The following is a 57,671-nucleotide window of genomic DNA, read 5'->3' on the forward strand; positions in this document are numbered from 1 at the left end:
CGGGCGGTTTCATCGCCGCAGGGCTGTTGCCGGATTACGGCTGGAAAGCGGTAATTTTTGCTGGCGGGATTTTGCCGCTGCTGATGCTGCCCTTGTTGATGTGGATCCTGCCGGAGTCGGCCATGTACATGGTGGTGCGCAACGTCGCCAAAGAAAAGATCGCCAAAGTACTGACCCGCGCCGGTGGCATTTTCAGCGCCAACACCAAATTTGTGCTCAAAACGCCGGTCATTCAGAAAAAAGCCAAAGTCTTCCAGCTGTTCACCAATGGCTATGCCAAAGGGACCGTCGTGCTGTGGGTGACCTATTTCATGGGGCTGTTCGTGATTTACCTGCTCAACGGCTGGCTGCCGACCATTATGCGTAACAGCGGATTTTCGCTGGAGCGCGCAGCGATTGTCGCCGGTCTGTTCCAGCTGGGTGGTACCTTCGGCGGCCTGATGGTCGGCGGGCTGATGGATCGATTCACCGCAAAACGCGTGATCGCCGGTTTCTACATGATGGGCATGGTGAGTTTGCTGTCACAGGGCATCGGTAACTTTGGCCCGGACGTTCTCGCCCTGCTGGTCTTCATCAGCGGCGTATGTATTAACGGCGCACAAACAGGGTTACAGGCATTTTCACCGGCCTTCTATCCGACCGAGATGCGCGCCACCGGCGTCTGCTGGATGCACGGCATTGGCCGCAGCGGCGCGATCATCAGCTCCTCGATGGGGGGCATTCTGCTGGGTGTCTTCTCCGGCGAAAACATGATCTTCATGATTCTGGCACTGCCTGCCCTGCTGGCTGGCCTGAGCATTCTTTTACATCGTGCGGCGCACCCGGCCGAGACGCTCAAGGGGGTTGATATTACTGACATCCCGGAGTTGTCGCGCACCATGAATGTCCGCTAATCTCTGGATTAGCCTTCTGATAATTAGACCGAAACATTACTCACGCGGCTTATGCACCGCGCTTACCCTACATCAGTATTAAGGATTGAAGATGGCTAAGATCATAGGCGGTTTAGCAGTTTCACATACCCCGACCATCGGTTTCGCCGTGGATCACAACAAACAGGAAGAGAGCGCCTGGGCGCCGATTTTTGAAGGCTTTGCGCCGATGCAGGAATGGCTGGAAGAGAAGAAACCCGACGTCCTGGTCTACATTTTTAACGACCATGTCACCTCTTTCTTTTTCGATCACTATTCAGCTTTCACATTAGGCATCGACGATCATTATGAGGTTGCCGATGAAGGCGGCGGCCCGCGTGATTTACCACCGGTAAAAGGCCACGCGGCGCTGTCGCAGCACATTGGTGCCAGCCTGATGGCGGACGAATTCGACATGTCGTTCTTCCAGGATAAGCCGCTGGATCACGGCCTGTTTTCGCCGCTTTCAGCCCTGTTGCCACATGATGGCGGCTGGCCGACGCAAATTGTCCCCCTGCAAATCGGCGTGTTGCAGTTCCCTATTCCCACCGCCCGCCGTTGTTACAAGCTCGGTCAGGCACTGCGCCGCGCCATTGAAAGTTTCCCGGAAGATTTAAATGTGGCGATTGTCGCCACCGGCGGCGTTTCTCATCAGGTGCACGGCGAGCGCTGCGGCTTTAACAATCCGGACTGGGACGAGCAGTTTGTCGATATGATTGTCAACGATCCGGAGCGGCTGACCGAAATGACGCTGGCGGAATTCGCCACGCTCGGCGGAATGGAAGGCGCGGAAGTGATCATGTGGCTGGTGATGCGCGGTGCGCTGTCGGCCAACGTGAAGAAAACCCATCAGGCCTATTACCTGCCGTCGATGACCGGCATCGCGACGCTTATCCTTGAAAATCAGTCCCGCGAAGCGCCGTTTGACGTGCATCAGCGCCAGCGCGACAAAATTGCGCAACAGCTGGCAGGCGTGGAAAAACTGCCCGGCACCTATCCGTTTACGCAGGCGCGGAGCCTCAAAGCCCTGCGCATCAACCGGTTCCTGCATCGCCTGATCCAGCCCGCGTGGCGCGAACGTTTCCTTACCGATCAGAACGCTATGTTTGCCGAAAACAAACTCACCGATACCGAGCAAAAACTCCTGCGCGAACTGGACTGGCGCGGCATGATCCATTACGGCGTCAGTTTCTTCCTGCTGGAAAAACTCGGCGCGGTCGTCGGCGTTTCCAACTTACATATCTACTCCGCGATGCGCGGCGAAACGCTGGAAGAATTCCAGAAAACCCGCAATCAGCAAGTTCTCTATTCAGTCGCAGGTAAAGCGAAAGCATGACGATATTTGAGCAACCTAAAATCGACACCCATCATCACGTGTTTGATCCGGCGCGCTTCCCGTACCTTCCGGACACACCTTACCGTCCGGAAGGGCACGAGATTGGCACTGCCGATTATTACCGCGCGGTGATGCAGGCGTATAACATCCGTCATTCACTGATTGTCGGTCCGACGTCCGGTTATAACACCGACTGCGCCTGTCTGCTGGATGCGCTGGAAAAAGGTAACGGGCGTTTCAAAGGCATCGCGGTGGTGCCTTTTGATATCACGCAGGACCGGCTTGCGCACCTGAAGCAGGCCGGTGTGGTGGGAATTGCGATGAACGTCGCGATGCTTGGCACGCAGCCGTTTTTGCATCTCGACCGGCTGATGGGTGACCTCGCCGAACTCGACCTGTTCGCCGCCATTCAGGTGCAGGACGATCAGCTGCTGGCGCTGCTGCCGCTGATTAACCGCACGCGAACGCGGCTGCTGATCGACCATTCCGGCCGCCCGGATGTGTCGCAAGGCCTGCAACAACCGGCGTTTCAGGCGCTGCTCAGGCTGGCCTCACAGCAACGCACCTGGGTAAAACTCTCGGGATTGTCGAAGTTTAGCCGCCAGCCGTTTCCTTATCAGGACGGCCACGCGTATCAGCACGCGCTGCTCGACGCCTTTGGCGCCGGGCACTGCATGTGGGGATCCGACTGGCCGTTTCTGCGCGCCGAACACCGGATGGATCTCGGTACGTTGCTGATTCTGGTGGAACAACTGTTTCCCGATGAAAAGACCCGACACCAGATCTTGTGGCAAACGCCGAAAGACCTGTTTGGCTTCAAAGATTACGCATAACGATAAGGGATGATAATGAGCTATAAAATTGCCGTCTTTAACGGCCCCAACCTGAACCTGCTTGGCACCCGCGAGCCGGAAACTTACGGTCACGACACGCTGGCGACCATCGAAAAACTTTGTCACCAGACCGGCGAAAGCTGCGGCGCGGTCATCGAATTTTTCCAGACCAACCATGAAGGCGAGATGATTGACCGCATTCAGGCCTGCCGTGGCAAAGTGGATGCGATTGTCCTCAACGCTGCCGCGTGGACGCACACTTCCGTCGCCATCCGCGATGCGGTGACCGCCGTCAGCCTGCCGCTGTATGAAGTGCACATCACCAACGTTCACAAGCGCGATGCGTTCCGCCACCACTCGTTTCTTTCCGACGTCTCCGTCGGCGTGATTTGCGGGTTCGGCATTCAGGGATATGAATATGCTGTCAGGCAGGCGGTGGTGAATTTGAGTAAGTGATTAACTCCCTGTCCCGCGAAGGTGTGGAGCAACAAACCCGTCTGATCTCTGCCACTAACGCCTCGGCGGCAGGTGAAAGCAGACTTCCGGCGCGGTAGGTCAGGCCGATGGCGCGATGCGTATCGGCCAGATCCAGCGGCAGTTGCACCAGTTCACCGGACGCCAGTTCGTGCTCCAGCTGGCGCGCAGACACCGCCGCCAGCATGTCGGATCCGAGCAGTAATCCGCGCACAATGCCCAGATCGCCGCTTTCCACCACCGGATCCGGCGGCGGAATATCCATCGCGGCAAAACTGTTATCCAGCAACCGTCGCGCCGGCGTTTCAGCACGCGGCAGCACCCAGCGCGCTTCGCGTAAATCCTCACAGTTCACCTCTTCCGCCAGCAACGGATGCCCCCTTCTGGCCAGAATCACCATGCTTTCGGTGAACAACGTTTCGGTCACCATATCCGCCGCATAATCGCTTGAGCGCAGCGCACCGAAGATAAAATCCACTTCGCCAGAACGCAGTTCGGAGGCCAGTGCGCTGAATGCGCTTTCGTTAGTCACCACTTTCACGCCGCCGTAGCGCTGCGTCAGGCCGATGATCGCCTGCGGCAACAACCGCGTGCGTCCGAGCGGCAACGCCCCGACCTGCACGGTGCCTTCCAGCACGCCGCGCCGGGCGGCAATGTCCGCCGGAATATGCCGAAGCTCGTTCAGCGCACGACGCAGATTGGGCACGATGTCCTGCCCCGCCAGCGACGGCATCATGCCGTGCGGCGTGCGTTCGAGCAGTGCCATGCCCGCGCCGTTTTCCAGCACTTTCAGCGCCGCGCTGACCGCCGGCTGGCTTAGGCCCAGCAGCGTCGCGACCGTCTGCATATGGCGTGTTTTGCACAGGGAGATAAAAATTTGCAGTCGGCGGACGTTGAACAGATACAACGGCTCAGTTTCGCTGCGCGTCTGCCCCGCTTTGCCGTGAAGTTTCGCCAGCTGCGCCGGGATCAAATGCAGCTCGGCGATCGCCCGTCGCGCGCGCGGTAATACGCATTTGCCGAAATCGGTCAGCAGCATGCCGTTGGCATGGCGCTCAAACAGCGGCACTTCCAGCGCCTGCTCCAGGTCACGGATCGCCCGGGTCACCGCCGACTGTGTGCGGTAAAGTTCATCGGCCGCACGCGATACGCTGCCCTGATCGACCACCTGACAAAAGGCCCGTATTTGCATCAGGTTACTCAACATCTCAGCTTGCGCCATCCCCTTCTCCCGTCAGGTTTTTTTTCGTGACATCCCTCTGCAATATAAATAAAACGCATACCCTCTGCAATTAAATGAATTACCCGCCGGATACGCGGACTGACAGCATGGACGTACGCAGAACCTCTCCCCGGATCAGAACAAAAACGAAGGAAACGCCTCATGACTCAGTTCAAGCAAGATGATGTAAAAAACGCCAAAAGTGCTTTAGTCGTCAGCGCCCACTCCGCCGATTTCGTCTGGCGTGCAGGCGGTGCCATCGCCAAACATACGCAGGCCGGTTACGCCGTTCACATCGTTTGCCTGTCTTTTGGTGAACGTGGGGAATCCGCCAAACTGTGGCGTAAAGGCAATATGAGTGAAGAGATTGTGAAGGCCTCGCGCCGTGAAGAGGCGATGGCGGCGGCGGAAATTCTCGGCGCAACCGTCGAATTTTTTGATATGGGCGATTACCCGTTGCGCGCTGACAAAGAATCGCTGTTCCGTCTGGCCGATGTTTATCGCAGGGCGCAGCCACATTTCGTGCTGACGCACTCCCTGAAAGACCCGTACAACTACGATCATCCGATGGCCACTCATCTGGCGCAGGAAGCGCGGATTATCGCCCAGGCTGAGGGGTATAAGCCTGGCGAAACCATCATCGGCGCGCCGCCGGTTTACTGCTTCGAGCCGCATCAGCCGGAACAGTGCGAATGGAAACCAGACGTTCTGCTCGATATCACCGACGTCTGGGACAAAAAATATCAGGCCATTCAGTGCATGGCCGGACAGGAACATTTGTGGGAATACTACACCCGCGTTGCGCAGCAGCGCGGCGTACAGGCCAAACGTAACGTCGGCATTACCAGCACCAAAAACATCGTGTATGGCGAAGGCTATCAGAGCATCTTCCCGCGCGTGACGGAGGATTTAGCATGAGTCTGATCGGTAAAAAAGGCGTGGTGGTGCGCAATATTCCACGAGCGAACAAAGCGGACGTGACTGCGCTGGCCGCGTTCGGCGTAGCAACGGTTCATGAAGCGCAGGGGCGCAAGGGCCTGCTGGATCCGGCCATCCGCCCGATCCAACAAGACTGCGCGATTTCCGGCAGCGCCGTCACGGTTCTGACCGCTCCGGGTGATAACTGGATGTTTCATGTGGCGGTCGAACAGTGTCAGCCGGGCGATATTCTGGTAGTCGCACCGACTTCTCCCTGCTCCGACGGTTTCTTCGGCGATCTGCTGGCAACGTCGCTGAAAGCTCGCGGCGTGGTCGGGCTGGTCGCCGATCTGGGCGTACGGGATACCAAAACCTTACGTGAGATGGGGTTCCGCGTCTGGTCACGGGCGGTTTACGCGCAGGGTACGGTGAAGGAAACGCTCGGTTCGGTGAATGTGCCGGTGGTCTGCGCCGGTCAGCTGGTGTATCCGGGCGATGCGATTGTGGCTGACGACGACGGTGTGGTGGTCATTCGTCGTGAAGATGTCGCGCAGGTTCTGCACGCCAGCCGTGAACGTGAAGCGCTGGAAGAGAGCAAACGTGCGCGCATGGCCGACGGCGAACTGGGGCTGGATATCTACACCATGCGTCCGCGTCTGGCCGAAAAAGGGCTGACCTATTTCGATTCCACCGAAGATCTGGAACAGGCTGAAAAACGCTGAGGAGCCGCCATGCCACAGACCCGAATTCCCTGCATGATGATGCGCGGTGGTACGTCTAAAGGCGCATTCTTTCTGGCTGAACATTTGCCACGGAGCGAAAAATTGCGCGACAGCGTGCTGCTGGCGGTAATGGGTTCACCCGATCCGCGTCAGATTGACGGCATAGGCGGCGCGGATCCGCTGACCAGCAAAGTGGCGATAGTGCGACCGTCCCGGAGGCCAGACGCCGATGTCGATTATCTGTTTGCGCAGGTCAGCGTCGGTCAGGCAGTGGTGGATTACGGACAAAACTGCGGCAATATTCTGGCCGCGGTCGGCCCCTTTGCCATCGAACGTCAGCTGATAGCCGCCCGCGAAGGCATCACGCCGGTGCGTATTTTTATGGAGAATACCGGCCAGATTGCCACCGCGTATGTGCCGGTGGAAGACGGACAGGTGCGCTATCAGGGTGATTTGCGCATTGACGGCGTGCCTGGCACAGCAGCGAAAATCAGCATCGAATTCGCAGATATTGCCGGTTCCAGCTGCGGCGCATTGTTGCCGACCGGTAATGCGCGCGATACCTTCGACGGCATTGAGGTCACCTGCATCGACAACGGAATGCCGGTAGTTCTGCTGCGCGCCGCCGATCTCAGCCGCAGCGGCTATGAAACCCGCGAACAGCTGGACGCCGATGAAGAACTCAAACAGCGGCTGGAATCCATCCGCCTGCAGGCCGGTGCGAAAATGAATCTTGGCGACGTCACTCAACGCACCGTGCCGAAAATGACGCTGATCGCCGAACCGCGCAGGGGCGGCACACTCTCCAGCCGGACATTTATCCCTCACCGCTGCCACGCGTCGATCGGCGTGCTTGGTGCAGTCAGTGTTGCCAGCGCCTGTCTGATCCGGGGCACCATCACTGAAGGGATAGCGCACACGCCTTCCGGCAACTCGCCACTGGTCAGCGTGGAACACCCGACCGGCGAATTCAGCGTCGAATTACAACTCGATCCGACCCGCACTGGCGCAGAACGCCTGACCGGCTGCGCATTGTTACGCACCGCGCGGCTGATTTTTGAAGGCCGCGTCGCCATTGCGGCCAGCGTCTGGGACGGTCGTCAGGAGAATCATGATGAATAACGTTACCCGTATTGCCGTAATCGGCCTCGGAGAAGTCGGCACTATTTTGGCCACCGATTTAAAAAAGCAGGATCCCTCACTGGATATCGTTGCGTTCGATAAACAAACCGGTTCTGACATTCTCTCAGAACGCGCTCATCTGGCGGGGATCCGTCTGGAAGCAACCCTGCAAGACGCCGTCAAAGGCAGCCAGATCATTTTCTCTGCCGTCACCGCCGCCGAGTCTCTGAGCGTCGCCCGCGACGTCGCGCAGCATATTTCGCAGTATCAAACCTTCCTTGATGTAAATTCAGTCTCGCCAAACACCAAACGCAGCGCGATGGCCGCGATCGAACAGGCCGGCGGCGTATACATTGATGTCGCCGTGATGGCACCCTACCCGCCGGCACGTCTGAAAACCCCGCTGCTGCTCGGCGGTACGCACGCCCACGCGGTCAGCGAATGGCTCAACGGACAAGGTTTCCGCAGTCAGGTACACGGCAACGTGGTCGGCGAAGCCTCGGCAATCAAGATGTGTCGCAGTGTGATGATCAAAGGACTGGAAGCGCTGACCGCCGAATGCCTGACCGCTGCCCGGCAATACGGCGTCGAACAGGAAGTCGTCGCTTCGCTGCACGCCAGTTTTCCGTCACTGGGCTGGGACGGAGCATTCCCGCATTATCTCATCAGCCGGATAGCGGAACATGGCAAACGCCGCGCGGAGGAGATGCGGGAAGTGGTGAAAACATTGGAAGACGTCGGCGTCGCCGCAGACATGAGCCGCGGGACAGTACTGACCCAGCAAGGGCTGGTAGATGCGCTGGCCGCGGAGGGGATCGGGTACAGAGATCTGGAGCCGTTTGACTGGATCAAGACAGTGGATATTTTGCATCGTCGGTGAGTGCTCGGGTGGGGCACTCGCGCATTTTAAAGCAGTTTTGCGCATATTTCGGTTTCTTATTATCGGTGATCTCCTGGCCTTTCGCGCCGAAACCGAGCAGAGGGGAAAAGCTTTTCCCCTCTGCACTCCCCACGCTTTTTCACACACGTGCCATGCACACCTGCTATGTTTCAGCAACCACCGTTATTGCCGCAAAATCCCGCCGCTGCGCGGTGCCCTTCGCTCGGGTTACAACCCGCGCAAAAAAGGCGCGGTTTTCCACCTCTCCCTCCGGCGTGATTTTTGAACGCGGCCAGAGCTTTTTAGGTCACAACTTCACCCACTCGGATCAGTTCAAAAACCAAATACGTTTTGCCAATTTTCTTTTTTTGTCTTTAAAAAATGCTGAGATGGCGCGATCAAAAAATCCTGCCGAACGGAGCGGCCTGAAGACCTTAGGCTTCAGGACCGAGTGAGGGAAACCGCGCAGCGGCAGGGTTTTGCGCCACACGCGGGAGTCACAGAACACGTCCATCCGTCTGGCGATAGCGCGTGTTTTAAAAAGCGGGGAGGATTCCAAAGGAGGGAAAGCACTTCCCTCCTTTGGGCGGTTTCGGCGCAGCGCGTTAAGTGATCACTGCTATTCAGAAACCGAAATATTCTCGATCTACTTTTATTTCGACGGCGTTTAAATGCCGCCAGTGCATCGGCATCTGCATCTGCATCTGCATCTGCATCTGCATCGGCATCTGCACAAAATAACCATTTATGACCGCTCAGCCACATGTACGCGATGACACCTCGCAACACAGCCTCCCGCCGCGCGGGCCAAATCCTGCGGCATCTGACACCCGTCTCCCGCCAGCGGGCACCGTTCCCGGAAATAACAGCCTTTCGGCAGATTTCGGTTACTGGGTAACTCGCCTTTTTTATCGACAATCCCGTCATCCAGTGCTCGCCCGGCGCGGGGGACGGAATCGAGCAGGAGCCGGGTGTACGGGTGCTGCGGATCGGTCAGCACTTTTTCTGCCGCTCCGAGTTCAACGATTTGGCCAAGATACATCACCGCTACGCGATCGCTCATGTGGCGTACCACCGACACGTTGTGCGAAATCAGCACAAACGTCAGATTGCGCTGGCGTTGCAGTTCGACCAGCAGATTAAGGATCTGCGCCTGTACGGAAATATCCAGCGCTGAGGTCGGTTCATCGAGCACGATGATATCCGGCTCGGAAGAAAGCGCGCGGGCGATGGAGATGCGCTGACGCTGGCCGCCGGAAAATTCATGCGGCAGGCGGTCGAGGTACTCCTTGCGGATGCCCACCTGCCCGGCCAGCGTGGCGGCTAACTCGCGGCGCTCACGGCTGCTGTTGTGTTTTTGCACGTAGACCGGCTCGGTAATAATCCGCCAGATAGGCAGACGCGGGTCGAGTGAGGACTGCGGATCCTGAAACACCATCTGCATGCCGGAACCAAACCAGGAGTTATCATGACGGGCGCGGTGAATCTCACCGCTGCTTGGCTTTTGTAAGCCCATCAGCAACTGCGCCAGCGTACTTTTCCCACAGCCGGACTCGCCAACGATCCCCAGGGTTTCGCCGCGAATAATGTTGAGATCTAAACCATTCAGCGCGTGAACGTAGCCGGTCGGTTTGCCTCGCCAGTTGATGGTCGCAGGGAAATGCACGCGCACATCCTGAAGTTCCACTAAGTGTTCGGCAATCATCAGGAGAGCTCCTCAATGTGTGGGATACGTATCGGATTGGCAAAACGTTGCGGATGCCAGCAGGCGACGGATTGCTGCGGAAATTCCGTCTGCGGAGCAAGTTCAGGTGTGATTAAACAACGGTCGTCGGCGTGCTGACAGCGCCCGCGAAAGGCGCACCCCTGCGGGAGGTTGGCAAGATTCGGCACCGTGCCGGGGATGGCTTTTAGCAGGCTGCGCGGCGTGCCGTTTTCCGGCGCGGCCTGCAATAATCCGATGGAATACGGATGCGACGGCGAATCGATGACATCCGCCGTGTTGCCGCTTTCAATCACATGTCCGGCGTACATCACGTAAACCCGGTCGCACAGTTGCGAAACCACCGCCATGTCGTGAGTGATAAACAACACCGCCGTGCCGCTGGCGCGGGCTTTGCGCTGTAAAAGTCGCAAAACCTGACGCTGCACTGTGACGTCCAGCGCGGTGGTCGGCTCGTCGGCAATGATAAGCTCCGGTTCGCAGGAAAACGCCATCGCGATCAGAACACGCTGACGCATCCCGCCGGAAAGCTCAAACGGATAGCGCGACATGACCTGTTCCGCGTCGGCGATCTGCATGTCGTCGAGCAGGCCGATAGCCTTTTTCCACGCCTGCGCACGGCTGACTTTCTGATGCAGGCAGATCACTTCGCACATCTGTCGGCCAATTTTGCGCGTCGGGTTCAGCGCGTTCATCGGCTCCTGAAAAATCATCGCCACCCGCGCACCGCGCAGGCTCCTCATCTCTTCTTCGCTGGCGCGCACCACGTCGGTGCCGAGCATGTTGAGTGTGCCACCGGTGACGGTAAAACCGTCCGGTGGCAGCAGGCGCATCGCCATCATCGCGGTGACCGATTTACCGGAGCCGGATTCCCCCACCACGCCGACAATTTCTCCGGCGTTCACCGCCAGCGAGACCTGATTGAGCGCTTTCACTTCGCCGCCGTAAACGGGAAAGACCAGTTGTAATTTGTCGATTTCCAGCACCGGAGCGGTGTGTCGTTCAGTCATCTCAGCGCCCTCTGCTTTTCGGATCCAGCAGGTCGCGCAGACCGTCGCCGAACAGGTTGAAACCGGTGGCCGTGATCAGAATGGCCACGCCGGGAAACGCCGAATACCACCACTGATCGAGAATATAGTTACGGCCATTGGAGACCATCGCGCCCCACTCGGCGGTCGGTTGCTGTGCGCCGAGGCCGATAAAGCCCAGCGTGGCGGCCATCAGAATTGAGGTGCCGATATCAAGCGACGCCTGCACCACCAGCGGCGGCATGACATTACGCAAGACGTGCCAGGTGATGAGATGCCAGCGCGACGCGCCGAAGGTACGCGTTGCCTGCATGTACGCCTGATGGCGCAACATCAGCGTTTGCCCGCGTGCCAGCCGGACGTAAAACGGAATACGCACCACGGCAATCGCCAGCATGGCATTGAAAAGACTCGGGCCGAGGGCGGCGGCCAGCGCCATGGTCAGCACCAGCGACGGTACCGACAGCATGATATCCATACAGCGCATGATCAGCGCATCCACAAGACCGCCCACCACGCCGGAGAAGCAACCGAGCAGTGAACCGATGCTGCCTGCAATGATTACCACCGCCAGCCCGGCGGCGACCGACTGCTGGCTGCCTATCAATACCCGGCTGAATAAATCGCGCCCGACTTCATCGGTGCCAAACCAGTGGCCGGAGGAAGGTGCCTGCAAACGATCGGTCAGGCTGATAGCGTTCGGATCGTGCGGCACCAGCCACGGAGAGAAAATCATGATAAACAGCACAATAAGCATGATTGCCAGACCCAGCATGGTCAGCGGGCTACGGCTCAGCAGATGAAATGTGCGCCGCCAGCTGGCGAAGCGCGGCCTGACGTCAGGTGCCACGATATCGGCACGCTGATTGTTCACACCCGGTTCAATAACAGACATCGGTCACCCCTCCCGGCCAATGCGTGGGTCGATCCACACATACAGTAAATCCACACACAAATTGACGATGACGTACGCAAACGACACCACCACCGCAAAACCCATTACCGCCGGGAAATCCAGCGCCTGAATCGAGTTAACCACATACGCCCCCATCCCTGGCCAGGCGAACACGGTTTCCGTCAGCACCGCGCCGTAAAGCAAATCGCCCATCGCCAGACCGAGCACCGTCACCGAGGGGATCAGCGCATTGGGCAACGCATGGCTGAGGATCACCCGCCAGCGCGATAAGCCGTTGGCACGCGCCGTGCGGATATAATCTTCATTAAGCTGTTCGAGCATCGCCGAACGGATCTGCCGCGCCACAATCCCCATATGCACGAACGCCAGCGTCAGTGCGGGCATCGCCAGATGCTGCAGACTGTTCCAGAGGGTCTCCCAATTGCCGGTCAGTAGAGAATCAAGCACGTAAAAACCGGTGATATTGGCGGGCGGATCCAGCCAGTCATCCAGCCTTCCGCCCCCCGGCAGCAGGTTCAGATGGCCGTAAAACAGGATGATGACGCCCAATCCCAGCCAGAACGCCGGGGTGGAAATCCCCAGAACGGAAAGTAAACGCACCAGATGATCGGGGAATTTATTCTGATAAACCGCAGACAGCACGCCGAGCGGAATACCCAGCACAATCGCCAGAAACAGCGCGGTAAACGCCAGTTCTAAGGTGGCCGGGAAGAAGGCTTTCAGGTCTTCCAGCACCGGCCGACCGGTGCGAATCGACGTTCCAAGATCGCCATGCAGCAAATCGCTGACGTAACGAAAAAACTGCACATACAACGGCTGATCCAAACCTAGTTGCTGACGGATATGCTCAACCATTTCATTGCTGGCGCGATCGCCTGCCAGCAGACGCGCCGGATCGCCCGGGATCATATGCGAGATGATAAAAGTAATAACGCATACTCCTATCATCACCAAAACCAGCCCCCAGCATCGCTGGCGGATCAGTGTCCAGAAAGTCATCGTTATTTTTCCCCGTAAAACCCCTCACATGGTAGAAAGGGGTCTTCGTGAATGATATCGCCGTTATTGCTTGCTCATCTGGCCGACGTTAAACACCTGCTCCAGCATCGGGTTGAACACAAAACCTTTGACGTCTTTGTTCATCGCGACCTGATAGTTTTTCTGGAACAGATACACGTAGGCCGCTTCATCGATAACGATTTTCTGTGCCTGCTGGTAATAATCCGTGCGCTGTTTCTGATCGGTGACCGACACCGCTTTTTTCAACAAGGCATCGACGTCTGGATTGGAATAGAAGGAACGGTTGCCCGGCAGCCCTTTTTTGTCGGACTCGAACCAGTAGTTCATAAACATGTACGGATCGGCGAAATCAGGGCTCCAGTTGCCGATAGAAATATCGTAATCGCCCTGCCCGATGCGGTCGCGCATGGTGGCGTTGGCCAGTTTTTCCAGCTTGACGCTGATACCCGCCTGACCGAGGCTCGCCTGCACCGCCAGCGCGATAGATTCCCAGTTCGGATCGTTATCTGAATAGAGGAAGTCCAGCGTCTGCGGTTTGTCTTTCACTTTCGCCAGATCGGCTTTGGCCTGGGTCATGTCGAGAGTGTACTGTTTCGCCGTCGGGTCGAAGCCCCACATGCCATCCGGGATCGGCCCGCGCATCTGTTTGGCGTTACCGCCCATAATGCCTTTTACCATGCCCTGATAATCCACTGCTGAGGAAATCGCACGGCGCAGATCCACCTGATTGAGCGGCGTTTTTGCGTTATTAAGATACAGATAGGTGACGCGCAGCGAAGGGAATTCTTCGACGGCGACTTTGTCTTCTTTCTTCAGCGCCGCCAGCTGATCCATCGGCAGGGAATCGGCGATATCCAGATCGCCACGCGACAGCTGCAGGCGGCGGGTGGCACTCTCGCCGATAATTTTCACCGTCACGCGTTTAAAGGCTGGTTTAGCGCCGCTGTAATGCGGGTTCGGCACCAGCACCAGTTGCTGGCCTTTCTGCCAGCGGTCCAGCTTGTAAGGGCCGGAACCGGCGGTATGTCCCGCCAGCCAGGCTTTGCCTTGATCGGCTGGATTGGCTTTAGCGATGGCCGGATTGACAATGCCTGCGCCGTCATTGGCCAGCGTGTACAGGAAGGGCGCAAACGGGGATTTCAGCGTAAAGGTGACGGTCATCGGATCAACTATCGTGACGGTCATGTCTTTCGGAAAGGCTTCCGACGGACCCTGACCGATTTTCATCAGGCGCTCAAACGACCATTTCACCGCATCGGCGTTAACGTCAGTGCCGTCATCAAATTTTGCGCCGGGCTTGAGTTTGAATGTCCACACCAGCTGATCCGGTGACGCGGTCCAGCTGGCGGCCAGATCGCCTTCCACCTGCGTCGAACCTTTGCCTCCTTCCGTCTTGTACTGGACGAGTCGCTGATAGGCCGGATAAGTGACCGTCCAGTCGTTGTTGTCGATAGTCACCGCAGGATCCAGCGTTTGCGGGTCCGCGGCTTTACCAATCACCAACATGTCTTTTGGCACGGCGGCCTGCGCGGAAAGACTTAACCCTGATACAGCGAGTAAAATGGCACCGGCGATCCGTGTTTTGGTGATTGTGCGAAACGTACTGATTGCTGTGTTATTCATCGTTGAACTCCTGGCTTGAGGAAAAGTGAGACGAAAATCAGGCGGCGTTAATTGGCGGATAGCAGCCAAACCGCTCTTCCAACAACGGATACGTTTTGGCATCCGGTAATTCAAAGTGCCACCACTCGCTGGTGATACCCTTGTAGCCACCTGCGGCCATGACGGCGTTAAGCAAAAGTCGGTTGCGCTGAATGTGCGGCGGTAAATCCGGATAAAACGGATGCGAGACTTCGGTCATTTCGTCAAAGCCTGCGCCCATATCCAGTACCTCACCACGCTCATCGAGCAGGGTAAGATCCACCGCCACACCGCGGCTGTGGTGCGATCCGAGTTTGATATCCACCACATAATCCGGATTGGGAAACGCGGCCCACAAACAGGCCTGCGCCGCCTGCGGACGATAAGCGTCGTAGATTTTCAGCCGGAATCCCGCCAGCTTTGCCACGGCATTACAGCGAACCAGCGCGGCGGCAGCGTCCGGATGCAACAGGCAGCGCGACTCGCGATAAATCGGCTGACCGGTCAGGTTATCTGCCGTGGCATATTTCAGGTCGATCACCGCATCGGGCAGCGCGTGCGCCAGATCGGTCAGGGGTACGTCAGGTGTTTTGGTATTCATCAATAAACTCTGTCCGCTGTTTTTAGAAAATTACGATTCAAACTGCCCGAGCTGTTTCTGCAAAATCCGGTTATTTGCCAGCCGCTCTTCGACGTCGTTCCCCCGCAGTTCCAGCACCGAGGAACACAACAGGTTGAAAAGGCAGCTAAGTGGCGCCATCGAATCCCAGAACTGGCCGGTGTCAGTTTTGACCTGCAACAAATCCACCGGATAGTCGCGCGCCCAGGGGCAGTAAATGTCGGTGATCAGCGCCACGTTCAGCCCGCGCTCGCAGGCCGCTTCACAATAGGTTTGCGCCAGTTTCGAATAGGCGCGGGTGTCGGTGACCACCAGATACGGGCGGGCGAATTCGGAATTCAGAGATTCGACATAGGTGCCGGACAGGCCGTCGGCGAAATACACTTTCGGACGCAGATATTCGAGATAGCTCGAGAAGTTATTAGCAATCCCCCGTACCGACTGGATGCCGAGAATAAACACCGCATCGGCCTCAGCCAGTCGGCGGCTTACCTGCGCAAAGCTGTCGGTCTGCGCCAGCTGATAGACGTGATGGATGGCTTCGAGTTCGAGCGTCAGCGACTGCTCAAGCTTTTCCTGCCGCGGTTGTTTGCTGCGTTCGCGGTAAGCTCCGAGGCGGTCAGTAACCACCCACGGCTGGTAGGCCGTACCACTTTGCTGACGCAGCGTTTGTTTGAAGTCATCCAGATTCCGATACCCGAGGCTGCGCAAATAACGTCCTACCGAAATCCCGCTGGTCGCCGCACTTCGCGCGATGCTGTCGGCGGTCTCAAACGGGATTTGTGCAAGATTCGCCAGCAAATAACTGGCAATGCGTTTCCCCGTCGGCGTCTGTCCGGCAAACGAGGCTTCGATTTGTTCAATCACATCCTGCGCTGGCTGCATCGGTTAATCTCATGTTGCTTTATTGTCATAAAGCTAGTTGTTGTTAGTGAGATAACAATGCACGGGGTGTGCCAATTACGAAAAATGATTGAAATTTGTGCAGCAGATCTGCATTCACTGCCTTCTCAGGGCTAAAGAGTGGCAAAAAACGTGCTTAGGATTTGGGATCTGCAACAATGCTGGTAACTGATGCACAACAAACAGGCAGCTTATGAGTGCTTTTAGTGCAACATCAACTTTCAGCGTGAGGGACAATGAAAAAAATGGTGGAGGATTTAATCACTTTGTCTTAATAGTCAACAAGTTGGATATTAAGAAAGCAGTCAGACAACTTTTTTCTTTAACCCTTTGACATGCACAGGGGCAGTCGCTATTATTCGCCCCGTTCCAACGATTCCTCTGTAGTTCAGTCGGTAGAACGGCGGACTGTTAATCCGTATGTCACTGGTTCGAGTCCAGTCAGAGGAGCCAAATTCTTGTTTTCATGCCTCTTTGCGAATCCTTATGTAATTTAGATTCAATAAGTTAGCGCGAAAAATCTTCCCGATGCATTTTTAGTTTCCCCTCCGCATCGGGAGAATTTGGTGGTCAGATTTGGGGTCATGTTGGTTCGATGACGGAGTGACCCCCAAATGTCTCTGAACGACACTAAAATCCGCAGTCTCAAGCCTTCTGAAAAACCTTTCAAAGTTTCCGATTCTCATGGCCTGTACCTTTTGGTCAATCCAGGCGGTTCACGTCTCTGGTATCTCAAATATTGTATCAATGGTAAAGAATCCCGGCTTGGCTTAGGGGCTTATCCCGAAGTTTCTCTAGCTAATGCTCGGCAGCAACGTGATGGCATACGTAAGCTGCTGGCGCAGAATATCAATCCAGCCCAGCAACGTATCGCAGAGAAAGCTGCCCGCTCACCGGAAAAATCCTTTAAACACGTTTCAAGGACGAGAGTTAACCCGCCTGGCAGTATCACTCACCCTGCACCTTTTCATCCGTTCCAGCGAACTGCGTTTCGCCCGTTGGTCTGAGATCGATTTCAGAAACAAAATCTGGACCATTCCTGCCACTCGCGAGTCCATCCCCGGTGTCCGCTACTCTGGACGCGGTGCAAAAATGCGCACTCCACATATCGTTCCACTCTCCTGTCAGTCTATTGCTATTCTGAAACAGATACGGGAAATATCCGGGCATCAGGTGCTGGTGTTCCCCGGCGATCACAATCCGTATAAACCGATGTGCGAAAACACGGTCAACAAGGCGCTACGCCTGATGGGCTATGACACAAAAGATGAAATCTGCGGCCACGGATTTCGGGCAATGGCCTGTAGTGCCCTGATGGAGTCTGGCCTTTGGGCACAGGATGCGGTTGAACGGCAGATGAGTCACCAGGAGCGTAATAGCGTTCGAGCGGCTTACATCAATAAAGCAGAATATCTCGATGCCCGCAAAGCGATGAAGCAATGGTGGTCGGATTATCTGGATATGTGCCGGAAAGCGTGTGCCCCACCTTATATTTGTGGGAAGGAAATCAGTTGCACAATGGGATAACCCCTCTGACAAAATAAACCACAGAAATAGCCGTATCAGTCTTTACTGGTACGGCATTTTTCTGGCTTCAATTCGGAAAAGCTGAATAGTCACGATAACGACCTTCGAGATGTCTACCGAAGGTGTGATGTTTCACCTATACCCGACGCCGAAAGGCGTCTGATGCAAAAATCATCCATAAAACATGAGAAAAAATCATGCCCGCAGACTCACCGCAACGCTGAGGTTTCATCGGCAGCAGCAGTAAAAAATCGGCGTTATTTATCAACTTGTTAAAACATCTATAAAGTACCTATAGAACACAAAGTACTGTGTGCTGAAAATACAATACCTATTATTTGTTAAAACAATTTTGGCTCTAAAGTTGACGGATTTGAACGCACGGCAGCAATGAGAAAATCAACAAAAGCTCGAACCTTGGGAGACAGATGCCGATTAGATGGCCAGATAAGTGATAACGAACCAAGTGGTACCATAAATTCGGTGAGTATGGGTTGCAGTAACTTATTTTTAATCGCGGGTTCTGATACATACACAGGCAGATGAGCAAGACCAAGACCATCAATCGCAGCACGCAACCCGGCATCCGTATTGTTGAAGATAAGATTACGGGGGAGATTTAAGTGTGTATCCGGCGATGCAAACGACCATTGGGCAAGAAGACCATTTGAGGGATATTTAAAATGGATACAACTATGTTTGAGTAGGTCGCTGGGAGTTTGGGGGCAACCATGTTTTTCTAAATAATAGTGAGAACCACAAACGACGAAATGCTGTTCTCCGAGCCGATGACCAATCAATCGTGTATCTCTGAGCTCGCCACTTCTGACAGCAACATCTATTCCTTCGCCAATGATATCAATCACACGGTCCTCGAAGTCGATATCAAGTTCGATTTCTGGATACTCTTTTAGGAAGCCAGGCAACAATGGCATCAACAGACTGTGGCCGAAAATCTGTGGCACGCTTACGCGGAGTCTGCCCTTAGGGCGCGACCTGGTGGACGAAATCATGGCTTGTGCGTCGCATATATCATCAAGAATATGCTTGCAACGGTCATAAAAAACCGCCCCTTCTTCTGTGAGACCAATATTTCGGGTTGTTCTATGAAATAGTCTAACCCCCAGCTCATTCTCAAGCCTTGCTATACTTTTGGCAATGGCGGAGGAAGATACCCCCAAGACCCGCCCCGCACCAGCATAACTGAGAAGTTCAGCGGCAGAAACAAACGCAGTCATCCCTTTAAGGCTTTCCATAAACGACCTTACACGTATTAAAGACATTTTTTCTTTAGTATAAGGTTCAATAGAGGGATTTACAAATCATTACGTTGAATTTATTCTTCAACTGAAATTGAAATTGAAATTGAAATTGAAATTGAAATTGAAATTAATAACCAGGAAGAGCATTGATTTAAAATTTGAGCGAATTGTAATTCGGATTCGCTGGTGTGAGTTTTTAATAAGACAACAGATGGTTATTATCTTGTTGAAATTAACATGACGGGTAATGTGCAATAAAGTTTTCATTATACCTATTTAAAAAGCTCGAACAACATAAAATAATAACCTTTTTTGATAGGTTTTATTTTGGTGATACGCATACAAACTGTAAACCTAATATTGATTTTTTCATTAGAATTCTTGAAGAATTTCAGCTTACGCCGCAGCAAGCCATCATGGTGGGCGATAGTTTAGAGAATGATGTTCTTCCATGTCAGAAATTGGGAATGAAAACCTTGAAGTATGATGGAAAAGAGTCATTTCAGAAAATTTATAAAAAATTGACGGAGTTAAAAAATGGATCAAAAACTTTTATTTAAAAATATCACGTATCTTGATTCCACTTCTATGCGTCTATTAAAAGGTGACATAAGAGTCTCTGCAGGTTATATCACTGAGCTCGGTAATGACATTACAGAAAAAAGTGATGAAACAATTATACTATCATGTGATTTTATTGTATTACCTGGAATGATTAATGCTCATCTCCATCCAAGTAAAGAAATATATGGCGGCGTGCTTGATTTTTCACCGATTGATGTTGTGCTTGACTCCGTGCACACAAACAACAGTCTCGAAGATGCTGAAGGGCAATATGTCGCATCGCTAAAGTCTATGATGTCAGCCTTGAAGAAAGGGGTGACAACGTTTGGCTTATTTACAAGCAGAATTGAGAGTGATGTCCGGGCTGCTCAAAAAATTGGGGTGCGTGCGGTGATCAGCTATTGTCAAAATAACCAATGGATTGGTAGTGGTCGAAGCCCTGAAAGCAAAAGCATTGAGGAGATCACTCGTCAATTTTTTGATGTTGAGGAAAAATACAAATCAAATCTGATTGCTGTTTGTCCAGCGACGGCATCTGAATTATCTGCTGATGATGATTTAATCAGAAAATTACACCTTATAGCCAAAGAATTTAAAACTAAATTTTTTGTTCACATGCACGAAGGTGAGCATCAAGTGATTTCACATCATAACGTATATGGAATGAGTGGTATCGAACGTTTAGCGAAACTCAATGTATTAGATAACTACACAACTCTTATTCATAGCTGCCATTTGTCAGAAATGATAAAAGCTTACTCCTCCTTGGTGGTTGTAATATCATTCATTGCCCAGTCAGCAACAGTTTTGTTGGTGCAGGAACATTACCACTGAAAGATCTCTCATCGATGACGATTGGATTAGGGACTGATGCCGCAATGGTGAATCCTGTCAATAATATAACTTTTGATGCGCTTATGTCTATTTATCATCATGGCGACAACGATTTTACAAAAAAGGTCAGTGCTGCTTATATATTAAAAACACTTACCGAAGGAGGCGCAAATTCGTTAGGACTCTCTCAAACAGGTAGGATAGAAACGGGATTTAAGGCAGACTTGATATTCTATGATATGAAATCAATAGATTCTGCATATTTAAACACTCCTATTTCAATATTGAAAATGTTAAACCTAGAATCACCCTGTAAGGTTATGATTAATGGAAAAATCATTATCGATAATACAAATTTCATAGATTCTACATTACTTGAGAATGAGAGTGAGTACTCTGCCATTAGAGAGATGATTAACTTATGAAAAAAATAGCCTTCTTATTTTCAGGCCGTGGCACTTTATTAACAGCGGTGAAAGATGCTGTTGCCGATGCTTGCGTACCTGCGCAGTTGAGCCTTGTTCTGACGAATAATCGTGATTTTGAAGCCGCCAACACCCCTGCTTTTTCGGGGATTTCAGTCATAAAAATTAATCATCAGGATTATGAAAGCAGAGACTCTTTTGAGAAAAAAATAGCCGACTATTTAAATGAAATTAACGTTGATCTGGTCATCTTAGGCGGATTCAGGCGGATTTTCTCATCCAGCTTTGTTGACCTGTTCGGTCATAAAACAATTAATACGCATCCCTCGATACTGCCTGCATTTCCGGGAGATAAAGCTCAATTAAGGGCAATTAACCAAGGTGTTAGAATCTCAGGGGCGACATTACATTTCATAAATGATGAGGTTGATGCAGGACCTATCATAGATCAGGAGCCTGTAAGGATCACAAACGGTATGACTGAGATTGATCTGAAAGAAGCTATTTTACTGGCGGAGAAAAAAATGATCTACCGTGGAGTTCGTGCATTTATTGAGGGCCGAATAACGCTTAACGGTGATAAGGTCATTTATGAGGAAAATTTCCATGTATAAGATAAAAAATAGTATTTTTGCTGCAAGCTGTGTTGCGAGCATCCTTTTTATAGCCATAACAACGCTTGGGTTATCCTTAGCGACATTGCCTTTGTATGTGAGTGAATCACTGGGTTATTCAGCTTTTTATGTTGGGCTTGTTGTAGCCACTGAATCATTATCCACATTATTTTCACGTGCAGCCGCAGGAAGATACTCTGACAATCATGGACCACGAAAAGGTATGGTATTGGGACTGTCTCTCACTTTGCTCGCGGGACTGATTTGTTTATTTTCTTTCAGTTTTATCGATTCGGCTAAAGTGGCATTCTCCGTCATCATCTTTTCGCGAGTATTGATGGGCATTGGCGAGAGTTTAATTTTTACTTGTAGTGGTACATGGCCTATTGGACTCGTCGGCCGAGAGCATGCAGGGAAAATTATGTCTTGGGTGGGGATTGCCATGTTCCTGGGTTTAGCGCTGGGTAATTACGCTGGCACATGGTCATATTATCATTCCGGTATTATCATTTCTGCTATTGCTATGACTATTCTACCTGCGCTAGGTTTTTTGCTGGTAGCCATCGTTAAACCTGTTGCCATTCATCCTGAAAGAAACAAAGCGAAACTTTCCTATGCCATCCATAGAATATGGAAAGCAGGGTTGGGTTTTTCACTGGCTAACATAGGTTATGCCTCTATTACGACGTTTCTTGTCCTGTATTTTATTCAGAATGGTTGGGGAGAGCAGGCAGCCTTAGCGTTGTCCTTATTTGGCGTGGGGTATGTTTTTTCAAGGCTGACGCTGGGCTGGAAAGCGGATAGTTCAGGTTTAAAATTGACACTATTTTCAATTGCTATTGAAGCCATCGGTTTGTTATGTATTGCCCTTTCGTCTCATCCGTACGAGGCAATGCTGGGCTCTTTCCTGACAGGATTCGGTCTTTCAATGATTTATCCTTTGCTTGCCCTTCCGGCATTAAAAAGTATGCCTGATGAAAATATTGGTCTCGCGCTGAGTACCTATGAGTCTTGTTTTGATATAGGAATATTGGTTGCAGGACTTGTCGGCGGGGGGATCGTTTCATTATTTGGATATCCGGCCGTTTTTATCTTTGCATTTTCCTGCTGTTTGTTAGCCTCTATTTCATCGATATTAGCTTACAAGCAAATATCCAACGGAGATCCAAAACTTATGCGCGGAAAGGCCTCTCTTAACTAAAAGGAGACGGATTGCTCAGTTCAGTATGTAGTTGGTCTATAGGGTGATTGACCAGATAGTACGGCTTGGACTGAGTTTTCTCACCTCGATCTACGCATAAAAATGATTATTTATACTTCAGTTTTTTAAAATAGTTCGGATTGTAATGGTCAACTTAAACCGGACACGGATTTAGGCACATTGTTGTAATCGGTGTTCATATTCGTTCGGCGATATATTTCCTAGCCGGTAATGCCGACGTTTCAGACTATAAAAACTATCGGTATAATTCATATCTTCCGCAATGCCCTGACTTCGGATTTCATAGTGATGGTAGTTAACTCTATCTGCTTTCTGGCTGCGGAAGAACCTATCCGTAACGGCATTATCCGGACAGTTACCCTTGCGACTAATACTGCCTGTCACATCAATATGGAAATTAAGATCGACTGCATATCCGAGACCGGTAAATTCTTTTTCCGCTTCTTTGTTTGGTGTAAGGTTATTTACCAGCTCAAGGCCATCATGAGCAATGGAATAGAATTAACCAGTAAGCACACCCATTGTGCCAATATGTTTTCAGTTAATATACCACTTTTAAATTCGATGCTCATCTTATTATTACGGGGGCTGCCAGTAACCGCGTCGTCTACCGACAGGTTATCAATCTGTAATGAACAGAGCGCGCTCGACGAAAACCCTTTCACTTTATTAAGCACCGTTATTACCCGCTCCGGGAATGCCGTGCATGCAACCTTGCTTATTTTATTTAAATAAAAAATTGAACCTGATGGCCATAATCAATTCTTTCTATAACTCATCGGATATATTCTAATTCTTCCGAACTGAGAATAATGCTTTGGTCTACTTCCTGCTTCATTTGATAAATTCTAATACAGTATGATACAGGGGATACTTGCAAAACCATTTACCCCCCCCCCCTAAAAACACTTGAGTCAAATCTGTTTAATGTATTATTAGTGGCGTGACCGTCGTTGTCGGCACGACTGAACTGTCAAACCTGGTGTGAATCCTGCCTGATATAAGTTCATCGACACCTCAAATGTTGGCACTTGAAAATGCAAATTACGCTGGCAATTTGGGCGAGTCCGGATTAAGGCCTGACGGTTTTCAGGTTTTTACGGCCCAGAACATTTTTCGCGAATTAAGGAGTGAAGAAATGCGGGCCGTAAAAATGAGGCAGCGGACAGAATTATTTTCGCGGGTTAAGGAGCGAAAATAGTTCAGGCACCGCGCCTCACCGGCAAACAGCCGCGCCCCCGCGGATTTTGCCGGCCGGGGGGAGCCGAATAAATTTCGCCGCCCCAGCGAGCGAAAAGCTGTCGCCCACGACAGCGGTTTATTTGGGGGGCATCGCCCCGCACACCGTCGCGGCTAAGTCTCCGGCCAAAAGCCGGTAGCGTGGCGCGACCACCCTCTTTAAAGGTCAGCTTCCCTTTTATTCCCGCTGCGAGGCACGAGCAAAGGGAATAAAAAGGCGAAAGCGACCGTCTTAAAGGGGGTGGTCGCGCGTAGCGGGCGACGGTGTGCCGCCGTTGACGTTGGGGGTTTTGGCACGGCGTCCAGCCGCGATATTACCCCCATGTGACAGGCCATAAGGGCGTCCAGCCCGCATGAACTGGCGCACGCCGTTCGGTGCAGGGGAGCATGCTTTCCTGCACATGGCCGCAACGCGGCCACCTTCTTAGCCGCTGACGCTCGCCCCACCTTTTCGCCCGACACCGTGGGGCGAACTGATGGGGCGATGTCTTGGGGCGAACTGCTGACGAAGGAGGCATCGTGATTTTGAATAAGCTGGCCGTTTCACTGTCGCCAATAGTGAATGGCGCGCTGAGCTTCATTGCTTTTATACAACAGCATCAGCTGATGCTGGCGCTATTATCAGGACTGACAATGCAGTTTTTCGCGTCGATGAAAAGCGATGAACGGCAAAAAGCCCCGTTGTGGCAAAAGCTGATTATTGTTTTTTCCCTGCTGTGTTTTCTTTCCGGTACGATGGCCCCGGTTGTTATCTGGATTTTCCAGTGGCTTTATCAGGGTCGAATAGTTACCCGCGTTCCAGTTCTGGAATGGTCAACATTAATTACTTTCACCGTAGCAGGGTTTATTTTGCATATTCTGCTGCGCAGAGTATTAACCCCTGAATTAGACAAAATAAAGAAATGCCTCGTCAGAAAAACCGCGCTTGAACGGGAATTATGCACCGATGTCCGCACGGTGAAATCACTGCTACCTGAAACACTGCATTATGACCCGCTGGATTATATAGACCTGAACAAAGGGTTATTTATCGGCATGGACCGCGATATTCAGCCGATGTACCTGCCGTTAAAAGACTGGCAAACACAACACGCGGATATTATCGGCACCACCGGAGCCGGTAAAGGCGTAGCCAACGGCATATTACTTTATTAAAGTATTCTGGCCGGTGAAGGCGTATTTGTTATGGACCCCAAGGATGATGAATGGGCACCCCACCTTTACCGAAAAGCTTGTGAAGATGCCGGGAAGCCCTTTGCCTTAATTGACCTGCGAAAACCCCAATACCAGTTTAATCTGATTGAAGAGATCACCGCCGATGAACTGGAAGAGCTTTTTGTTGCCGGTTTCAGTCTGGCAGAGAAAGGTCAGGAGTCGGACTTTTATCGCATTGATGACCGGAAAGCGGCCCGGATAGCCGCGCAGTTTGTCACCCGTAATACTGCCTCAACCATTCGGGATGTTTATAACGGAGACTACGTTCAGGGTATTGCAGATAAGATAAAAGCCTTCTTCGGGAAAATTGAAGAGCTGGCCTTGCTCAATGCCATTAATGCCCCCACTGGATTTTCACTTAATACGATATTTGAGGAAGGCGGTTGCTGTTATGTGATTGGCTCAATGCGCAACAGCAAAATCATTACCGCGCACCGCATGCTACTGGTTCGCATGTACCAGCTGGCAGAAAGGCGCGAGCGAGTGAAAGACGTGCCCCGCCCCATTGCTATTTATCTTTCCGAACTGAAATACCATTTATCCAGGCCAGCGCTGGAAGGTTTAGGCGCTGCACGCGATAAAGGCGTACACATTATTATGGACCACCAGTCGATTGCCGATTTAAAAGATTGCCCGGCAGATTTGAAAGGCGACGCCGTAGTCGGCGCGGTCGTTGAAAATGCCAAATTCAAACTGGTTTATCGCGTTATGGACCCGGACACCGCTGAATGGGTAGCGAGGATGTCAGGCACTATATTAGTCGACGATGAGGTCCGCAAAGCAAAAACCGATGCCGTACTGACAGAGACTATCGACGATGAACGCACCATCAGGCAGGCAGAGCGTTTCTTTACCGACAGCAATATGATCCTGAACCTACCCGATTTTGTCAGCTTCATCTTTACGACAAAAACACTCCCCTCTGCTTCGCTGATTTCGCCCATCAGGGTGAAAAAACGCGAACTTGAGATCTGTACCGTGTCGCCCGCAATTGCCGCCACCGCCGCAACGGTAAACATCACCCTGGATTTTAGCGAGGAGAAAACCGCCCCCGGACCGGCATCAACGCCGGATATCACCACAAAGCGGCCCGATCTTTTTTTTGATATGGACGAAAAAGACACGACGATGCCGAATGCCGATAAAGAGGAAAACCCGTCATTGCTGGATTTTTAAAGGGGGGGAATGATGCTTATCACCGCATACAGCGAACGCCAGACGCGACATCGCGAAAAAATACAACGACTACTGAATTTTCTGAAGGAAGAAACGTACAGTGACTTTAAAACACTGATGCTGCTGTATGGCTTCAGGGATCATAAATCGCTGTATTCCCTTCTTTCAAAAGTCGAGAGAATGGGCTTAATACAAAAGCACGTCCTGGTATCGCGCACTATGAAAATTTCATTATGGGGCATAACCGGTGACGGACTGGCCGTTGTGTTAACCCCCGACGATGCGATTTTCCCGGGGCGGTTTGAGCCTTCAAAAATTACCGGCTGGACGCTGGAGCATCACCTTGATAATCTGACCGCCCGCATCATCCTTGAGCAAAAAGGCGCAACAGGGTGGGTAAACGGCGATCGCACAACCTTCCTCAGCCGTTATCAGACCAGTCACCGCCCGGACGGGCTGATTACCCTCCCCGACGGTAACGTAATCGCCATTGAGACCGAGCGCCGCCTGAAAACCAGAGCCCGTTACCAGTCGATCATCGCCAGCCATTTGCTGGCTAGGACCCGTAAAGACTGGACTTACGTTTTTTATATCGTGCCGAACCCGCGGAAAAAGCACGGTCTTGAACAGCTGTTTGCCAGCATCAGGCACGTGATCGTTAACCATCAGCATATCCCGCTGGAAACCCGCCACCGGAATGTCTTTCGCATCTACACGCTCGACGAGTTGCAACGGCTCGATTTAGACCACGGTATATAGCTCTTCTCTATCACTTACAGTCCCAACCCACCCAACCAGCAGCGCAACGACCTGAAATAATACCCCTCGAAATTCTCACCCAACACCAGAACAGACAGGACACCAAATGAACAGAGAAACTGACCGACTTTCGGACGTACTGACTAAAATGAGTGCAAAAGCACTAGTGACATGGATGACGCATTCCGCATTACAGGACATACCGCGCGAAGCATTACTGACTCGCGGCAGTGATTTTGTCTATGCCCTACAGGCAAATTTTGTGCTACTGCGTGATGTTCTGTCAGAAACGCTGGAAGATATTGAGCAGCAGAGTCATGACCTCGAAGAAAGATTGGATAATCTGGAACAGCGGCTCCAGACGCTCCAGACAGAGACTGATAATTTGGCATGAGAGTAGAACCTGATCGATTTATCCAGTTGCCCATTCGATTCGATTCTTACCCCGACATTTCGCTTCATATAGGGCGATATCGACGCGTTTGAGTAAGTTTTCGACAGTTTCATCTTCTTTTTTGTGACCAGCGCCGATACTGACGGTAAAGCGTATTTCCCCTCTGATGACTAATTCTCTGGTTCGGGATAATATTCTGTCCGCCACAAAAATGACGTCCTGTTTTGATGGCAAATGCAATATAACCGCAAACTCTTCACCGCCTATTCTGGATGCAGTGACATTGCCGTTATACAGGCCGCTCAACAAATGACCGAACTCCCGGAGAACTTCGTCACCAATATCGTGTCCATATTCATCATTTTTTTTGAAAAAGTCGATATCGATAATAAAAACAAAAATATTCTTATTTTTTAACTCCAGGAGAATATTTCTGAAATAACGCCGGTTGGGTAAATGCGTTAATTCATCACGATAAGAATCGATACTTACATCGGCATATTTATCATTCACGTACTGAACAATAAAATAAATACCAATCGAAACGCAGAGCATTCCTGCCAGTCTGGACACATCCTCAATATAATATCCCACCCACAGGGGTTGATGGATAAACTCATCCATCACATCAAATGCTGCTGACACTATCCAGATATAAAGGCCCAGGTTAATCCATCTGCGCAGGCTGGCTTTAACTGTCAAACGGTTAAAACTCCATAAGATAAAATTAAGTATCAACCACTGCACGGTACCCACAACCCAACCGGAATTCTCCATCCAGGAATGTCCGATTTCTTTTTTCGGAAAGCTGAACAAATTAATAATCATCACCAAAAGACACAACGCCAGTGAGAACATCATTGGCATATACAGGGTTTTTCGTGATTCATTTTTAGTAAAATGTCCGTCTTCATATTTCACGAATGGCATATGACCCCCTGATACATATTGTAATGAAAATCATTCTCATGTAAATTTGTATGTCTGTATGTCTCATAATTTACGCATCGCTGGTGGTTAGAACGAAATGTCATCTCCTTGTTTTGGTTCGGCTGAAAACATTGTGCTGATCTTCTCAGAACATCACAACTGGCTACAAAAAATACTCAGACGACGCCTTGGAAATGCCAGCGATGCCGCCGATCTCGCACAAGATGTTTTTCTACGGCTGCTGTTAAAACCGCGAAACTTTGACAGTCTTGCCGGCGCGCGTGCCTATCTTGGCGCTATGGCTCAGGGAATGTGTATTGATTTATGGCGCAGAAAAGAAATTGAACGCGTGTGGCTGGAGACATTTAACGCTCAACCAACGCCTGTGGCAGTCTCAGCAGAACATTGCGCAGTCGTACTCGAAACCTTATTTCAGGTGGATACGATGCTGCGTGCACTGCCAGTTAAAGTCCGAACAGCATTCGTGATGTCGCAAATCCGCGGGTTGACTTACCCGGAGATTGCCGTCGAGCTCTGCGTATCAGTGCGCATGGTGAAGAAGTATATGGCTCAAGCCATGCTGCACTGTCTGGTCTTAGAAGTTGAGCATTTCGGCGCGATATAGGTGAACTGAGCAAAGCAACATGACGAATAAACCCGGTTTCATCGCGCTTCAACAGGCCGCAAAATGGTACGCCGAGCTACAAGATATCCCCGCATCGCAAGCCAGCCCCAATGCATTCCAGCACTGGCTGAATGAAAATTCAGAGAACCGGCTTGCTTGGCAGTATGTGCTAAAAATTAGTCAGCGCTTTACGCCACTGTGCGAAAGTGATGCCCGGAAAACAGCGGCCCTGACAGCATTAACTCATGCTCAACATAATGCCGGGCGCCGTCAGGTGCTGAAAATGGCAGCATGGATTTCGGTCGGTTCGCTGATCGGCTTGAGCACATGGCGTCATACCCCATTGCGTAATCAGGTACTGGCATGGCGTGCTGATTATCACAGCCCGCGCGGCGCAATCACGCAGTTCACGCTAAATGACGGTTCCCGCATCTGGCTCGATACGGACAGTGCGCTGAACGTCAACTATTCCACGAAACAGCGGGCGTTACAGTTACTTAATGGCCGCGTCATGATTGAAACCGCTGCCGATCCCCAGCGTTCACTGACGGTGACTACGGCTCAGGGAAAAATGCGCGCACTCGGCACACGATTTAGCGTGCATATGCTCAACGAAGGCACGGTGCTGCACGTCTATCAGGGCGCAGTGGAAGTCTCACCGGCCGCCACCTCCGATAAGCTGATTATCAAAGCAGGTCATGGGGTGACTTTCCGGCAGGATGCGTTTGAACCTGTCACGGCGCTGAGCAAGTCGGAACCCGTATGGCCACGTGGACTTTTGCAGGCCGAAAATATCCCGCTAAGAGAATTCATCACACGCCTCTCTGCGTATAGAAACGGTTATCTGGGATGTGATCCCGCCGTAGAGGCGCTGGCCGTTACCGGTACGTTCCCGTTACATGACACTGATATGGCGCTGGAGATGCTGACCCACATACTCCCTGTACAAATTCACCGCCGTTTTTCGTGGTGGCTGACTGTTGCACCACGCGGCGGATAAATGATCGCCAAAAATAAATTCACCTCGCCGGTTCCCCATTTCGTTTCCTCATCCGATTAACCCTGTGCAGCACTTCTACTTTTGGGAATTTTCAGGGGGATCTATGTCACCATCATCACAAAATGACCTGCCACGCGCCTTGCGCAGCAAACCACTTGCCACATTTATGCACATGATGCTTTACGTGCCAGCACTTTCTTTCGCCACGTCCATGGTGACATCTGTTCAGGCCGCTGAAATCACAGCGCGTCAAAATGTTTATGCCATTCCGGCGGCACCGCTGGCATCTCAGCTCAATCAGTTTGCCGCACAGTCCGGTATATATCTGGCGAGCGATGCCACCTTAACTAATGGGTTATCTGGGACAGCGTTCAACGGCACTTTCACCTTAACAGAAGGGTTATCCCGCCTCCTGACATCCCACGGTCTTCAGGCCGATCAACAATCCAATGGCAGCTATGTACTAAAAAAGATCCCTGAAGGCGAAGAACTCGTGGTAGTAGGCAAAATTGATTACGGCTCGATGACTGAAGATACACGCTCTTACACTACCCACAGCATGTCAGCCGCGACCCGTCTGAATCTTTCTCCGCGTGAAACGCCGCAGTCGGTCAGTGTTGTAACCCGTCAGCGCATGAATGACCAGAATATGACCTCCCTGGACGATGCCATGCGTCAGGTGACGGGTGTCAATGTGATTAACGAGAGTTCGTACCAGAGCCGCTACCAGTCACGTGGCTTTACGATGGACAACATTCAGGAAGATGGTATCAGTTCCTCGTTTCAAAACAGCCTCGCGGGTATGGGATACGCCGAAGCGTCAACCGAATCGCCTGATTTAGCGATTTACGACCATCTGGAAGTTTTACGCGGCGCGTCCGGCCTGACTCAGGGCAGCGGTGAACCGGGCGGCACCGTCAATATGGTGCGCAAACGTCCTACATACGATTTTCGAACCTCAGTGAGCGCCAGCGCAGGAAGCTGGGATAACTATCGCAGCGAAGTGGATATATCCGGCCCGCTCAATGACGATGCTTCGCTGCGGGGGCGTCTGGTTGGCGTGCTGCAAAAGAAAGACAGTTTTACTGATTACGTAAACAGTGAACGTCAGGTGCTGTTCGGGACGATGGCCTACGACGTCACGCCACAGACCACTTTGACGACAGGCATTTCGTGGCAAAAAACTGACACGGTTCCCAATCTTTATGGTGTCCCGATGTCAACGAACTATACCAGTCTGAATCTTCCACGTTCTACGTTTCTGGGTGCCAGCTGGAATAATATCACCTTCGAGAAAACCAATGGCTTCGCCGAGCTTGGACACTATTTTGACAATGAGTGGGTTGCTAAAAGCTCGCTGAACTATACCTCCGCCAGTGCACAGGGGAAGTTCATCGGTGTTTACGGTAACGGCACGCAAGGCGTGAATGATTCTGGCGATGCAAGACTCAACAACTACCTGCAACGGCACAACCGCAGCAGCCAGTACGGTCTAAACGTCAACCTGAGCGGCCCGTTTGAGTTTTTGAAACGCGAACATGAACTGGTACTCGGCGGCGACTATCAGAAAGAGAACTTCAGCAATTTATTCGGTTCACTAAGCAACACCAGTAAGGTGAATATTTACAGCTGGGATCCGGAGAGTCTGAGTGAACCGGACTGGGATTATACGCGCCGTTATCAGTACAACGTCTATCAGCGCGGCCTGTATGCGACAACACGTCTGAGCCTCGCAAATGACTGGAAGCTGATCCTCGGCAGCCGTTACAGCGACTTCACCTACGACTCCTATTTCACCAACCTGACTACCGGCGCAATGACCGGGCACAGCAATTACAAGGTGAAAGGTAAAGCTATCCCTTACGGCGGCCTGCTGTGGGATTTCGCAAAAGATTACACCTGGTATTTAAGTTACTCGGAAATCTACAAGCCTCAGAGCACGCAGGACGCCAGCGGCAACTTCCTGCCGCCGGTCACCGGCAGCAATTACGAGACCGGTGTCAAAGGAGAATTCTTCGAGGGTGCGCTGAATGCCTCTTTCGCCCTCTTCCGAATCATTCAGGAAAATAATGCCATGAGCGGGGTCGGCTGCGACGACTGCTATATCGCTGATGGCAAGGTCCAAAGTCAGGGGATTGAGATGGAAGTATCCGGCCAACTGGCCGAAGGGTGGCAGGTTTATTCAGGGTATACGCTCAATAACAGTAAATATCTCGAAGCAGCCGACACCCAGAAAGGCACCAACTTCAGCAAACATACCCCACAACATCTTATCCGCGTCTACAGCAGCTATCAGTTCCCGGGACGTTGGGAGAAATGGTCCGCAGGCGCAGGGTTAACGGCGCAGACGTCTACCACAACTAACTACGACGTTTCGCAGGGCGGGTATACGCTTTTCAATGCCAATATTGGCTATCAATACAACAAGCAAATACGCCTGAGTCTGAATGGTAACAATCTGACGGACAAAGAGTATTACGTCGGCGTCTCCAACCGTCACCGTGGCGGTAACAATTTCTACGGAGACCCGCGTAATTTCATGCTCAACGTGAAATGGGTTTACTAAGTTGAATCTTTTTTAAGCGCGTTAGCCAGCCACGCGGGTGGCTAACGCGCTTTTCTCGGACGCTTCCGGTACAACTAACCTGACTCTTAATGCGATTTTATTTATGCAAAGCTTGAAACAATTTTATCGGCTGATAGCTCCCTATTGGCTCCATCCCCGCGAGTGGTTTTCGTGGCTTTTGCTTTTGTTGCTGGTCTCTCTTACGTTAGGCGTGGTATGGATCAGCGTGCAGTACAACAACTGGAGCCGTGCATTTTATGATGCCCTGACTGACTACTTCCAGCATGCCTCGGTGGCCGGGTTGGCACTGTCTTATGCAGGATACACGGCACTTTTTGTGGTGTTCATAATCAGTACCAACTGGCTGAAAAAATTACTGATTATCCGCTGGCGACAGAAAATGACACTGCGATTTCAGTCAGCGTGGCTTAGGCAAAATAATCATTACCGTTTGAGTCTCAACAGTGAACCCGATAATCCCGATCAGCGTATCGCCGAGGATATCCGGCTGCTGATTGAACAAAGCCTTGGCCTGTTTTTGTCGTTGTTAAAAAATACTACCGGTCTCTTCTCCTTTATTTTCATTTTGTGGCAACTATCCGACACACTCAGCATCACCGTCCTCGGTCATACCATTACTCTCCACGGTTATTTAGTCTGGGTCGCTCTGGGGTATGCCACCATCGGCAGTGTTCTGGCACACTGGATCGGACGGCCTTTGCATCAGCTCAATATGGATAAACAAAAAGCAGAAGCAGACTACCGTGCAGGCTTATTACGCATACGTGAAAACACCGAGCAGATTGCTTTCTACCGGGGAGAGCGTGCCGAACTACGTCGAATGCATCATCACTTTTTAGCCATCGTTCACAACTGGCAGCGATTGATGAAACGCGAGTTCAGACTGGATACCTTCACGACCACCTACTTTCGCCTGAGTCTGATGATTCCAATTTTTGCTGTATTGCCGCTGTATATTGCAAAAAAAATCTCGCTCGGCGGTGTAATGCAGGCACGTGCTGCTTTCGGATATGTGCTGGATGCTTTCGGCTGGTTTATCGATTCGTACCGTCAGATTGTTACGTGGTCAGCAACGGTAGAAAGACTGTGGGTTTTCGAGCAAAACTTAAAGGTAATCCCGGCTAAAGCGATACGTTCACGGCAACCAGGAGCACTGATATGCCAGGAACTGGTCGCCCGACACGCTTCAGGAACGCCACTTTTTAAACCGGTAAACCTGCGTTTACATGAAGGCGACTCCCTCGCCATTACAGGCGCCAGTGGTTGTGGAAAAACCACTTTTTTCAGAACCCTGTCGGGACTTTGGCCTTACAGCAGCGGGCGCTGGATTTTACCAGCCGGAAAAAACCTCTTTGTGCCACAAAAACCGTACTTGTCATACGATTCCCTGAAGCGTATTGCAAGCTATCCGGGGTTAGCGAACATCAGTGACGAGCAGATAAAAATGAGTCTTGATAAAGTGGGTTTAGGGCATTTTTCTTCTCATATAAATCAAATAAAGCTCTGGCAGCGAGTGCTCTCCGGTGGAGAACAACAGCGCCTTTCTTTCGCGCGTATATTGATAAACCGGCCAAAACTTATTTGCCTTGATGAGTCCACAAGTCATCTGGACGATGAAACTGCGCTCCGTCTTATTAACCTTATCCGAGGTGAGTTGCCTGAAAGTATCATCCTCTTTATCAGTCACCAAAAATCCGTAACCAAATCATTTACAAAGCAATTAGAGGTTGAATTACATGAAGGAAAGTAAATGAAGTGACCTCAATCTTATGGACTGACGAAATGCCCGTTTAAGCGGGCATTTTTGATTGTGTATTAAGACTGACTTTTATTTCTGCCGCGATACCAGACGTCCAAATCACCGGCCCTCATCGGCCTGGCATAAACATATCCCTGCACTTCGTCACAGCCCTGCGCACGTAGTATCTCTACCGTTTTGTCATCTTCCACACCTTCGGCCAGCACCACATAATCAAGTTGCTTAAGCAACCTGACAACGTTGCGCACAATGATGCGGCTGGCTTTATCGCTGGCAATCTTACTGACAATCGAACGGTCAGTTTAATGATGTCATGGGGATCTGACGCAGGTAATTGATATTGCTTTAGCCCGAACCAAAGTCATCCAGTGATATTTTAAATCCGCGTAACTTCAGCATATTGAGCCCGTTGAGAGCCGCCGGGCTTTCAAGCATTTTCTCCGTTTCCAGACATTCCACACCGAGTAAAGCGGGCGTCAGCCCGGCGTTTCGCATTTTCTGTTCGAGTTCATCCGAAAAATCGGTGCGTGAAAAATCGCTGGCAGCCAGATTTATGGAGACGGGCAGAGAGATTCCTCGAGCACTCCGCTGGCTTAACTGGGCAATAGCATGATCAATCACCCCCGAGAGTTCCCGCATCAGACTGGTTCGTTCGACCAGCGGGATAAACAACCACGGCAAAATCTCACCGTGCGTAGCATGTTTCCAGAGCAGAAGCGCTTCGACGCCCGTAATCTGACCGGTCGATAAACCAGATACAATCCCCGGTCTTCATGTAATGCCTCTCTCAGACCCGTGAGCAGGCTGAAATAATTTTTCTTCCGGTTATCCAGCACCTCATCGTAGGCCATATACCGGTGCCCTTGACTTATTGCTTCATGCAATGCACTAACGGCGCGACGCAGGATTTCAAACCAGCCACAGCGCTATTCCTACAGGGTAGTCATCGTTTGAAGTAGCGGTTAACATACAAAAAAAACAAGAATCCGCGAGGAGCATCCTGGTTTTGACCATAAATTACTGAAATCTTTCATCATACTGGCTCAGAGCCAGAGCTATAGGCAAGCTGCTGAGAAATTATTTATTACTCAGCCTGCGCTAACAAAGCAGATAAACCTACTTGAACATGAATTGGATTTATCTCTTTTTGAACGCGATAATCATGGTGCAAAGCTGAGCGAAGAAGAGGAAATGCTTTACCAGAATGCCTTGGTGCTTGATGAACAAATAAATCATTTTTTGTGTGTTGCAAAAAAATCCGCACAGGAAAAACTGGTTATCTTAACATTGGATAGCGGGTCACAGTCGCTTATGGTTAACGCTGTGCTCAGGAGCTAGCGCTAGACTGTAACCCCAGATTTATCACCAAGACCGTCCCAGCCCTTCCGTGATAAAAAATTCTACATTGAGGGCTATAATCCTGACTCGTTGGCAGAAAACCGTATGGTGTTTATGGTAAATCAATAGTTATGGCTACACTTTGATCCTCTTCTTCAGTATATGTTGTATGAGGGTCAATTAAATGTTGTCGTTCCTGTTTAGAATATTTTTTAAAATTGAGAGTTTCCGAGCTTTTGAATTGAGCAGCGGGAGACTCTGGAGTATTCCAGTTGAAAGCATCTGGTTTTAAACTGTCAGCTTCTAAATCTTTATCCTTGTTATTCATCCATTCATCAAACCCAAAATCCTCCTCTCTAAAGTGAAAGCTATCCTTGAGAAAATCTGGATTAGTTGCATGGGAAAAAAAAGGTAGAATAAGGCTAATAAAAACACTTAGCACTGAGCTTTTCAATTTTAAACTCCCCACTCATTTAGTTGAAAAATTATCATCTTATCTGTTAACAAAATCAAATCTTACTAAATAAATATAACTCTTGTAAACTGATAATATATTACAGAATTATTATTATGGCTGTACCTGGCCTAAAAGCTTGATTTATTTATAAAAACTAAAACAAAATAAAAAACTACATTAATGTAATTTTTCAGAAGATAACGTCACATTTATCCAAGGATGTTTTTTTTGTCCTGAAGCAGGCTAATCAATCTGGCCACTTCGGTGATGAGGGTTTGTCGCAAGCGAGGTATCTTCGAGGCAACTTTTGAGCGTGACATAAGAAATACGTCGAAATTTCCGCATCTTGACTGACGCGTAATCGGCCGCTGAAAAGGGAAACCTTCGACTAAAATGAGGTTAGCTATCGATGTAAGCCTCGACAGGGCGATCCTGCCGGTCTACTAAACTGCACATTCATGAAATTGCAAAATGAGGATATGTTATGGTTACCGACGTATTAATATTTAGATATACTGCTAAAGCTGCGTGACTAACTGTAAGAAAAAAAGGATTCATCTCTTAAAAGATTGAACGTGCGACGCAGAGGATCACATCGCTATGTAACAGTAACGAATTGTCTGGAAATACCGGTTCTAAGCTAACCAAATCAGCGCTGGAGTATGGATTAATGTTATGCCTATTTGCAAGGTGCCTAAAATTACGATATATAACTTTCTTTTTCAGTCAATAAGTAAATTCATTCCTTAGTTGAAATTACTTATTGATTTTTTTCCCCACCAGAATGATATATTTTAAACTCAAATATATATATAAAGGATGGAGGGATTGATAACTCATTATTTTATAATTATTGTTCTTGCAAATGCTAACGAGCATAACACCTCTGAAATATCAACATCAATTAAACTGTAAAAATAGAATGTAAAATATTTATTTTTTATTAATTATTCCTTGTTATCACTCCAGGATATAACTTGATTACGACCATTAGCTTTTGCTTTGTATAACGCTTCATCAGCTTGTTTCAGAAGAGACTCTATCTCATCATCACCAGAAATACCCGCTGATATAGTTATTCTTCCTACTAACGGAAACTCTGTTTTTTCAACATCTTCCCGTATGCGTTCAGCAAGAAGGAAAGTGTCTTTTAATGAGGTGTCTGGTAAAAGAATGATAAACTCCTCCCCACCAAACCTGGCAACAACATCATGAATTCTAGAAATATTTTTTAGCAAGACGGCAAATGAAACGAGTACTTCGTCTCCAGCCTCATGCCCAAAGGTGTCATTGACTCTTTTGAAATGATCAATGTCGATTGCAATAATGGAACAGCATGGGACGTGAACATAGGTAGCAACCATCTTATTAAATCCTCGACGGTTCAGAATTCCTGTCAGAGGGTCAGTCATGACCTCTTCCTTAAGGCTTTTAACTCTTGTGAACATCATTAGAACGTGTTTATGTATTGCCTCGGTGAGTTCAACAGATTCCGCGTACCAGCAATTAATCTCCGGTAGTAATGCTAAGGTTTCTTTTGAATCTTTGAAGCCCGTAGCTTTTGCTAGTTTCTCAAGCGGGGAAGAAATTTTTCTGGATATATAAATCGATATAAAAATCATAAATATAACAATTGAAAAAATAATCCAAGAAGCATCCTTAACTATTCTCATAAGGGTAATGCTAACATTTCCAGGTTCAGTAGTGATGAATACAGTCCAGTTGGTTCGACTCACCCTGGCATATCCAATGAGATATCCATTTTTATTTTGCAGATACTTCTCCTTATTCAAAAGTATATTTTTCTTTATCTCATCATCTAGGGTTATTTTATTTCCTATTAATCCTTCCTCATCAGAATAAATAACATCCCCATCATTGCTAATAATGCTGATTTTAGTGTGATTGTCATAATAATGCTGACTCAGTATTTCACTTAACATGCTTTTCTTCCTGAGATATATTGTCCCACCTATATAACCAACGTATTTTTTGTCAAAAGAAAATACTGGGTATGAAACTACAATGGCATAGTTTCCTGCTGATGTTGTAAAAGGTTCTGATATCAGTGGTTTCTGAAATGTAGTCGCATCACGGCTGTTCTTTGACTGTACTATCAAACCCACAGTGTTTAGTTCTTTTGGAGATGCATAGATTAACTTCCGTTCAGAACTGATCAGTGCTACTGAGTTAAAATATCCAGGACTTGATTGCAACCGATCAATTATGTTGCTAATTCGCCCAACGTCTTTTACTCCATGGATTTGACCTGCTGACCACTCCATATCCTTATGGGAGTTGCTCAGAATACGGTCTACCGAACCCGCCAACTTTATAGCGTATGCGCGGTTACCTTCAAGCAGGTTTCTTTCAATCTCTGATCTTTGCAATATGCTGATAGAACCAAGAAGAAGTGACGAGCACAATACTATCCCTCCCGTAGAAAAGCCTATCAATATAGTTCTGAGATTGATTTTTCGTGATAGCATGCATTCCCTTCCATTTATTCAAATCACTGATTTTATTAGATTTTAAATAGGAGCTTTTGGCAATTTTTTCGGGTTGCTCTATTTATTTGAATTGCAACTAAAATTAATCACATAATCAATGTGTTGTGTTTATTTTGAAAAAGTAACTTGTAGAAATACTATATCAGTATAGTGCAGCGTTCTTACGGAAAAAAATGTTTTTTTAGCACCTTATAGTACGTGTATACAAAATAATCATGAGTGTCATGGGCTGAAAAGTCCGATCAGCGAGATTTCCGTTATACTGCTGATCTGCAAGGGAAGAAATTTATGTGGTGGGTTCTGTCTCGACAATGAGTGGCGCTTCGATTACTACTGCTGGCAATTCCATACGAAAGTCAATCCATGAATTCGCAGGAACATCTATTGGCAGGCCTTGTATTAGGTCAATATCGCCGGTTTCTGCATTCAGTTTATAGCGTTTTTTGAACAGCTTGATGGTCAGCGTGCCGTCCTCTGATCTCTTCCTGATCTCTTCCCTTTGTTCAGTACCGGCTTAAAGTGGGGTTTCCGGCCTTTCTTTCCCTGAACAAATGAGGTCATCCGGCATGAAAAAACGCGTTATACCGAAGAGCAGATCGCTTTTGCGCTGAAGCAGGCAGAAACAGGTACGCGGGTGGAGGAAGTCTGCAGAAAGATGGGCATTTCTGAGGCTACTTTTTACAACTGGAAGAAGAAGTTTGGCGGCATGGGCGTGACGGAACTGCGCCGTCTGCGCCAGCTGGAGGAAGAGAATCACCGCCTGAAACGGCTGGTCGCCGATCTCAGTCTGGACAAGGAAATGCTGCAGGACGTCATCCGAAAAAAGTTCTGAGGCCGGTGCAGAAACGCGAGGCGGTAGAATACCTGCTGGCGGCGTACCGCATCGGGGTTCGCAGGGGATGCCGGCTGATGATGCAGAGCCGGATGGTCTACAACTACCGCAGCTGCCGCGATGACCGGGCCCTCACGCAGCGAATACGGGAGATTGCAGTAACCCGCATTCGTTATGGTGTGCAGCGGATCCATATCCTGCTGCGGCGCGAGGGCTGGCTGGTTAACCATAAGAAAACCCATCGGATTTACTGTCTGGAAGGGCTGAACCTGCGGTCAAAACGCCCGCGTCGGCACGTGACGGCCAGGCACAGGCGTATCCGCCCGGCCGTGACCGCTGTGGATCAGTGCTGGAGCATGGATTTCGTTGCTGATAATCTGTTCAACGGACGCCGGATCCGTGCCCTGACTGTAGTCGATAATTTTAGTCGTGAATGCGTGGCGATCGAGGTAGGCCAGGGGCTTCGCGGTGACGATGTAGTTGCCGTGATGGAACGGATCAGGCAGACAAAGCAGCGTGTACCCCAGCGGCTACAGACGGACAACGGGAGAGAATTTATCTCGAAAACGCTGGACCGCTGGGCGTATGAAAACAGGGTAACGATGGACTTCTCCCGCCCCGGGAAGCCCACGGATAACGCCCTGGTCGAGTCATTTAACGGCAGCCTGCGTGATGAATGTCTGAACGTGCACTGGTTCCTGTCACTGGAAGATGCTCAGGATAAGATCGAGCACTGGCGGCAGGAATATAACCAGTACCGGCCGCATTCTTCGTTAAATAACCAGACTCCGGCAGAATTTGTCCGAAGCCTGCAAACAGGCCCGGATCTCTGATTTATCCTGGCACCGATATTGGGAGGGGATCAAAAACCGGGAAATCTCAAAAAGTGCGTGGAACTAAAGCTGGGATACTTACATTAACACCTACCTCAAAGAGATCTAACTAGCTTTGCACACCACGCGTCTATTGGTGGTCAGTTTGGTGGTCTTGACATAAAGGGAATTCAGGTTTAGCTTACTTATTAGCCAGTTAATAGCAAAGGCGATCCCAGTCAGAGGAGCCATATTAGAAAAGCCCGCTTAAGGAAACTTAAGCGGGCTTTTTGCTATTTGGCAAACAGCAATATCTGGGAAAACATGAACTTAAACTGCAAAACCGAAATGGGTGCCATCTGGCATATCTATTTCCAAACGCAGCTTTCCACCCGTTGCCTCGACATAACGTTTAAGGGAGGAGAGTTTCAGATCACGTCCCGGTTTTTCCATCCCTGCCACGGTGGGCTGTTTGATTCCCAACGTAAGGGCCATTTCGCTTTGTGTTTTATTCAGACGCTCACGCAGTTCTGCTAACTGAAGGGTGATCAGAATATCCGTAGCTTTCGCTTGTGCCTGAGCGACAAGTTCTGGTTTCTCATCGGCCAGTAACTGATCTAGTGTTCTGCTCATAATGTCTCTTCCTTCATCTTTAACTTATTCAGGTGCAAAGTATATTCAGCATCTGCAAGCGGTATCATTACGTCATAGAAACGTTTCTCGCATCCTGCTTTATTCCCTGCGCAAAGAAGTATTCCCTGCCGAATTGGATCGAAAACAAAAAAAGCTCTGATGGGATTACCCTTACTTTGCACGCGCAACTCTTTCATATTGTGATGTCGCGATCCTTTAACAGTATCGGCATAAGGTCTGGATAAAGCGGGTCCCTTTTCTCTCAGTACTATCAGCGACGCCATCACATTTACTCTGTCTGCGTTATCCAAAAACTTAAACCATTCATCGAACGTATCCGTCGTTTCAATCATCCACACAGTGACTCCTTATCAATTATAGGTTAAATGCTATATAGGTCAAATGCTATAATTGAGAGAAGCTGACACACTGGATTTATCTTCACAAGCAGGAGAGTAAAATTGCGGAAGACGTCTTCCAGAAACCAAGGTTGAAAGGAGCGAATGATAAGAAAGTAGACAAAAAGAATGGGTGCCTGAGGTCCTATGCTTCGACAACAACCAAAAAGGTGGGGCGAACCCCACCCTACGGTTAGCGCTTAATTTCGTAGCTTAAGACTGCCGCAATTTCTGTCAAACCCTGTTTAATGTGCAGCTCGCACAGCGAGTCACGTACCATCCAGGTCCAGGCCAACAGCGTGAAACAAATCACGATGAGTCCATACAAAACAAGCTTTCGCGACATCTTACCCTCCGTTGCATTTCTGCTTTTAAGAGGCTATCCTGATGTTGTCTGGACATCGGGAAGAGCCTCGGGTTGATTGAAAAATTAACTCGGGGCTTTTGCCTTATATGTCCTGAACAACAATGCTCAAGCCACATAAGCCTCAAGCACCCGCGCGCATTCTATCAGCACCCCCTTGCCTGCTTTTTGTTCACTTTGTCCTAATTTTCACCGTCGCTTTCTTTCACCTAATGCCGGCATATCTTTAGCCTGATTACGCATTAGACATCTATACGGCTATGAATTAGGATCGAACCATCCGGGATAACAGCATGATGCGACAATGAAAATTAGAAATTTACCACTCGATCAAAATATCAACGGCTGGGCGGCACTCCGGGGAGATACCCCGCGTCATCCGGCTTTACACGGCAAAGTGACGGCGGACTGGCTGGTGATAGGTGCGGGGTTCGCCGGGCTGGCATTTGCACGGCGGATCGCCGAACTCCGTCCGCATGAGCACGTTGTGGTACTCGAAGCTCTCGACGTGGCAGATAATGCCTCGGCGCGTAATTCGGGGTTTGTGATAGACCTGCCGCACACGGTGGGCAGTACGTCGGCAGAGCTGGAGCAGGCGCATACCTATCGGCGGCTGTTGCAATATGGGCTGATGAGTTTGAAAGAGACGGTGGATCAGCACGCTATTGAATGTGACTGGCAGAATTCTGGGAAATACCATTGCGCGGTCAGCGAGCAGTTTGACGGCGAGATTGCGCACTATCAGCAGGAGCTCACGACACTCGGCGAAAGCTTCGAACTGCTGGATAACGCGGCGCTGAAACAGCGTTTGGGCACCGGTTTTTATCGCAGCGCCGTGTATACGCCGAACTGCATTTTGGTGAATCCGGCAGCGCTTATCAGCGGGCTGGTCGCCACGCTGCCGCCGAACGTGACGGTCTACGCCAATTCCCCTGCCTTGCAGATCGAAACCCAGGGCGCTATCCGGGCTGAAACGCCGCATGGTGAAGTGCGGGCGCGCAAGCTGATGCTGGCGATCAACGGCGCGGCGCGGGGATTGCCGTTGTTTAAGGGGAACGTGTTTGCGATGTCGACCTTCGCGACGCTGACCGAGCCACTGACGCCGGAACAGCGCCAGCGCATCGGCGATATTCTACCCTGGGGCTCAACGCCGGTGAATGCGCTGGCCGGTGCGACCATGCGCTACACCGCCGATCACCGTTTTCTGATCCGCGAGCACGTCAACTTTACGCCAGGTCTGGTGACCGGCGCGGTGGAAACTGGCCGTCACGCCCGCCGCCATCAGCAGCTGTTCGCACGAATTTACCCGCAGTTGCAGGACGTCAATATGGCTTATACCTGGTCCGGGCTGATCAGCATTACCCGCAACGGTGCGCCGGTGTGGGGGAATCTGTCAGAGAATGTGTATTCGTCGGCGGGATGTAACGGCTCAGGAAGCTCCAAGCAAAGCGCATTTGGCCGGTTGCTGGCGGAACATGCGCTGGGCGAAGACAACCCGCTGCTGGCGGATATGCAAACCGTCGGACGCGCCAATTATCTGCCGCCCCGCCCGTTCCTGGATGTCGGTGTGAAAAGTTTTATGGCCCGTGAGCGCTGGCGTTCGCGCAGTGAGCTGTAAACGCTGTTGAAGAAAACCGGTCACCTTGAAAAAGATGACCGGTTTTAATAATCACCGAAGGTTAATGACGTTTATCGACCCGGGCGACGATGCGGTCACCCAGCCACTGAATACCGCATACCATGACAATCAGCACCACAATCACTTCAATCATGACCACCGTTTCAAAACGCTGATAGCCGTAGCGGATCGCCAGGTCGCCTAACCCACCCGCGCCGATAGCCCCCGCCATCGCCGATGCACCAATCAGCGCCACCAGCGTCACCACGAATCCGGACAAAATGCCCGGTAACGCTTCCGGGATAAGCACGTCCCAGACGATGCGCAGTTTGCTCGCGCCCATCGCCCGCACCGCGTCGATCAGCCCGCGATCGACATCTCGCAGGGAGACTTCCGCCACGCGCGCAAAATAAGGCGTGGCTGTAATAGAAAGCGGAACGATCGCCGCCCACGTCCCGAGGGATGTGCCGACCAGAAAGCGTGTCACCGGAATTAAGGCCACCAGCAAAATGATGAACGGCAGCGAGCGAAAACCGTTGATGACAAGCCCGAGCGAGCGGTTGACCCAGCGGCTTTCAGCAATGCCGCCGGGGCTGCTCATCACCAAAATCAGCCCTAAGGGCAGACCGGCAATCAGTGAAAACAGTCCGGAGATGGCGGTCATCAGCAACGTTTCTTCAACGGCGTTAATCAATAAATCAAGCATTACTGGAGACATAGCCTGTCAGCTCCACGGTGGCCTGGTGCTGTTCCAACCAGTGTAAAACGGTTTGCTCTGAGGCGGCGTTATCGACCGGCACAGAGAAGAAAAAACGCACGATGGCGTAATGCTGAATATGATCGACCCCGCCCTGAATCAGGCGGAACTGCCCCGGCAGTTCCGCAGCCATCCGCGTGAGAATTTCGCCCTGTCTGCCCTGCCCGGCGTAATGCACGCTGTAAATCGCCTCGCCCTGACGTACCTGCGTCAGCCGTTCAGCCAGCGCCTCCGGCAGTTGCAGCAGCAAACCCTGTAACAGGATGCGGGTCAGTTGCGATTGAGGATGCGCAAACACCTGCCACACCGGGCCTTCTTCAATAATTTCCCCGCCGTTAATGACCGCCACCCGATGAGCAATCTTTTTGATCACTTCCATCTCATGAGTAATGAGCAAAATAGTGATGCCGAGCGTCTGATTCAGCGACTGCAACAGCGTCAGAATAGAGCGGGTAGTTTCAGGATCGAGCGCCGACGTGGCTTCATCGCACAGTAACAATGCCGGACTGGCGGCCAGCGCACGCGCAATGCCGACGCGCTGTTTTTGTCCGCCAGACAAGGCGGCCGGATAGTTTTTGGCTTTATCTTCCAGCCCGACCAGCGCCAGCAATTCAGCGACACGCGCCTGACGGCGAGCCTTGTCATATCCGGCGATTTTCAGCGGCAGTGCGACGTTCTGTTCTACGGTTTTGGCCGACAGCAAATTAAAATGCTGAAATACCATACCGACGCGGCTGCGTACGGACTGCAACGCTTTCTCACTCAGGCCGGTTATTGCGTGGCCTTCGATTTCGATCACACCGTCGTCGGGTTGTTCCAGTCCGTTGAGACAGCGGATCAGGGTGGATTTCCCTGCCCCGCTGCGGCCGATAAGGCCGAGAATTTCTCCCCGCCTCACCGTTAACGACACATCCTTGAGTGCCTGCGTGGTACCGAACCGGCGGCTAACGCGGTGCAATCGCACCACGTCTTCGGCATCCTCTGCCGCGCTTGTTCGCTCAGCGCTTACAAACGCGTTTACGCCCGCTGCGACGGCGTCTTTGTCATCCGCAGAGGTGGCAGTAAAATGCGCGTCGATCTCAGAGATAATCGTCATGCTTTACATCCTTACCAGGCCGTGACGCCGGTGCCTTTATAAACCTTATCAAACACTTTTTTCACGTCGTCGTTCTGGTAGGAGGAAACGAGCGTTTTCACCCACGGCGCATTGGCGTTTTCTGTTTTCACTGCAATGAAGTTGTTGTAAGGGTTGCCTTTGACCGGCTCCTGCGCGATGCGATCGGCTGGCGTCAGGCCACTTTTCAACGCCCAGTCAGTGTTGACAATCGCCGCATCCAGATCTGGCACTGAACGGCCGATAATGCCGGAGTCCAGCTCTTTGATGACGACATGGCGCGGGTTTTCTGTGATGTCTGCGGTGGTCGCGAAAATGCCTGCGCCCGGTTTCAGTTTAATCACACCGGACTGTTCGAGCAGGATCAGGCCGCGCGCTTCGTTGGCTGGATCATTAGGTACGCCGATGACCGCACCGTCTTTCAGCTCGTCAGCTTTTTTTACTTTTTTAGAATACAAACCGATTGGCCACACGGCGGTATAACCGACGCGCACGATATCGTAATGATTCACTTTGATCTGATTATCGAGAAACGGCTGATGCTGGAAGGCGTTGGCATCCACTTCGCCATTTTGCAGCGCTTCGTTAGGCTGGTTGTAATCATTAAACACCACCGGCTTGACGGTCAGCCCTTTCGCCGCTGCCTGCTTCACCACTTCGCGCCAGACATCTTCGTCTTCACCGCTGATGATACCGACTTTGATGGTCGTTTTATCCGCTGCATGAGCAGCCGTAAGCGGGGCCAAAATACCGCTCGAAATCATAACAGCAGAACTTGCCGCCAGTAAAAAAGCACGGTTTACGCGGGTCTTAGTTTTGTTAAATTTTGTACGCATCGAGTATCCCCAAAAGTGTGTATGAGCTGCCTGCACAAGGCTGTGATTCTGTGCAGGAATTTGGCGAGTATACCCATCGGCTTATTTCTATATAATATTGTTTAAGAGATACATATTCCTGAAATGAATATGTGAAATGGCAAAGTAAAGCGATTAAAAAGATAAGCTCGCCGTGGCCTGATTCAGAACGAAAAAACCCGCCGTAGCGGGTTTTCTCATTCTTACACATCGGTCTCAGGACTGGGGTTCGACCGGCTGAACTTCCAGGGAAACCATGCCGATGCCCAGCTTACGCGGCTGGAAACCGCCGCTGGTGCCTTCGGTCGGTTCGGTCGGTGACGGCGGCGTGATGACAATGCTTTGCGCCGCGCCAGGATTGGTGAACTGGACTTTCACCGTGCCGTCTTTATCCCCAAAGGAGACGAATTGTTCCTGATCGCCGACGCGGACTGACACCGGTTTATCGATGTTACTGCCGTAGGCTCTGGCGCGGATCACCACGTCAAAAGTGGTTGGCAGCGGTTTGACGTAATCGATTTTCACCGACGGCGCGAGATTCGCATCAGACCAGCGCCCCCAGTTCTCCACGGCGGAAACCCCGGCAATCGCTTTCACCTGCTCAGGCAGACCCGGTACCATGAAGGCAATCGCGGCGGATTTGTAGGTCGTGTCTGCATCATCAATATTGAGCGTTTTCACCGTCTGCTGATAAATCGCATTGCTGCCAGACATATCCTTCACAAAATCGACTTTACCTTTGAAGCTGTCGCCGTTCGCCTGCACGATAGTCGGGCGCGCTCCCAGGTTGCCGGAGGCCACACAGAGACCGGTATTGAGCGACAGCTCAGGTGCCCAGACGCGCCCCATTTCATAGCATTTATCCACCCAGACAAAATTATCGCTGGTCGACAGCGTAGCGAGCTGTTTTTTCAGCGGCGTCGATAAATACACGTCAAACATCGGCTCAATTTTGTCCTTGGTGACTTTCAAAATAAACGGCGTTTTGATGGTCATGCCAGAGAATGTGAAGCTGTTTTCCTTGTTGCTGACGGTGTAATTTTTGATGCTGTTTGGGAAGCCCCACTGTTTGATGACCGCCGGTTTCCAGGCATTCACTTTGTCATCGATATTGAGGAACTGCTCGGTCATTGACGTCGCGGAAATCCCGCTGCGGCCGAGGCCGATATAGTTATCGCCGCCCATCATATCCAGCACGGTCGCGCCGTTATCCAGCGTGCTGCGCTTGGCGGCATTCAGATCGCCCACCGGATGACGGCCATCGAGCACGAAGAACAGGTCTTTGCGATTCTGTTTGGTCAGCGTGCTGTAGGCGGTGTTGTTCATCGCCAGATGATCGGAAGAAACCACGATGATGGTGTTATCGAAATAGCCTGAGGCTTTGATCTTGTCGATAAACGCCGCAATCAGCTCCTGACTGCATGAAACTGCGCTCAAAGACTGATTCGGTTTGCCGGTCAGCGGATAGGCTTTACGGGTACAGCCACGGGAAATAAAACCGTCGGGGTGATGCGTATCGACGGTCAGCGTGAAGAGAGAAAACGGCTTGCCCGCTTTGCTCAGCTCGACAAACTTCTTGTACACCTCGTCCAGCAGCGTGTCGTCATACCAGCCCCAGTCATTTTTGTATGCCGGATCGGCGACGGTCGGACGCAGCTCGTTATAGCCGTAAAGATGATCAAAACCGTGGGACTTCAGGAAGGTGCCTTTACCAGCAAACGCCAGTTCCGCCCCCTGATAGAAATAGTTGGTGTAGCCCGCACCTTTGAGGACATCTCCCAGACAGACGTTTTCGGGATAGAACGTCGCTAAGGCACTGGAGGCATTGCCGTCAAACGGCGCAAACAGCGGGATACCGCACTGCGAAGCAACCATACCGGCGATGGTGTAACCGGTGCCCGGCACCTGTTTGGTGTTGGTGAAATCGGTACTCTGTGCTTTGTGGCGACTCAGTTCAGTGGTCAGCCCGGGAAAGACGTTCTCATCGAAATAGGTACGTTCCAGACTTTCGCCGTAGATGTAGACCAGATTCGGCTTTTTCTCGCCTTTCACGGCCTTGACCGGCACTTTGTAATAGGTATCGAAATCCGCACCGCTGCCGGAAATTTGAGTTTTCACCAGGCGGGAAATATTCTGGAACGCCTGCGTGGAGCCGACCGAGAATACCGCCAGCACGACGGCCAGCACGCTGTACACCGCGCTGCTGTTTTTGGCGCGACGCTGCTTCAGACCCCAGGCGAGAAGCCAGAAGACGATGATCAATCCGGCCAGTAACCCGAGGAACGGCAGGATATATTTATTCAGACCGGCGCCTTTCAGGCTGCTGGTGACGGTGTACAGCACGGCATCGGTGATGCCTTCACCGGTAAAATAGTTACTGCCGATCAGGATCACGTTCAAAATGACGTAAAGCCCTAAAAAGAACAGTACCAGCGAAAACCAGATACGACCGGCCGACGCCCGCGTGACGTAGAAATAGATAGAGGAAAGAAACAAAACAAATGAAAGCCACTCAGAAGCCATTTTCAGCGCCCTGTCTGATTAAAAAAAATAAACACAACGACCCAGTCTGCTGATTTGCCAGCAGCGCCGACGGTTCAATTCATCGAGTAAATGACCCGTTTGTCATTCACTTCATCCCTGAGACAGGAAAATTTTGTGCCAAAAACGGGTGACGCTATATAGCCTGTTCAACATCAGGGGGTCAACGCCCTAATGCTGTTTTAGGTCACTGATTTATCCGAATAAACCTCTTTCTCACAAATTCGTGACGGTTATTTCTGAATGATACCTCAAAGATTTAACCTTCCGGTCACTAAATTGTAGGAATTGCATGTTATCGGAAGAGTATGAGCGAAATGTGGAGAACGGTTTTGGAATCAGATAAAACCTAGAGTGACATCGCAAAAAAAAGCCCGTGATGCGGGCATCCCGGGCTCAAATGTTCAGTGTAACTCGAAGGAGCTATGCGCCGCCTAAGTACGCCCTGCGGACTTCCGGATCCACCAGCAACGCCTCGCCAGTGCCGCTCATGCGGATCTGACCGTTGACCATCACGTAAGCGCGATCGGAAAGTTTCAGGGCGTGATGCGCATTTTGTTCAACCAGAAAAATTGTCATTCCGTTACGCGCCAGCTCGCGCAGCGTCTGGAAAATCTGTTTTACGACGATCGGCGCGAGGCCAAGACTCGGTTCATCCAGCAACAACAGTTTCGGACGGCTCATCAGCGCCCGCGCAATCGCCAGCATTTGCTGCTCCCCACCGGACATGGTCATCGCCCGCTGCTTACGCCGCTCTTTCAGGCGTGGAAACAGTTCGAACATGGTTTGCAGATCCTCCGCCGCGTGTTTATTGCCGATGGGAATGGTACCCATCAGGAGGTTTTCTTCAACGGTCATATCCGGGAAAACGCGCCGCCCTTCCGGCGACTGCGCAATGCCCTTTGACGCCACAAAATGCGTGGATTTACGGCTGATATCTTCGCCACAAAATAAAATCTGACCGCTGCGGATGCGCGGCTGGCCGAAAATCGACATCAGTAACGTTGATTTCCCCGCACCGTTCGCGCCGATCAGCGCCACGGTTTCGCCCTGATCCACCTGCAAAGAGACCTGTTGCAACGCCTGGATCGCACCGTAATAGACCTCTACGTCCCGAAACTCCAGCATCGCCTGGCTCATAGGCTGACCTCGTCTTCGTCAGCACCCAGATAGGCGGCGATGACTTTCTCATTGTTTACAATTTCCTGCGGCGCCCCTCCGGCAATCACGTCGCCGTGGTCGAGCACAATGATGTGATCGGAGATCTCCATCACCATCCCCATATCGTGTTCGATCAGCAGTACGGTGATGTCGTGATGGTCACGCAGGAAGCGGATAATTTTGCTCAGCGTGCGGGTTTCCACCGGATTCAGCCCGGCGGCCGGTTCATCAAGGCAAATCATTTCCGGCGCGGTGCACATGGCGCGGGCGATCTCCAGCCGCCGCTGCTGGCCGTAAGACATCTCGCCCGCCAGCCGGTTGGCGCAGTCCACCAGTTCCACCACTTCCAGCCAGTAAAATGCGCGATCCAGCGCCCGCTCCTCTGCCCGCCGGTAGCCCGGCGTATTGAGCACTCCGGCAATCAGATTGCGGTTGGTTTGCATGTGCTGCGCCACCAGCAGGTTCTCCACCACCGACATCTCACGGAACAGGCGGATATTTTGAAAGGTGCGCGCCAGCCCGGCGCGGTTCACCAGGTGGGTGCCGCCAAACATTTTGTAGAAAATCCGCCTGCCGAGCTGCGCCGGTTTCAACCAGTCATCCGGCTGAAACTTCTGCCCGAGCACCTGAACGACGTTGGTCGAGCCTGTGCGCGTGTTGAGGGAAATCGTGCCGCCGGACGCTTTATAAAAACCGGTCAGGCAGTTAAAGACCGTGGTTTTCCCTGCACCATTCGGGCCAATCAGGGCGGTGATAGAGCCGCGCCTGACGTCGAGACTCACATCGTTGAGCGCCTTAATACCGCCAAAGTGCATCATCAGATGTTTAACGCTGAGGATGCTTTCATTCATCACCACGGCATTCATGGGGCGACTCCTTTACGTACGGCAAATCCGCTGCGGCTGATGCGGATTAACCCGCGCGGCCGCCAGATCATCATCACCACCATCAGCACGCCAAATAACAGCACGCGATATTCCGCAAAACTGCGCAGCAGCTCCGGCGCGACGGTCAGCACAAACGCCGCCAGCACCACGCCGATGGTCGACCCCATACCGCCAAGCACCACGATGGCGAGGATCAGCGCGGATTCGAAAAAGGTAAACGAGGTCGGGTTCACGAAGCCCTGATAGGTGGCGAAAAACACGCCTGCGATCCCGGCGGTGGATGCCCCGAGCGTGAACGCAGAAAGCTTCACCAGTACGTGATTCAGCCCCATCGCGCGGCAGGCGATTTCATCCTCCCGCAGCGCCTCCCACGCACGCCCAATCGGCATGCGCGTCAACCGGTGTTTGATAAACAGCACCAGCAACACGACGAGAACCAGCACGATGTAGATAAAAATAAACTTCATATTGGGGTTATAGGTGAGATGGAAAAATTCATGGAACGGCACGCCACCCTCGTTCGCCCGCCGCCCGAACTCCAGCCCGAAAAACGTCGGCGCAGGCGCGGAGACGCCGTTCGGTCCGCCGGTAAACGACAGCCAGTTAGTCAGCACCAGCCGGATGATTTCACCAAAGCCGAGCGTAACGATTGCCAGATAATCGCCGTGCATCCTCAGCACCGGGAACCCGAGCAGCGCACCGGCGAGGGCTGCCATCAGCGCCGCCAGCGGCAGCATCGACCAGAACCCGAGGCCAAGATACTGATAGCCAAGCGCCAGCCCGTAAGCTCCGATGGCGTAAAACGCCACGTATCCGAGATCCAGCAGCCCCGCCAGCCCGACCACAATATTCAGCCCGAGCCCAAGCAGCACGTAAATCAGCCCTAAAATCGCAACGGTCAGAATGTATTTGGTGGCGACAAACGGAAAGAATATCGCCAGCACGATTAACAGCGGCAGCACCCAGCGCAGGCTGCTTTTATGATCAACAGGGCGGACATATACGCCGGCGCTTTCGCTTTCAAAACGCGTCCGCATTTTCTGCCCGGCGGCGGTTTCCAGAAAGGCACTGAGCATAAAACGTCCGACCATCACCGCGGCGATAATCCACACCAGCCGTTGAGAATGGAAGTTGAAGCTGTAGCCATCGAGCACTACCCCGACCACCGGCCCGAAGATAATCAGCGCGACCAGCCCGGCGAAAATGGCATCCAGCAGACAGCGTTTCAGTGAGAAGCCGCCATCAATAACAGCAGTTTGTGACGTCATTTTTTCTCCCTCACACTTTAGATACGACCGGGCGACCCAGCAGGCCCTGAGGGCGGAAAATGAGGATCACCACCAGCAATCCGAAGGAGAACACATCTTTGTAATCCGAGTTCACCATGCCCGAGAACTGCGCTTCAGCGATGCCTAAAATCAGGCCGCCCAGCATCGCGCCCGGCAGCGAACCAATTCCGCCCAGCACAGCCGCCGTGAAAGCCTTGATACCGATGATAAATCCGGCGTAAAAATCAAAAGTGCCGTAGTTCATGGTGACCAGCACACCCGCCAGCCCGGCCATCGCCGCGCCAATCATAAACACCAGCGAGATGATGCGGTCGGTATTGATGCCCAGAATCGACGCCATCTTGCGATCCTGCTGCACTGCCCGGCACATGCGGCCGAGTTTGGTGCTGCTGATAATCCACGACAACACCAGCATCCCGACAAACGCCGCCACCAGAATAAACAGCTTGGTATAAGTCATCTGCACGAAGCTGTCGCCGATGTGAAAACGCAGCGCGCCGTCAAACATAGTCGGGATCCCCTGCTGTCGCGGCCCCTGACTGATTTGTGCGTAGTTTTGCAAGATAAGCGACATGCCGATCGCGGAGATCAGCGGCGCAAGGCGGGTGGAGTTTCGCAGCGGTTTGTAGGCAATGCGCTCAATCGCCCAGCCGTAAACGCCGGTGACCACGATGGTAAACACCAGCGTGCCGAGGATCAGCAAGGGAAATGAGTGCAACCCGAAGAAAGACAGCAGCGCCAGCGCGATGGCGCACAGATAAGCGGAGATCATATACACCTCGCCATGGGCGAAGTTGATCATCCCGATGATACCGTAAACCATGGTGTAACCGATGGCGATCAGCCCGTACACCGCGCCCAGCGTGATGCCGTTAAACAGCTGTTGCAGGAAGAATGAATCCATAAATACGCAGTCTCTTTTTGCGACCGCGTTTGGGGAAGCGCGGTCAGAACTCATAAAGCGTTATTGTTGCAGCCAGTTTGGACCCGGCCAGCGCGGAAAACCCGGAGCGTACACGTAGTACGTGAGGAGTTTGAGCACTGCCCGGGTTCAAAATGGCAAATAAAATAGCTTTATTTCACTTCCTGGTATTTGCCTTTGTCATCCCATTTATAAACCACGTAATCCGAGACTTTCAGATCGCCTTTGCTGTCCCAGGATTTTTTGCCCATCACGGTATCGACGCTGTTAGCTTTCAGCCAGGCGCTGGCCTTGGCTGAATCGGTGCCGCCGGTGGCTTTGAACGCGGCAGCAATCGCCTGAACCGAGGCGTAGGAATACAACGTGTATCCTTCGGGTTCGAACTTGTTGGCGCGGAACTTATCGATAACGGTTTTCCCTTCGGCAATCAGACGCGGGTCTTTGCCGAAGGTCATCAGAATGCCGTTGGTATATTGCGGGCCACCCGCGGCCGTCACCATTTCTTCATTGACGATACAATCGCCGGAGAAGAACGTCGCCTGCACACCCTGTTCGCGCATCTGGCGCACTAACGGACCGGCTTCCGGATGGCAACCGCCGAAGAACACCACGTCGGGTTTCTGCGCACTGATTTTGGTCACCAGCGCGTTAAAGTCTTTTTCGCCGCGCGACAGCCCTTCGTACATCACTTCCTTCACGCCGCGTTTGTTGAGCGCCGCTTTGGTAGCATCCGCCAGGCCCTGTCCGTAGGTGTCTTTGTCGTGGATGATGACTACTTTTTTGGCTTTGAGTTTGTCGATGATGTAATCGCTGGCAACCAGACCCTGCTGATCGTCACGCCCACACATGCGGAACATATCGCTCATGCCGCGCTCGGTGATTTGCGGGTTGGTAGAGCCAGGGGTGATGGCAATAATTCCGGCGTCGTTATATACCTCGGAAGCAGGCATGGTAGATGAGGAGCAAAAATGCCCGACCACTGCCTGGACTTTGTCCTGATCGACTAAGCGGTTAGCAACGGCAACTGCCTGTTTCGGTTCACAGGCGTCATCGCCCTGCACCAGCTTAATTTTTTCGCCATTAATCCCGCCTGCGGCATTAATGTCTTCGGCGGCCTGCGTGGCACCATGCCAGTACTGATCGCCATAGGTGGCGTTCGGTCCGGTGAACGGGCCAGCCACACCAATCACAATATCTGCATGCGCGGAAAACGCCGTCGCCAGACACCCTGCCAGTAAAAGAGAAAGCGGATTTCTTATCAATTTCATCGACATCATCGTGTTCCTTAGTAGCCTGTTTGAGCAAAATGGTTTTAGTAAGAACGCCGGAGCGTGGTCTTAAATCCTGACGCTAAACACGAACAAAAAGCACTGAATGGAGTGGTTGAAATCTTCCCGGGGACGACTGCGGAGTTTCCTTACGGTTTCGCTAAAGGTGTAAAACCTTAAGCAAAATTGCTGCCAGTGTTGCAACCTGTCACGCAATTGGTGGTCATTTTGAGTATAGAGCGCGTGAGGCAACGCCCCGAAGCAAGTTGCAGAAACAACGGCGGGATCACATCGCACTGCGCTGGTGCTGAAAAGATGAGGAAAAAGAGGGATGTCGCAACGCCGTGCACCAAAATGACCCGCCGCAATTTCTGCCAGCGTGTTCGCACTATTACGCCTGGTGACACTTTTATCCTTTGCATGTTCGGGTGGGTTGTTTTGTAATGCAGGCAGATGAATGCAAAGGGAAACGACTTAACAATGAAGAAATTATCTTGCCTCACCGCCCTCACGCTGGCCCTGACGCTCACCGGCTGCGCCAGTGATTACGTGATCAACACCAAGGCCGGTGATCAGTTCTTCGCCCATGGCGAACCGGATCGCGACCGCGATACCGGTATGACCAGCTACACCGACATGAACGGCGATTATCATCTGATGAATACCAATGATATTGCGGGGATTGTGAAGAAGTAATGTGGCATTCACCATCGGCTGAGGGTGACCACTTTTCCTTTCGCCTGTCCCCGAGCGAGACAGGCAATCACCCCTTCGCTTCTGCAGCAGTGGTCAGAATAGCCAGTTGAGGAAATTTCATTTTTATTCTTTCGCATCAAGCTGAAGGCTTTTGCGCACGACCTTATCCAGGAATGATGCAGGCGCGAATCTGAGAATAAAGTTCAATTGACCTGCCAGCTTTCCCGCCGTATAGCGCACCTTTGGACGTGAAGTCTGCGCCGCTTTAACCACCACATCAGCCACCACCTCCGGGCTTTCCGCTTCGGCCATTGCTTTGCTCACCACTTTCGTCAGCTTAGCCCGGATCTGGTCAAACTCTTCAAGCCTGGCATCCGGCTCTAGATTATTGTTTTCGAACTGTGTTTTCATGTAAGCAGGTTCGATCACAGACACTCTGATGCCCTGCGTGCGCAGTTCATGATCCAGTGCTCCCGTATACCCTTCGACCGCATGCTTACTGGCTGCATAAAGTGCCACATACGGCAACGGAACGATCCCGAGAATCGAACCGATATTGATGATGCGCCCACTGCCCTGACGGCGCATGTGGGGGATCACTGCCCGCGACAACCTGACGATGCCCAGGACGTTGGTATCGAAAATTTGCCTGGCCTGCTCGACAGAACTTTCTTCCGCCGCCGCCGGAGCGATCCCGAAGCCCGCATTATTCACCAGAACATCGATCCGTCCCTCAAGGCGCAGCAACTCATCAATCGCGGCCCCTACGGAAGCGTCGTCCGTCACATCAAGCGTCAATAACGGAAACGGATGCGTACCCGCCTGGGAGCCACGACGGCTCGTGCCGTATACTGTATACCCAGCCGCTAAAAGTTTACGGGCAGACGCTTCACCGATACCTGAGGAAGCGCCTGTAACCAGTACTACACGTTTTTTTGTCATGCTGAATAATGCCTTCATGATGTTTGAAGTTTCTCATCAAAGATGAGACGACACGTTGTGAGGGATTTATGTCGGATTTACCTCTGTGCAGAACAATCGCAAGACCGTTCTGCACAGTGCAACTCGTTGACTAAATTGCTTTATATCGCTCTGCGACTTGATCTTGTTTGATGTCGGAAAGCAAAGCCTGACGCGTCGCATCGAGGGTGTCCCAGCGGGCTGCATTATGTAAAGGCGGAATGGTGACGAGTTCACGGCGATCAAAGCCCACCAGCGCTGCATCCACTAACTCGCCCACTTCCATGAATTTTGCCGAGTTACTGATATCGATACCCGCACGGTCCCAGATCTCCGTATAAGTGCCGGCAGGAAGCACCGCCTGGATATAAATGCCCTTAGAGGACAGCTCGACATTCATTCCCTGAGACAGGAAAAGGACAAAGGCTTTGGTTGCGCCGTAAACCGACATGGCAAATTCCGGGGCGAGTCCGACGATGGAACTGATGTTAACGATCGATCCCTCACCCGCCTGCACAAAGCGTGGTGCCACGGCACTGGCAAGTCTGGTCAGCGCAGTGACGTTGAGCGCGATAAGGCTTTCTATTGAATCAGGGGTCTGCTCGGTAAAACTGCCCGACTGCGCAATACCCGCATTATTGATAAGAATGCCGATTTGCGCGTCTTCACGCAGGCGAGCTTCGACCGTCTCTACATCCGCCGATTGCGTAAGGTCAGCAGGCAGAACATCGACAGAAATACCATTTTCCTTTCGCAGACGATCGGCAAGTATTTCTAACTTTGCTTTGTCACGTGCGACCAGAACCAGATCGTGGCCCCGGCGGGCAAAACGTTCCGCGTAAACAGCACCAATACCCGTGGATGCGCCTGTAATGAGAACTGAAGCTTTAGTCATACGATGATCTTCTTTATTAGTGTGTAAACAAAATTCGCAATGTGCGACGTGTGCATAACTGTGGCAGCGATGCTTTACTTATTGGTCTCAGTCAGCGGCGGGTAATCGGTATATCCCGCTGCGCCACCGCCATACAGTGTTTCAGGATTGAGTGAGGCCAGAGGCGCGCCAGTCTTTAGTCTTTCGACCAGATCCGGGTTGGCGATGAACGGACGACCAAACGCGAACAGATCGGCTTTGCCTTCTGCAAGCTGAGCGGACGCCAGCGCCAGGTCATAGCCATTGTTGCCGATGTAGGTGTTTTTAAAGCGCCGGCGCAGGGAGTCATAATCGAACGGTGATACATCACGCGGGCCGCCCGTCGCACCTTCAACCACATGGAGGTACACGATATCTAATGCATTAAGTTCATCAGCGACGTAGTCATATTGTGGCTGCGGATCACTGCATGAAATCGCATTAGCAGGGGAAACCGGTGAAATACGCACGCCGGTGCGGTCAGCACCAATCTCCTCTTTAACGGCCGCCGTAACTTCTAGCAGCAGGCGCGCACGGTTCTCGACAGAGCCGCCGTACTCATCGGTACGCTGATTGGCGCCGTCTTTAAGAAACTGTTCGAGCAGATAACCATTCGCGCCGTGGATCTCTACGCCGTCAAATCCGGCGGCAATGGCATTGGCCGATGCCTTTCTGAAATCGTCGATAATCCCCGGTATTTCCTGCAAATCCAGCGCACGTGGCTCAGAGACGTCAGCAAATCCGTTGTTCACAAAGGTTTTAGTCTCAGCACGAATGGCAGACGGTGCGACCGGCGCAGCGCCACCAGGCTGTAAATCGACATGCGAGACCCGTCCCACGTGCCACAGCTGTACAAATATGCGCCCACCTTTGGCATGCACCGCGTCAGTCACCTTGCGCCAGCCATCGATCTGAGCCTGCGAGTAGATCCCTGGCGTATCCTGATA

At 51.4% G+C, this 57,671-nt stretch carries 52 protein-coding genes, 1 tRNA gene and 3 pseudogenes (2 of these 56 running past the window's edge); 28 read left to right on the forward strand and 28 right to left on the reverse strand.

Annotation, left to right across the window (positions count from 1 at the left end):
- The 4 genes from ACMHLI_RS12035 to aroQ all read left to right on the forward strand — a co-directional run.
- A protein-coding gene (locus ACMHLI_RS12035) for an MFS transporter (protein ID WP_413529675.1) crosses the window boundary here: on the forward strand, positions 1-893 show its 3' portion. It extends 487 nt beyond the left edge of the window; 893 of the gene's 1,380 nt are visible here — the last part of the coding sequence; its start codon lies off the left edge, out of view; its stop codon occupies positions 891-893.
- 91 nt (positions 894-984) lie between these two features.
- Positions 985-2,247, forward strand: coding sequence for a gallate dioxygenase (locus ACMHLI_RS12040; RefSeq protein WP_413529676.1), 1,263 nt, complete (start codon positions 985-987; stop codon positions 2,245-2,247).
- Positions 2,244-3,080 carry an amidohydrolase family protein gene (locus tag ACMHLI_RS12045; protein ID WP_413529677.1) on the forward strand — a complete coding sequence of 279 codons (837 nt, stop codon included), beginning with the start codon at positions 2,244-2,246 and terminating at the stop codon, positions 3,078-3,080. The genes ACMHLI_RS12040 and ACMHLI_RS12045 overlap by 4 nt, the downstream gene beginning before the upstream one ends.
- A 15-nt stretch (positions 3,081-3,095) precedes the next feature.
- Positions 3,096-3,536, forward strand: a complete 441-nt coding sequence (aroQ, locus tag ACMHLI_RS12050; protein ID WP_413529678.1) for a type II 3-dehydroquinate dehydratase — start codon at positions 3,096-3,098, stop codon at positions 3,534-3,536.
- Here the strand turns inward: aroQ and ACMHLI_RS12055 are convergent.
- Positions 3,505-4,776: a LysR family transcriptional regulator gene (locus tag ACMHLI_RS12055; RefSeq protein ID WP_413529679.1), complete on the reverse strand. Its 1,272-nt coding sequence runs from the start codon at positions 4,774-4,776 to the stop codon at positions 3,505-3,507. The two genes, aroQ and ACMHLI_RS12055, sit on opposite strands and share 32 nt — an antisense overlap.
- Before the next feature lie 162 nt (positions 4,777-4,938).
- Here ACMHLI_RS12055 and galB point away from each other — a divergent pair, with 162 nt between their 5' ends.
- From galB to ACMHLI_RS12080, 5 genes are read left to right on the forward strand one after another with little or no spacing between them, the layout of a single operon-like run.
- Entirely contained in the window at positions 4,939-5,694 is a 756-nt protein-coding gene (galB, locus tag ACMHLI_RS12060) for a 4-oxalmesaconate hydratase (RefSeq protein ID WP_413529680.1), read from the forward strand.
- Positions 5,691-6,416: a 4-carboxy-4-hydroxy-2-oxoadipate aldolase/oxaloacetate decarboxylase gene (locus ACMHLI_RS12065; RefSeq protein ID WP_413529681.1), complete on the forward strand. Its 726-nt coding sequence runs from the start codon at positions 5,691-5,693 to the stop codon at positions 6,414-6,416. The genes galB and ACMHLI_RS12065 overlap by 4 nt, the downstream gene beginning before the upstream one ends.
- Positions 6,417-6,425: 9 nt before the next feature.
- Positions 6,426-7,538, forward strand: a complete 1,113-nt coding sequence (locus ACMHLI_RS12070) for a 4-oxalomesaconate tautomerase (protein WP_413529682.1) — start codon at positions 6,426-6,428, stop codon at positions 7,536-7,538.
- Positions 7,531-8,418 (forward strand): DUF1932 domain-containing protein, encoded by an 888-nt coding sequence (locus tag ACMHLI_RS12075; protein ID WP_413529741.1) that lies wholly within the window; start codon positions 7,531-7,533, stop codon positions 8,416-8,418. The genes ACMHLI_RS12070 and ACMHLI_RS12075 overlap by 8 nt, the downstream gene beginning before the upstream one ends.
- A gap of 8 nt (positions 8,419-8,426) precedes the next feature.
- The gene (locus ACMHLI_RS12080; RefSeq protein WP_413529683.1) at positions 8,427-8,873 is read left to right on the forward strand and encodes a hypothetical protein; all 447 of its coding nucleotides are present in this window, start codon (positions 8,427-8,429) and stop codon (positions 8,871-8,873) included.
- A 290-nt stretch (positions 8,874-9,163) separates the two neighbouring features.
- Here ACMHLI_RS12080 and ACMHLI_RS12085 read toward each other — a convergent pair whose 3' ends face one another.
- From ACMHLI_RS12085 to ACMHLI_RS12115, 7 genes are all read right to left on the reverse strand, one after another.
- Positions 9,164-10,123 carry an oligopeptide/dipeptide ABC transporter ATP-binding protein gene (locus tag ACMHLI_RS12085; RefSeq protein ID WP_413529684.1) on the reverse strand — a complete coding sequence of 320 codons (960 nt, stop codon included), beginning with the start codon at positions 10,121-10,123 and terminating at the stop codon, positions 9,164-9,166.
- Positions 10,123-11,151, reverse strand: a complete 1,029-nt coding sequence (locus tag ACMHLI_RS12090) for an ABC transporter ATP-binding protein (protein WP_413529685.1) — start codon at positions 11,149-11,151, stop codon at positions 10,123-10,125. Before ACMHLI_RS12090 ends, ACMHLI_RS12085 begins: the two co-directional genes overlap by 1 nt.
- Position 11,152: 1 nt before the next feature.
- The gene (ddpC, locus tag ACMHLI_RS12095) at positions 11,153-12,064 is read right to left on the reverse strand and encodes a D,D-dipeptide ABC transporter permease (RefSeq protein WP_413529686.1); all 912 of its coding nucleotides are present in this window, start codon (positions 12,062-12,064) and stop codon (positions 11,153-11,155) included.
- A gap of 3 nt (positions 12,065-12,067) precedes the next feature.
- Positions 12,068-13,084 carry an ABC transporter permease gene (locus ACMHLI_RS12100; protein WP_413529687.1) on the reverse strand — a complete coding sequence of 339 codons (1,017 nt, stop codon included), beginning with the start codon at positions 13,082-13,084 and terminating at the stop codon, positions 12,068-12,070.
- A gap of 63 nt (positions 13,085-13,147) precedes the next feature.
- The gene (locus tag ACMHLI_RS12105; RefSeq protein ID WP_413529688.1) at positions 13,148-14,728 is read right to left on the reverse strand and encodes an ABC transporter substrate-binding protein; all 1,581 of its coding nucleotides are present in this window, start codon (positions 14,726-14,728) and stop codon (positions 13,148-13,150) included.
- A 37-nt stretch (positions 14,729-14,765) separates the two neighbouring features.
- Complete coding sequence (gene ddpX, locus ACMHLI_RS12110) at positions 14,766-15,347, reverse strand: D-alanyl-D-alanine dipeptidase (protein WP_413529689.1); 582 nt, start codon at positions 15,345-15,347, stop codon at positions 14,766-14,768.
- Positions 15,348-15,377: 30 nt separating this feature from the next.
- Positions 15,378-16,250, reverse strand: a complete 873-nt coding sequence (locus tag ACMHLI_RS12115) for a MurR/RpiR family transcriptional regulator (RefSeq protein WP_413529690.1) — start codon at positions 16,248-16,250, stop codon at positions 15,378-15,380.
- 395 nt (positions 16,251-16,645) lie between these two features.
- Here ACMHLI_RS12115 and ACMHLI_RS12120 point away from each other — a divergent pair.
- A tRNA-Asn gene (locus ACMHLI_RS12120) sits at positions 16,646-16,721 on the forward strand.
- Positions 16,722-16,882: 161 nt separating this feature from the next.
- Positions 16,883-17,795, forward strand: a pseudogene (locus ACMHLI_RS12125) (tyrosine-type recombinase/integrase).
- Between the two features lie 341 nt (positions 17,796-18,136).
- Here the strand turns inward: ACMHLI_RS12125 and ACMHLI_RS12130 are convergent.
- Positions 18,137-19,051 (reverse strand): LysR family transcriptional regulator, encoded by a 915-nt coding sequence (locus ACMHLI_RS12130; protein ID WP_413529691.1) that lies wholly within the window; start codon positions 19,049-19,051, stop codon positions 18,137-18,139.
- Between the two features lie 260 nt (positions 19,052-19,311).
- Here ACMHLI_RS12130 and ACMHLI_RS12135 point away from each other — a divergent pair, with 260 nt between their 5' ends.
- The 9 genes and pseudogenes from ACMHLI_RS12135 (at position 19,312) to ACMHLI_RS12175 (ending at position 27,499) form a co-directional block, all read left to right on the forward strand.
- Complete coding sequence (locus tag ACMHLI_RS12135; protein WP_413529742.1) at positions 19,312-19,617, forward strand: HAD family hydrolase; 306 nt, start codon at positions 19,312-19,314, stop codon at positions 19,615-19,617.
- Positions 19,595-20,455, forward strand: a complete 861-nt coding sequence (locus tag ACMHLI_RS12140) for an amidohydrolase family protein (protein WP_413529692.1) — start codon at positions 19,595-19,597, stop codon at positions 20,453-20,455. The genes ACMHLI_RS12135 and ACMHLI_RS12140 overlap by 23 nt, the downstream gene beginning before the upstream one ends.
- Positions 20,404-20,880: an amidohydrolase family protein gene (locus ACMHLI_RS12145; protein WP_413529743.1), complete on the forward strand. Its 477-nt coding sequence runs from the start codon at positions 20,404-20,406 to the stop codon at positions 20,878-20,880. Before ACMHLI_RS12140 ends, ACMHLI_RS12145 begins: the two co-directional genes overlap by 52 nt.
- Positions 20,877-21,494, forward strand: coding sequence for a phosphoribosylglycinamide formyltransferase (gene purN, locus ACMHLI_RS12150; RefSeq protein ID WP_410452636.1), 618 nt, complete (start codon positions 20,877-20,879; stop codon positions 21,492-21,494). Before ACMHLI_RS12145 ends, purN begins: the two co-directional genes overlap by 4 nt.
- Positions 21,487-22,695 carry an MFS transporter gene (locus tag ACMHLI_RS12155; protein ID WP_410452635.1) on the forward strand — a complete coding sequence of 403 codons (1,209 nt, stop codon included), beginning with the start codon at positions 21,487-21,489 and terminating at the stop codon, positions 22,693-22,695. The genes purN and ACMHLI_RS12155 overlap by 8 nt, the downstream gene beginning before the upstream one ends.
- A 306-nt stretch (positions 22,696-23,001) precedes the next feature.
- Positions 23,002-23,451 carry a hypothetical protein gene (locus tag ACMHLI_RS12160; RefSeq protein WP_413529693.1) on the forward strand — a complete coding sequence of 150 codons (450 nt, stop codon included), beginning with the start codon at positions 23,002-23,004 and terminating at the stop codon, positions 23,449-23,451.
- Positions 23,452-24,474: 1,023 nt separating this feature from the next.
- Positions 24,475-26,346, forward strand: a pseudogene (locus ACMHLI_RS12165) (type IV secretory system conjugative DNA transfer family protein).
- 12 nt (positions 26,347-26,358) lie between these two features.
- A complete protein-coding gene (gene mobC, locus ACMHLI_RS12170; RefSeq protein WP_413529744.1) occupies positions 26,359-27,105 on the forward strand; it encodes a MobC family replication-relaxation protein in 747 nt (248 codons plus the stop codon).
- A 106-nt stretch (positions 27,106-27,211) separates the two neighbouring features.
- Positions 27,212-27,499 carry a hypothetical protein gene (locus tag ACMHLI_RS12175; protein ID WP_413529694.1) on the forward strand — a complete coding sequence of 96 codons (288 nt, stop codon included), beginning with the start codon at positions 27,212-27,214 and terminating at the stop codon, positions 27,497-27,499.
- An 18-nt stretch (positions 27,500-27,517) separates the two neighbouring features.
- On the opposite strand, the gene ACMHLI_RS12180 is transcribed toward ACMHLI_RS12175, so the two are convergent.
- The gene (locus ACMHLI_RS12180; protein WP_413529695.1) at positions 27,518-28,429 is read right to left on the reverse strand and encodes a GGDEF domain-containing protein; all 912 of its coding nucleotides are present in this window, start codon (positions 28,427-28,429) and stop codon (positions 27,518-27,520) included.
- 97 nt (positions 28,430-28,526) lie between these two features.
- On the opposite strand from ACMHLI_RS12180, the gene ACMHLI_RS12185 reads away from it, so the two are divergent.
- From ACMHLI_RS12185 to ACMHLI_RS12200, 4 genes are all read left to right on the forward strand, one after another.
- Entirely contained in the window at positions 28,527-29,054 is a 528-nt protein-coding gene (locus ACMHLI_RS12185; protein ID WP_413529696.1) for a sigma-70 family RNA polymerase sigma factor, read from the forward strand.
- Between the two features lie 19 nt (positions 29,055-29,073).
- A complete protein-coding gene (locus tag ACMHLI_RS12190) occupies positions 29,074-30,054 on the forward strand; it encodes a FecR domain-containing protein (protein WP_413529697.1) in 981 nt (326 codons plus the stop codon).
- A gap of 103 nt (positions 30,055-30,157) precedes the next feature.
- Positions 30,158-32,620 (forward strand): TonB-dependent siderophore receptor, encoded by a 2,463-nt coding sequence (locus tag ACMHLI_RS12195; protein WP_413529698.1) that lies wholly within the window; start codon positions 30,158-30,160, stop codon positions 32,618-32,620.
- Positions 32,621-32,657: 37 nt separating this feature from the next.
- Complete coding sequence (locus ACMHLI_RS12200) at positions 32,658-34,391, forward strand: ABC transporter ATP-binding protein/permease (protein WP_413529699.1); 1,734 nt, start codon at positions 32,658-32,660, stop codon at positions 34,389-34,391.
- Positions 34,392-34,456: 65 nt separating this feature from the next.
- On the opposite strand, the pseudogene ACMHLI_RS12205 reads toward ACMHLI_RS12200, so the two are convergent.
- Positions 34,457-35,311: pseudogene (locus ACMHLI_RS12205) on the reverse strand (EAL domain-containing protein); the annotation flags it as partial.
- 127 nt (positions 35,312-35,438) lie between these two features.
- Here ACMHLI_RS12205 and ACMHLI_RS12210 point away from each other — a divergent pair.
- Entirely contained in the window at positions 35,439-35,738 is a 300-nt protein-coding gene (locus ACMHLI_RS12210; RefSeq protein ID WP_413529745.1) for a LysR family transcriptional regulator, read from the forward strand.
- Between the two features lie 112 nt (positions 35,739-35,850).
- On the opposite strand, the gene ACMHLI_RS12215 is transcribed toward ACMHLI_RS12210, so the two are convergent.
- Positions 35,851-36,192, reverse strand: a complete 342-nt coding sequence (locus ACMHLI_RS12215) for a hypothetical protein (RefSeq protein ID WP_413529700.1) — start codon at positions 36,190-36,192, stop codon at positions 35,851-35,853.
- Between the two features lie 950 nt (positions 36,193-37,142).
- Positions 37,143-38,684, reverse strand: a complete 1,542-nt coding sequence (locus ACMHLI_RS12220; RefSeq protein WP_413529701.1) for a sensor domain-containing diguanylate cyclase — start codon at positions 38,682-38,684, stop codon at positions 37,143-37,145.
- Positions 38,685-39,264: 580 nt separating this feature from the next.
- Between ACMHLI_RS12220 and ACMHLI_RS12225 the strand changes: the two genes are divergently transcribed.
- Positions 39,265-40,370, forward strand: a protein-coding gene (locus ACMHLI_RS12225) for an IS3 family transposase (RefSeq protein ID WP_413529746.1) whose coding sequence is annotated in 2 segments (ribosomal slippage) — positions 39,265-39,532 and positions 39,532-40,370 — 1,107 coding nt in all. Because the reading frame shifts where the segments join, the coding sequence is not laid out codon by codon here.
- Positions 40,371-40,679: 309 nt separating this feature from the next.
- Here ACMHLI_RS12225 and ACMHLI_RS12230 read toward each other — a convergent pair.
- The 3 genes from ACMHLI_RS12230 to ACMHLI_RS12240 all read right to left on the reverse strand — a co-directional run bounded on the left by ACMHLI_RS12230 (position 40,680) and on the right by ACMHLI_RS12240 (position 41,726).
- Positions 40,680-40,982, reverse strand: coding sequence for a helix-turn-helix domain-containing protein (locus tag ACMHLI_RS12230; RefSeq protein ID WP_413529702.1), 303 nt, complete (start codon positions 40,980-40,982; stop codon positions 40,680-40,682).
- Positions 40,979-41,341, reverse strand: coding sequence for a type II toxin-antitoxin system RelE/ParE family toxin (locus tag ACMHLI_RS12235; RefSeq protein WP_413529703.1), 363 nt, complete (start codon positions 41,339-41,341; stop codon positions 40,979-40,981). The genes ACMHLI_RS12230 and ACMHLI_RS12235 overlap by 4 nt, the downstream gene beginning before the upstream one ends.
- A gap of 232 nt (positions 41,342-41,573) precedes the next feature.
- Positions 41,574-41,726: a Hok/Gef family protein gene (locus tag ACMHLI_RS12240; protein WP_413529704.1), complete on the reverse strand. Its 153-nt coding sequence runs from the start codon at positions 41,724-41,726 to the stop codon at positions 41,574-41,576.
- A gap of 322 nt (positions 41,727-42,048) precedes the next feature.
- Here ACMHLI_RS12240 and ACMHLI_RS12245 point away from each other — a divergent pair, with 322 nt between their 5' ends.
- Complete coding sequence (locus ACMHLI_RS12245) at positions 42,049-43,362, forward strand: NAD(P)/FAD-dependent oxidoreductase (RefSeq protein ID WP_413529705.1); 1,314 nt, start codon at positions 42,049-42,051, stop codon at positions 43,360-43,362.
- Positions 43,363-43,423: 61 nt separating this feature from the next.
- Here the strand turns inward: ACMHLI_RS12245 and ACMHLI_RS12250 are convergent, their stop codons facing one another.
- From ACMHLI_RS12250 to ACMHLI_RS12290, 9 genes are all read right to left on the reverse strand, one after another.
- Entirely contained in the window at positions 43,424-44,080 is a 657-nt protein-coding gene (locus ACMHLI_RS12250; RefSeq protein ID WP_413529706.1) for a methionine ABC transporter permease, read from the reverse strand.
- Entirely contained in the window at positions 44,061-45,215 is a 1,155-nt protein-coding gene (locus ACMHLI_RS12255; RefSeq protein ID WP_413529707.1) for a methionine ABC transporter ATP-binding protein, read from the reverse strand. The genes ACMHLI_RS12250 and ACMHLI_RS12255 overlap by 20 nt, the downstream gene beginning before the upstream one ends.
- An 11-nt stretch (positions 45,216-45,226) precedes the next feature.
- Positions 45,227-46,069 (reverse strand): MetQ/NlpA family ABC transporter substrate-binding protein, encoded by an 843-nt coding sequence (locus ACMHLI_RS12260; protein WP_413529708.1) that lies wholly within the window; start codon positions 46,067-46,069, stop codon positions 45,227-45,229.
- A 234-nt stretch (positions 46,070-46,303) separates the two neighbouring features.
- Positions 46,304-48,610: a phosphatidylglycerol--membrane-oligosaccharide glycerophosphotransferase gene (opgB, locus tag ACMHLI_RS12265; RefSeq protein ID WP_413529709.1), complete on the reverse strand. Its 2,307-nt coding sequence runs from the start codon at positions 48,608-48,610 to the stop codon at positions 46,304-46,306.
- A 441-nt stretch (positions 48,611-49,051) separates the two neighbouring features.
- Positions 49,052-49,768: an ABC transporter ATP-binding protein gene (locus tag ACMHLI_RS12270; protein WP_413529710.1), complete on the reverse strand. Its 717-nt coding sequence runs from the start codon at positions 49,766-49,768 to the stop codon at positions 49,052-49,054.
- A complete protein-coding gene (locus ACMHLI_RS12275) occupies positions 49,765-50,640 on the reverse strand; it encodes an ABC transporter ATP-binding protein (protein WP_413529747.1) in 876 nt (291 codons plus the stop codon). The genes ACMHLI_RS12270 and ACMHLI_RS12275 overlap by 4 nt, the downstream gene beginning before the upstream one ends.
- Before the next feature lie 11 nt (positions 50,641-50,651).
- Positions 50,652-51,944, reverse strand: a complete 1,293-nt coding sequence (gene livM, locus ACMHLI_RS12280; protein WP_413529711.1) for a high-affinity branched-chain amino acid ABC transporter permease LivM — start codon at positions 51,942-51,944, stop codon at positions 50,652-50,654.
- Positions 51,945-51,954: 10 nt separating this feature from the next.
- A complete protein-coding gene (locus ACMHLI_RS12285; RefSeq protein WP_413529712.1) occupies positions 51,955-52,869 on the reverse strand; it encodes an ABC transporter permease subunit in 915 nt (304 codons plus the stop codon).
- Between the two features lie 170 nt (positions 52,870-53,039).
- Positions 53,040-54,161, reverse strand: coding sequence for a branched-chain amino acid ABC transporter substrate-binding protein (locus ACMHLI_RS12290; protein WP_413529748.1), 1,122 nt, complete (start codon positions 54,159-54,161; stop codon positions 53,040-53,042).
- A gap of 474 nt (positions 54,162-54,635) precedes the next feature.
- Here ACMHLI_RS12290 and ACMHLI_RS12295 point away from each other — a divergent pair, with 474 nt between their 5' ends.
- Entirely contained in the window at positions 54,636-54,851 is a 216-nt protein-coding gene (locus ACMHLI_RS12295) for a YgdI/YgdR family lipoprotein (protein ID WP_413529713.1), read from the forward strand.
- 123 nt (positions 54,852-54,974) lie between these two features.
- Here ACMHLI_RS12295 and ACMHLI_RS12300 read toward each other — a convergent pair whose 3' ends face one another.
- The 3 genes from ACMHLI_RS12300 to ACMHLI_RS12310 form a co-directional block, all read right to left on the reverse strand.
- A complete protein-coding gene (locus tag ACMHLI_RS12300; protein ID WP_413529714.1) occupies positions 54,975-55,793 on the reverse strand; it encodes an oxidoreductase in 819 nt (272 codons plus the stop codon).
- Positions 55,794-55,923: 130 nt separating this feature from the next.
- Entirely contained in the window at positions 55,924-56,706 is a 783-nt protein-coding gene (locus ACMHLI_RS12305; RefSeq protein ID WP_413529715.1) for an SDR family NAD(P)-dependent oxidoreductase, read from the reverse strand.
- A gap of 74 nt (positions 56,707-56,780) precedes the next feature.
- Positions 56,781-57,671, reverse strand: partial view of an alkene reductase gene (locus ACMHLI_RS12310; protein WP_413529716.1) — the 3' portion only. It continues 201 nt past the right edge of the window; only the last 891 of its 1,092 coding nucleotides appear in the window; its start codon lies beyond the right edge, outside the window — the gene reads right to left on this strand; it ends in the stop codon at positions 56,781-56,783.

It is taken from the genome of Rahnella inusitata (assembly GCF_965118895.1).
In the GTDB taxonomy this organism is placed as follows: domain Bacteria; phylum Pseudomonadota; class Gammaproteobacteria; order Enterobacterales; family Enterobacteriaceae; genus Rahnella; species Rahnella inusitata_A.

What these genes read in the sequence shown, in the direction of transcription:
- ACMHLI_RS12185 (WP_413529696.1), top strand. Translation starts at nt 28,527, where the DNA reads ATGTCATCTCCTTGTTTTGGTTCGGCTGAAAACATTGTGCTGATCTTC.
- opgB (WP_413529709.1), bottom strand. Translation starts at nt 48,610, where the DNA reads ATGGCTTCTGAGTGGCTTTCATTTGTTTTGTTTCTTTCCTCTATCTAT.
- ACMHLI_RS12250 (WP_413529706.1), bottom strand. Translation starts at nt 44,080, where the DNA reads ATGTCTCCAGTAATGCTTGATTTATTGATTAACGCCGTTGAAGAAACG.
- ACMHLI_RS12240 (WP_413529704.1), bottom strand. Translation starts at nt 41,726, where the DNA reads ATGTCGCGAAAGCTTGTTTTGTATGGACTCATCGTGATTTGTTTCACG.
- livM (WP_413529711.1), bottom strand. Translation starts at nt 51,944, where the DNA reads ATGACGTCACAAACTGCTGTTATTGATGGCGGCTTCTCACTGAAACGC.
- mobC (WP_413529744.1), top strand. Translation starts at nt 26,359, where the DNA reads ATGCTTATCACCGCATACAGCGAACGCCAGACGCGACATCGCGAAAAA.
- ACMHLI_RS12300 (WP_413529714.1), bottom strand. Translation starts at nt 55,793, where the DNA reads ATGACAAAAAAACGTGTAGTACTGGTTACAGGCGCTTCCTCAGGTATC.
- ACMHLI_RS12045 (WP_413529677.1), top strand. Translation starts at nt 2,244, where the DNA reads ATGACGATATTTGAGCAACCTAAAATCGACACCCATCATCACGTGTTT.
- ACMHLI_RS12295 (WP_413529713.1), top strand. Translation starts at nt 54,636, where the DNA reads ATGAAGAAATTATCTTGCCTCACCGCCCTCACGCTGGCCCTGACGCTC.
- ACMHLI_RS12290 (WP_413529748.1), bottom strand. Translation starts at nt 54,161, where the DNA reads ATGTCGATGAAATTGATAAGAAATCCGCTTTCTCTTTTACTGGCAGGG.
- ACMHLI_RS12180 (WP_413529695.1), bottom strand. Translation starts at nt 28,429, where the DNA reads ATGCCATTCGTGAAATATGAAGACGGACATTTTACTAAAAATGAATCA.
- ACMHLI_RS12085 (WP_413529684.1), bottom strand. Translation starts at nt 10,123, where the DNA reads ATGATTGCCGAACACTTAGTGGAACTTCAGGATGTGCGCGTGCATTTC.
- ACMHLI_RS12270 (WP_413529710.1), bottom strand. Translation starts at nt 49,768, where the DNA reads ATGAGCCAGGCGATGCTGGAGTTTCGGGACGTAGAGGTCTATTACGGT.
- ACMHLI_RS12285 (WP_413529712.1), bottom strand. Translation starts at nt 52,869, where the DNA reads ATGGATTCATTCTTCCTGCAACAGCTGTTTAACGGCATCACGCTGGGC.
- ACMHLI_RS12230 (WP_413529702.1), bottom strand. Translation starts at nt 40,982, where the DNA reads ATGAGCAGAACACTAGATCAGTTACTGGCCGATGAGAAACCAGAACTT.
- ACMHLI_RS12140 (WP_413529692.1), top strand. Translation starts at nt 19,595, where the DNA reads ATGGATCAAAAACTTTTATTTAAAAATATCACGTATCTTGATTCCACT.
- ACMHLI_RS12065 (WP_413529681.1), top strand. Translation starts at nt 5,691, where the DNA reads ATGAGTCTGATCGGTAAAAAAGGCGTGGTGGTGCGCAATATTCCACGA.
- ACMHLI_RS12245 (WP_413529705.1), top strand. Translation starts at nt 42,049, where the DNA reads ATGAAAATTAGAAATTTACCACTCGATCAAAATATCAACGGCTGGGCG.
- ACMHLI_RS12105 (WP_413529688.1), bottom strand. Translation starts at nt 14,728, where the DNA reads ATGAATAACACAGCAATCAGTACGTTTCGCACAATCACCAAAACACGG.
- ACMHLI_RS12255 (WP_413529707.1), bottom strand. Translation starts at nt 45,215, where the DNA reads ATGACGATTATCTCTGAGATCGACGCGCATTTTACTGCCACCTCTGCG.
- ACMHLI_RS12055 (WP_413529679.1), bottom strand. Translation starts at nt 4,776, where the DNA reads ATGGCGCAAGCTGAGATGTTGAGTAACCTGATGCAAATACGGGCCTTT.
- ACMHLI_RS12175 (WP_413529694.1), top strand. Translation starts at nt 27,212, where the DNA reads ATGAACAGAGAAACTGACCGACTTTCGGACGTACTGACTAAAATGAGT.
- ddpX (WP_413529689.1), bottom strand. Translation starts at nt 15,347, where the DNA reads ATGAATACCAAAACACCTGACGTACCCCTGACCGATCTGGCGCACGCG.
- ACMHLI_RS12070 (WP_413529682.1), top strand. Translation starts at nt 6,426, where the DNA reads ATGCCACAGACCCGAATTCCCTGCATGATGATGCGCGGTGGTACGTCT.
- ACMHLI_RS12260 (WP_413529708.1), bottom strand. Translation starts at nt 46,069, where the DNA reads ATGCGTACAAAATTTAACAAAACTAAGACCCGCGTAAACCGTGCTTTT.
- ACMHLI_RS12275 (WP_413529747.1), bottom strand. Translation starts at nt 50,640, where the DNA reads ATGAATGAAAGCATCCTCAGCGTTAAACATCTGATGATGCACTTTGGC.
- ACMHLI_RS12040 (WP_413529676.1), top strand. Translation starts at nt 985, where the DNA reads ATGGCTAAGATCATAGGCGGTTTAGCAGTTTCACATACCCCGACCATC.
- ACMHLI_RS12195 (WP_413529698.1), top strand. Translation starts at nt 30,158, where the DNA reads ATGTCACCATCATCACAAAATGACCTGCCACGCGCCTTGCGCAGCAAA.
- ACMHLI_RS12190 (WP_413529697.1), top strand. Translation starts at nt 29,074, where the DNA reads ATGACGAATAAACCCGGTTTCATCGCGCTTCAACAGGCCGCAAAATGG.
- ACMHLI_RS12305 (WP_413529715.1), bottom strand. Translation starts at nt 56,706, where the DNA reads ATGACTAAAGCTTCAGTTCTCATTACAGGCGCATCCACGGGTATTGGT.
- galB (WP_413529680.1), top strand. Translation starts at nt 4,939, where the DNA reads ATGACTCAGTTCAAGCAAGATGATGTAAAAAACGCCAAAAGTGCTTTA.
- ACMHLI_RS12115 (WP_413529690.1), bottom strand. Translation starts at nt 16,250, where the DNA reads ATGCAGCCAGCGCAGGATGTGATTGAACAAATCGAAGCCTCGTTTGCC.
- ACMHLI_RS12100 (WP_413529687.1), bottom strand. Translation starts at nt 13,084, where the DNA reads ATGACTTTCTGGACACTGATCCGCCAGCGATGCTGGGGGCTGGTTTTG.
- ACMHLI_RS12220 (WP_413529701.1), bottom strand. Translation starts at nt 38,684, where the DNA reads ATGCTATCACGAAAAATCAATCTCAGAACTATATTGATAGGCTTTTCT.
- ACMHLI_RS12155 (WP_410452635.1), top strand. Translation starts at nt 21,487, where the DNA reads ATGTATAAGATAAAAAATAGTATTTTTGCTGCAAGCTGTGTTGCGAGC.
- ACMHLI_RS12130 (WP_413529691.1), bottom strand. Translation starts at nt 19,051, where the DNA reads ATGGAAAGCCTTAAAGGGATGACTGCGTTTGTTTCTGCCGCTGAACTT.
- ACMHLI_RS12090 (WP_413529685.1), bottom strand. Translation starts at nt 11,151, where the DNA reads ATGACTGAACGACACACCGCTCCGGTGCTGGAAATCGACAAATTACAA.
- purN (WP_410452636.1), top strand. Translation starts at nt 20,877, where the DNA reads ATGAAAAAAATAGCCTTCTTATTTTCAGGCCGTGGCACTTTATTAACA.
- aroQ (WP_413529678.1), top strand. Translation starts at nt 3,096, where the DNA reads ATGAGCTATAAAATTGCCGTCTTTAACGGCCCCAACCTGAACCTGCTT.
- ddpC (WP_413529686.1), bottom strand. Translation starts at nt 12,064, where the DNA reads ATGTCTGTTATTGAACCGGGTGTGAACAATCAGCGTGCCGATATCGTG.
- ACMHLI_RS12075 (WP_413529741.1), top strand. Translation starts at nt 7,531, where the DNA reads ATGAATAACGTTACCCGTATTGCCGTAATCGGCCTCGGAGAAGTCGGC.